General features: G+C 61.1%; 56 protein-coding genes and 3 pseudogenes (1 of these 59 cut by a window edge). 42 read left to right on the top strand and 17 right to left on the bottom strand.

What is annotated here, in order from left to right:
* Positions 1-555 precede the first annotated feature (555 nt).
* From repA to repC, 3 genes are all read left to right on the top strand, one after another.
* The gene (gene repA, locus FHT70_RS07245; RefSeq protein WP_183699892.1) at positions 556-1773 is read left to right on the top strand and encodes a plasmid partitioning protein RepA; all 1218 of its coding nucleotides are present in this window, start codon (positions 556-558) and stop codon (positions 1771-1773) included.
* Positions 1770-2759: a plasmid partitioning protein RepB gene (gene repB / locus FHT70_RS07240; RefSeq protein WP_183699890.1), complete on the top strand. Its 990-nt coding sequence runs from the start codon at positions 1770-1772 to the stop codon at positions 2757-2759. The genes repA and repB overlap by 4 nt, the downstream gene beginning before the upstream one ends.
* Before the next feature lie 198 nt (positions 2760-2957).
* Complete coding sequence (gene repC, locus FHT70_RS07235) at positions 2958-4262, top strand: plasmid replication protein RepC (protein ID WP_183699888.1); 1305 nt, start codon at positions 2958-2960, stop codon at positions 4260-4262.
* 65 nt (positions 4263-4327) lie between these two features.
* On the opposite strand, the gene FHT70_RS07230 is transcribed toward repC, so the two are convergent.
* Complete coding sequence (locus FHT70_RS07230) at positions 4328-4660, bottom strand: type II toxin-antitoxin system RelE/ParE family toxin (RefSeq protein ID WP_183700096.1); 333 nt, start codon at positions 4658-4660, stop codon at positions 4328-4330.
* A pseudogene (locus tag FHT70_RS07225) lies at positions 4608-4889 on the bottom strand (type II toxin-antitoxin system Phd/YefM family antitoxin). The gene FHT70_RS07230 and the pseudogene FHT70_RS07225 overlap by 53 nt, the downstream one beginning before the upstream one ends.
* Positions 4890-5092: 203 nt before the next feature.
* Here FHT70_RS07225 and FHT70_RS07220 point away from each other — a divergent pair.
* From FHT70_RS07220 to FHT70_RS07175, 10 genes are all read left to right on the top strand, one after another.
* Complete coding sequence (locus tag FHT70_RS07220) at positions 5093-6085, top strand: LLM class flavin-dependent oxidoreductase (RefSeq protein WP_097599171.1); 993 nt, start codon at positions 5093-5095, stop codon at positions 6083-6085.
* A gap of 24 nt (positions 6086-6109) precedes the next feature.
* The gene (locus tag FHT70_RS07215) at positions 6110-7459 is read left to right on the top strand and encodes an LLM class flavin-dependent oxidoreductase (RefSeq protein ID WP_183699886.1); all 1350 of its coding nucleotides are present in this window, start codon (positions 6110-6112) and stop codon (positions 7457-7459) included.
* Positions 7460-7477: 18 nt separating this feature from the next.
* Positions 7478-8677, top strand: a complete 1200-nt coding sequence (locus FHT70_RS07210; RefSeq protein WP_183699884.1) for a M20 aminoacylase family protein — start codon at positions 7478-7480, stop codon at positions 8675-8677.
* Complete coding sequence (locus tag FHT70_RS07205) at positions 8674-9219, top strand: GNAT family N-acetyltransferase (protein ID WP_183699882.1); 546 nt, start codon at positions 8674-8676, stop codon at positions 9217-9219. The genes FHT70_RS07210 and FHT70_RS07205 overlap by 4 nt, the downstream gene beginning before the upstream one ends.
* A gap of 45 nt (positions 9220-9264) precedes the next feature.
* Positions 9265-11040 carry an amino acid ABC transporter permease/ATP-binding protein gene (locus FHT70_RS30565; RefSeq protein WP_183699880.1) on the top strand — a complete coding sequence of 592 codons (1776 nt, stop codon included), beginning with the start codon at positions 9265-9267 and terminating at the stop codon, positions 11038-11040.
* Between the two features lie 90 nt (positions 11041-11130).
* On the top strand, positions 11131-12075 hold the full coding sequence (locus FHT70_RS07195; protein WP_183699878.1) for an ABC transporter substrate-binding protein: 945 nt from the start codon (positions 11131-11133) through the stop codon (positions 12073-12075).
* A 70-nt stretch (positions 12076-12145) separates the two neighbouring features.
* A complete protein-coding gene (locus FHT70_RS07190) occupies positions 12146-13084 on the top strand; it encodes an ABC transporter substrate-binding protein (RefSeq protein ID WP_183699876.1) in 939 nt (312 codons plus the stop codon).
* Between the two features lie 15 nt (positions 13085-13099).
* Positions 13100-14134, top strand: coding sequence for an LLM class flavin-dependent oxidoreductase (locus FHT70_RS07185; protein WP_183699874.1), 1035 nt, complete (start codon positions 13100-13102; stop codon positions 14132-14134).
* A 67-nt stretch (positions 14135-14201) separates the two neighbouring features.
* Entirely contained in the window at positions 14202-14798 is a 597-nt protein-coding gene (locus FHT70_RS07180) for a DsbA family protein (RefSeq protein WP_183699872.1), read from the top strand.
* A gap of 101 nt (positions 14799-14899) precedes the next feature.
* Positions 14900-15817, top strand: a complete 918-nt coding sequence (locus FHT70_RS07175) for a fatty acid desaturase (protein ID WP_183700094.1) — start codon at positions 14900-14902, stop codon at positions 15815-15817.
* Positions 15818-16074: 257 nt separating this feature from the next.
* Here the strand turns inward: FHT70_RS07175 and FHT70_RS07170 are convergent, their stop codons facing one another.
* From FHT70_RS07170 to FHT70_RS07160, 3 genes are all read right to left on the bottom strand, one after another.
* Positions 16075-16425, bottom strand: a complete 351-nt coding sequence (locus FHT70_RS07170; protein ID WP_183699870.1) for a hypothetical protein — start codon at positions 16423-16425, stop codon at positions 16075-16077.
* A gap of 72 nt (positions 16426-16497) precedes the next feature.
* Positions 16498-17118 (bottom strand): XRE family transcriptional regulator, encoded by a 621-nt coding sequence (locus FHT70_RS07165; RefSeq protein ID WP_183699868.1) that lies wholly within the window; start codon positions 17116-17118, stop codon positions 16498-16500.
* Positions 17108-17290 carry a hypothetical protein gene (locus tag FHT70_RS07160; RefSeq protein ID WP_097599044.1) on the bottom strand — a complete coding sequence of 61 codons (183 nt, stop codon included), beginning with the start codon at positions 17288-17290 and terminating at the stop codon, positions 17108-17110. The genes FHT70_RS07165 and FHT70_RS07160 overlap by 11 nt, the downstream gene beginning before the upstream one ends.
* A gap of 400 nt (positions 17291-17690) precedes the next feature.
* Between FHT70_RS07160 and msuE the strand changes: the two genes are divergently transcribed.
* From msuE to FHT70_RS07130, 6 genes are all read left to right on the top strand, one after another.
* Positions 17691-18251 (top strand): FMN reductase, encoded by a 561-nt coding sequence (gene msuE, locus FHT70_RS07155; RefSeq protein WP_183699866.1) that lies wholly within the window; start codon positions 17691-17693, stop codon positions 18249-18251.
* Positions 18252-18261: 10 nt separating this feature from the next.
* Positions 18262-18459, top strand: a complete 198-nt coding sequence (locus FHT70_RS07150) for a hypothetical protein (protein WP_183699864.1) — start codon at positions 18262-18264, stop codon at positions 18457-18459.
* A gap of 131 nt (positions 18460-18590) precedes the next feature.
* Positions 18591-18767 (top strand): hypothetical protein, encoded by a 177-nt coding sequence (locus FHT70_RS07145; RefSeq protein ID WP_171049284.1) that lies wholly within the window; start codon positions 18591-18593, stop codon positions 18765-18767.
* A gap of 161 nt (positions 18768-18928) precedes the next feature.
* Positions 18929-19510, top strand: coding sequence for an alpha/beta hydrolase (locus tag FHT70_RS07140; RefSeq protein WP_183699862.1), 582 nt, complete (start codon positions 18929-18931; stop codon positions 19508-19510).
* An 11-nt stretch (positions 19511-19521) separates the two neighbouring features.
* Positions 19522-19830, top strand: coding sequence for a hypothetical protein (locus FHT70_RS07135; protein WP_183699860.1), 309 nt, complete (start codon positions 19522-19524; stop codon positions 19828-19830).
* A gap of 2 nt (positions 19831-19832) precedes the next feature.
* On the top strand, positions 19833-20603 hold the full coding sequence (locus FHT70_RS07130) for a gamma-glutamylcyclotransferase (protein WP_183699858.1): 771 nt from the start codon (positions 19833-19835) through the stop codon (positions 20601-20603).
* Positions 20604-20623: 20 nt separating this feature from the next.
* On the opposite strand, the gene FHT70_RS07125 is transcribed toward FHT70_RS07130, so the two are convergent.
* Genes FHT70_RS07125 through tauA form a run of 3 tightly spaced genes read right to left on the bottom strand, consistent with a single transcriptional unit; the run spans position 20624 to position 23329 of the window.
* Positions 20624-21478 carry an ABC transporter permease subunit gene (locus FHT70_RS07125; protein ID WP_183699856.1) on the bottom strand — a complete coding sequence of 285 codons (855 nt, stop codon included), beginning with the start codon at positions 21476-21478 and terminating at the stop codon, positions 20624-20626.
* Complete coding sequence (locus FHT70_RS07120) at positions 21475-22263, bottom strand: ABC transporter ATP-binding protein (RefSeq protein WP_183699854.1); 789 nt, start codon at positions 22261-22263, stop codon at positions 21475-21477. Before FHT70_RS07120 ends, FHT70_RS07125 begins: the two co-directional genes overlap by 4 nt.
* A 52-nt stretch (positions 22264-22315) precedes the next feature.
* Positions 22316-23329 carry a taurine ABC transporter substrate-binding protein gene (gene tauA, locus FHT70_RS07115; protein ID WP_183699852.1) on the bottom strand — a complete coding sequence of 338 codons (1014 nt, stop codon included), beginning with the start codon at positions 23327-23329 and terminating at the stop codon, positions 22316-22318.
* A 202-nt stretch (positions 23330-23531) separates the two neighbouring features.
* Between tauA and FHT70_RS07110 the strand changes: the two genes are divergently transcribed.
* The 13 genes from FHT70_RS07110 to FHT70_RS07050 all read left to right on the top strand — a co-directional run bounded on the left by FHT70_RS07110 (position 23532) and on the right by FHT70_RS07050 (position 36804).
* The gene (locus FHT70_RS07110; protein WP_183699850.1) at positions 23532-24902 is read left to right on the top strand and encodes an FAD/NAD(P)-binding protein; all 1371 of its coding nucleotides are present in this window, start codon (positions 23532-23534) and stop codon (positions 24900-24902) included.
* A gap of 144 nt (positions 24903-25046) precedes the next feature.
* Positions 25047-25742 carry a GntR family transcriptional regulator gene (locus tag FHT70_RS07105; protein ID WP_183699848.1) on the top strand — a complete coding sequence of 232 codons (696 nt, stop codon included), beginning with the start codon at positions 25047-25049 and terminating at the stop codon, positions 25740-25742.
* Between the two features lie 454 nt (positions 25743-26196).
* Positions 26197-26799: an amino acid synthesis family protein gene (locus FHT70_RS07100; RefSeq protein ID WP_183699846.1), complete on the top strand. Its 603-nt coding sequence runs from the start codon at positions 26197-26199 to the stop codon at positions 26797-26799.
* A gap of 15 nt (positions 26800-26814) precedes the next feature.
* Positions 26815-27660 (top strand): alpha/beta fold hydrolase, encoded by an 846-nt coding sequence (locus FHT70_RS07095; protein WP_183699844.1) that lies wholly within the window; start codon positions 26815-26817, stop codon positions 27658-27660.
* Entirely contained in the window at positions 27657-28592 is a 936-nt protein-coding gene (locus FHT70_RS07090) for a flavin reductase family protein (RefSeq protein WP_183699842.1), read from the top strand. The genes FHT70_RS07095 and FHT70_RS07090 overlap by 4 nt, the downstream gene beginning before the upstream one ends.
* Complete coding sequence (locus FHT70_RS07085) at positions 28589-29629, top strand: LLM class flavin-dependent oxidoreductase (RefSeq protein ID WP_183699841.1); 1041 nt, start codon at positions 28589-28591, stop codon at positions 29627-29629. The genes FHT70_RS07090 and FHT70_RS07085 overlap by 4 nt, the downstream gene beginning before the upstream one ends.
* A 4-nt stretch (positions 29630-29633) precedes the next feature.
* Positions 29634-31097 carry an aldehyde dehydrogenase gene (locus tag FHT70_RS07080; protein WP_183699839.1) on the top strand — a complete coding sequence of 488 codons (1464 nt, stop codon included), beginning with the start codon at positions 29634-29636 and terminating at the stop codon, positions 31095-31097.
* Positions 31098-31102: 5 nt separating this feature from the next.
* Complete coding sequence (locus FHT70_RS07075; RefSeq protein WP_183699837.1) at positions 31103-31426, top strand: NIPSNAP family protein; 324 nt, start codon at positions 31103-31105, stop codon at positions 31424-31426.
* Positions 31427-31473: 47 nt separating this feature from the next.
* Positions 31474-32484, top strand: a complete 1011-nt coding sequence (locus tag FHT70_RS07070) for an ABC transporter substrate-binding protein (protein ID WP_183699835.1) — start codon at positions 31474-31476, stop codon at positions 32482-32484.
* Positions 32485-32588: 104 nt separating this feature from the next.
* Complete coding sequence (locus FHT70_RS07065; protein WP_183699833.1) at positions 32589-33461, top strand: ABC transporter permease; 873 nt, start codon at positions 32589-32591, stop codon at positions 33459-33461.
* 1 nt (position 33462) lies between these two features.
* Positions 33463-34263 (top strand): ABC transporter permease, encoded by an 801-nt coding sequence (locus FHT70_RS07060; protein WP_183699831.1) that lies wholly within the window; start codon positions 33463-33465, stop codon positions 34261-34263.
* On the top strand, positions 34260-35339 hold the full coding sequence (locus tag FHT70_RS07055) for an ABC transporter ATP-binding protein (protein ID WP_183699829.1): 1080 nt from the start codon (positions 34260-34262) through the stop codon (positions 35337-35339). Before FHT70_RS07060 ends, FHT70_RS07055 begins: the two co-directional genes overlap by 4 nt.
* A 10-nt stretch (positions 35340-35349) precedes the next feature.
* On the top strand, positions 35350-36804 hold the full coding sequence (locus tag FHT70_RS07050; protein WP_183699827.1) for an NAD-dependent succinate-semialdehyde dehydrogenase: 1455 nt from the start codon (positions 35350-35352) through the stop codon (positions 36802-36804).
* Positions 36805-36861: 57 nt separating this feature from the next.
* Here the strand turns inward: FHT70_RS07050 and FHT70_RS30230 are convergent.
* Positions 36862-37127, bottom strand: a pseudogene (locus tag FHT70_RS30230) (FAD-dependent oxidoreductase); the annotation flags it as partial.
* 115 nt (positions 37128-37242) lie between these two features.
* Between FHT70_RS30230 and FHT70_RS07045 the strand changes: the two are divergent.
* Both FHT70_RS07045 and FHT70_RS07040 read left to right on the top strand, forming a co-directional pair.
* Positions 37243-37500 carry a transcriptional regulator gene (locus FHT70_RS07045; RefSeq protein WP_183700092.1) on the top strand — a complete coding sequence of 86 codons (258 nt, stop codon included), beginning with the start codon at positions 37243-37245 and terminating at the stop codon, positions 37498-37500.
* On the top strand, positions 37497-37781 hold the full coding sequence (locus FHT70_RS07040; protein ID WP_246721772.1) for a type II toxin-antitoxin system RelE/ParE family toxin: 285 nt from the start codon (positions 37497-37499) through the stop codon (positions 37779-37781). The genes FHT70_RS07045 and FHT70_RS07040 overlap by 4 nt, the downstream gene beginning before the upstream one ends.
* Before the next feature lie 112 nt (positions 37782-37893).
* Here FHT70_RS07040 and ugpC read toward each other — a convergent pair whose 3' ends face one another.
* The 5 genes from ugpC to FHT70_RS07015 form a co-directional block, all read right to left on the bottom strand.
* Complete coding sequence (gene ugpC / locus FHT70_RS07035; protein ID WP_183699825.1) at positions 37894-38871, bottom strand: sn-glycerol-3-phosphate ABC transporter ATP-binding protein UgpC; 978 nt, start codon at positions 38869-38871, stop codon at positions 37894-37896.
* A gap of 4 nt (positions 38872-38875) precedes the next feature.
* Positions 38876-39703, bottom strand: a complete 828-nt coding sequence (locus FHT70_RS07030; RefSeq protein ID WP_183699823.1) for a carbohydrate ABC transporter permease — start codon at positions 39701-39703, stop codon at positions 38876-38878.
* The gene (locus FHT70_RS07025) at positions 39700-40578 is read right to left on the bottom strand and encodes a sugar ABC transporter permease (protein ID WP_183699821.1); all 879 of its coding nucleotides are present in this window, start codon (positions 40576-40578) and stop codon (positions 39700-39702) included. Before FHT70_RS07025 ends, FHT70_RS07030 begins: the two co-directional genes overlap by 4 nt.
* A gap of 63 nt (positions 40579-40641) precedes the next feature.
* The gene (locus FHT70_RS07020) at positions 40642-41925 is read right to left on the bottom strand and encodes an extracellular solute-binding protein (protein ID WP_183699819.1); all 1284 of its coding nucleotides are present in this window, start codon (positions 41923-41925) and stop codon (positions 40642-40644) included.
* 37 nt (positions 41926-41962) lie between these two features.
* Positions 41963-44284, bottom strand: a complete 2322-nt coding sequence (locus tag FHT70_RS07015; protein WP_183699817.1) for an alpha-L-rhamnosidase — start codon at positions 44282-44284, stop codon at positions 41963-41965.
* A gap of 143 nt (positions 44285-44427) precedes the next feature.
* On the opposite strand from FHT70_RS07015, the gene FHT70_RS07010 reads away from it, so the two are divergent.
* Positions 44428-45486: a LacI family DNA-binding transcriptional regulator gene (locus FHT70_RS07010; RefSeq protein ID WP_183699815.1), complete on the top strand. Its 1059-nt coding sequence runs from the start codon at positions 44428-44430 to the stop codon at positions 45484-45486.
* A 55-nt stretch (positions 45487-45541) separates the two neighbouring features.
* On the opposite strand, the gene FHT70_RS07005 is transcribed toward FHT70_RS07010, so the two are convergent.
* A complete protein-coding gene (locus tag FHT70_RS07005; protein ID WP_085780839.1) occupies positions 45542-46453 on the bottom strand; it encodes a dihydrodipicolinate synthase family protein in 912 nt (303 codons plus the stop codon).
* Positions 46454-46579: 126 nt separating this feature from the next.
* Here FHT70_RS07005 and FHT70_RS07000 point away from each other — a divergent pair, with 126 nt between their 5' ends.
* Positions 46580-47284, top strand: coding sequence for a GntR family transcriptional regulator (locus FHT70_RS07000; RefSeq protein WP_183699813.1), 705 nt, complete (start codon positions 46580-46582; stop codon positions 47282-47284).
* A gap of 44 nt (positions 47285-47328) precedes the next feature.
* Positions 47329-48471 (top strand): Xaa-Pro peptidase family protein, encoded by a 1143-nt coding sequence (locus FHT70_RS06995; RefSeq protein ID WP_183699811.1) that lies wholly within the window; start codon positions 47329-47331, stop codon positions 48469-48471.
* A 34-nt stretch (positions 48472-48505) separates the two neighbouring features.
* Here the strand turns inward: FHT70_RS06995 and FHT70_RS06990 are convergent.
* Positions 48506-49844, bottom strand: a pseudogene (locus FHT70_RS06990) (alpha-L-fucosidase).
* Between the two features lie 87 nt (positions 49845-49931).
* Positions 49932-50939: a LacI family DNA-binding transcriptional regulator gene (locus tag FHT70_RS06985; RefSeq protein WP_183699809.1), complete on the bottom strand. Its 1008-nt coding sequence runs from the start codon at positions 50937-50939 to the stop codon at positions 49932-49934.
* 188 nt (positions 50940-51127) lie between these two features.
* Between FHT70_RS06985 and FHT70_RS06980 the strand changes: the two genes are divergently transcribed.
* The 5 genes from FHT70_RS06980 to FHT70_RS06960 all read left to right on the top strand — a co-directional run.
* Positions 51128-53053, top strand: coding sequence for an ABC transporter substrate-binding protein (locus FHT70_RS06980; RefSeq protein WP_183699807.1), 1926 nt, complete (start codon positions 51128-51130; stop codon positions 53051-53053).
* 103 nt (positions 53054-53156) lie between these two features.
* Positions 53157-54143: an ABC transporter permease gene (locus FHT70_RS06975; RefSeq protein WP_183699805.1), complete on the top strand. Its 987-nt coding sequence runs from the start codon at positions 53157-53159 to the stop codon at positions 54141-54143.
* Positions 54144-54156: 13 nt separating this feature from the next.
* Positions 54157-55290, top strand: a complete 1134-nt coding sequence (locus tag FHT70_RS06970) for an ABC transporter permease (protein WP_183699803.1) — start codon at positions 54157-54159, stop codon at positions 55288-55290.
* Complete coding sequence (locus FHT70_RS06965; protein ID WP_183699801.1) at positions 55265-56329, top strand: ABC transporter ATP-binding protein; 1065 nt, start codon at positions 55265-55267, stop codon at positions 56327-56329. The genes FHT70_RS06970 and FHT70_RS06965 overlap by 26 nt, the downstream gene beginning before the upstream one ends.
* Positions 56329-56822 carry the 5' portion of an oligopeptide/dipeptide ABC transporter ATP-binding protein gene (locus FHT70_RS06960; protein WP_183699798.1) on the top strand. 565 nt of this gene lie beyond the right edge of the window, so only the first 494 of its 1059 coding nucleotides appear in the window; the start codon lies at positions 56329-56331; its stop codon lies off the right edge, out of view. The genes FHT70_RS06965 and FHT70_RS06960 overlap by 1 nt, the downstream gene beginning before the upstream one ends.

Genomic DNA, 56822 nt, shown 5'->3' with positions numbered 1-56822 from the left:
GTGATAACATCGGCGGGCGGTTCTCCGCGCATTCAAATTGCGCTTATCTCCACGTCACGCAAGCTCATATGCAGACGAAAGATATCAGATGAACTTCAAGGGAATAAGCGCACCGATCAATGCAGGCCGTCTCGAACAAATGCTCGGCCTTGCCCCGTCACGCCGCGATCCGGAATCCCAAGATGCAAATGGCAAGGCTTCCCACGTCGAGCCCGTCCGCGGGCTGGAGGTCGAGAGCCTTTGCCGTCCGTCTGCCTATAAATAAGAACGCCATCTGCCTGATCCGGTCTGTACCAAGCGGCGGCGGTTACTCTACGTGAGTCGGCGAAGGCCTCGACGTCGGTCGAGACGTCCTAGCGATAGGGTCGGTGGCTTCGGCCGATGCGGTGTCGCCACCATTGTCAGCTGACAATCGCGCTAAGATTCCGGAATTCCACGCAATTTTTTCGAGGAATTCGGTTTGTTATATATTGGCTAACCAAAAAATCGCTTGACGGAATCGCCAGACTCACGATCATTTGCGCAAAATTGCCCGATTTATCAGGATTTGCGTGAATGCCGACCAAGGCCGCGATTGTTGAGAAAGCCAGAAGAGCGAGTCAAGTCTCGATCGACGAGACGATTGCGCAGGACTCGACGATGCTCAGCAGCCAGCTCCAGGTGCTGTTCGAGCGGTTATTTTCGCCCGATGCCCGCAAATCGCTGCGACGGTTCAGCAGCACCGAGGCCGCCAAGCTGCTCGGCGTCACCGACAGCTATGTTCGCCACCTCACTGCCCAGATGGAAAGCATCAATCCAGAAAAGACGGCGGCCGGCCGCCGCGTCTTCTCGCTCGAAGAAATCCATGCGATGCGCCAGCATCTGGGGCGTACTAAACCTTCCTATCTGCCGACGCGCCGGGTGGGCGACCATCTCCAGGTCATCGCCGTTACCAATTTTAAAGGCGGATCCGGCAAGACGACAACGTCAATCCATCTGGCGCAGTTCCTGGCACTGCGCGGCTATCGTGTGCTCGCCGTCGACCTCGACCCGCAGGCGTCGATGTCGGCGATGCTCGGATATCAGCCGGAGTTCGATGTCGGTGAAGACGAGACACTCTACGGCGCTATCAAATATGACGAGACGCGCCGCGACGTGGCCGACATCGTCCGCCAGACCTATTTCCCCGGCCTCGATCTCATTCCGGGTAATCTCGAACTGCACGAGTTCGAGCATGATACCCCGAAGGCGCTGGCCGACAGCAATCGCGACGACAAGGACATGTTCTTCATGCGGGTCGGCAATGCGCTGCATTCGCTGGAGCAGAGCTACGACGTCGTCATCATCGATTGCCCCCCTACCCTCGGCTTTCTGACGCTGTCTGCTCTCTGCGCTGCGACTGCCGTGCTGATCACCGTGCATCCACAGATGCTCGACGTGGCGTCGATGAACCAGTTCCTGACGATGACCTCCGATCTTCTGGCCGTCGTCAAGCAGGCAGGCGGCAATCTCGAATATGACTGGATGCGCTACCTGATCACCCGTTATGAGTCCAATGACGGTCCGCAGGCGCAGATTGTCGCCTTCCTGCGCAGTTTGTTCGGCGAGCGCGTATTGACCTCGATGATGGTGAAGTCAACGGCGGTTTCGGATGCAGGCCTGTCCAAGCAGACGATCTACGAGGCGGGCCGCGAGACGATGCATCGCCAGACCTATGACCGCGGCGTCGAATCCGTCGACAGCGTCAATGCCGAGGTCGAGCAACTCATCCGCAGTGCATGGAGCAGGACATGAGCCCCAAAGGTCGCGATATCCTGAAGAGCATGGTCGGCGCCGTCGAGCCGGCACGACCGGAGGCGCCAAGCGCGCCGCCGCCGCATCGGCCATCGGGCGCGGTCAAGGCGATGAACCTGTCGCTTGGCCGGCTGGGTGAGGAAGCCGCGGCCGCCAAGGCCCTGCGTGAGTCCCTCGCCTCTGGCGACAAAGTGCTGGAGATCGATCCGGCTGTCGTCGAAATGTCCTTTATCCGCGACCGCATCCCGGTCGACAAGGATCCTGAGTTCGAGCGATTGAAGCAGTCGATCCAGGAAAGCGGACAGCAGGTTCCGATCCTTGTGCGTCCGGACCCGGTAAAGGCCGGGCATTACCAGGCCGCCTATGGCCACCGGCGCTTGCGTGCGGCCGCGGAGATCGGCGTTCCCGTCAAGGCCGTGGTGCGCAAGCTCACGGATGAAGAGCTGATCCTCGCGCAGGGCCAGGAGAACGGGCCGCGTGTCGACCTGAGCTTCATCGAACGGGCTCTGTTTGCGCGACGCATGGATGAACATGGCTTCAGTCGCGACATGATTGCTCAGGCGCTGGCGACGGATAAACCGGAAACGTCACGGCTGCTGCAGGTGGCGCAGACGATCGATCCGGAGATCATTCTTGCCATCGGACCGGCGCCGAAGGTGGGACGCCCCCGCTGGTTGGCCTTTGCCGATAAATTCAGGGCGGCGGGCGGGCGGAAGAAGGCGCAGGCGGCAATCGCTGCCGCTGCTTTCCCAACACTGGAGAGCAATAGCCGCTTCGATGTCATCTGGAAGGCACTGGAGGAGAAGGGATCGCCGCAGCGGGTCGAGCAGACGCTTCGGACGCAAGGCGGCGGGACGCTTGCTTCGGTGAGCCGCTCGGGAAAAACCTTTCGCATCACCGTCAAATCGGCGGCATTTTCGGAATTCCTGGCTCGGCGGCTGGCGGGCCTCGCCGCCGAATTCGAAGAGGAAAATGAGGGAAAATGAACCAGTTAGACTGATTGTCAGCTGACAATTGAACAGGAGATAACGCGCAAAAGAAAAAAGCCCCCGAACGTCACCGTCACGGAAGCTTTCCTCGCAGTCTTGAACACCTCCGAGAATCGCACTTCCGAGAATCGCTGTCAAGAGTTTTTGGCGCCGTTCAGGCGAGCGGATTTCTTTTGCCTCATTGAGGTGGAAGAGATGGAAACCGGAAGTATAACGACGCCCTTCGGGCGGCGGTCGATGACGCTTGGAATGCTCGCAAACCAGGTCATGGCAGGTGAGATCAAGCCTGATCAGTCGGTGGATAAATGGAAATTGTTTCGCGCGCTGTGCGAAGCAAAGCCGCTGCTCGGCATCACCGATCGCGCACTGGCGGTGCTCAATGCTTTGTTGAGCTTTTATCCGAAGAACGAACTGGCCCAGGAAAACGGCTTGATCGTCTTCCCCTCGAATATCCAGCTGTCCCTCCGAACACATGGCATGGCCGAACAGACCGTGCGGCGCCATCTTGCCGCACTTGTCGAGGCGGGGCTTCTGTTGCGCAAGGACAGTCCTAATGGCAAGCGCTATGTCCGCAGGGACAGGGCAGGGGAGGTCAACGAGGCCTTCGGCTTCTCGCTGGCGCCGCTGCTTGCTCGCGCCGAGGAGATCGAGCAGCTCGCCGCCGAGGTAATGGCCGAGCGCTTGCATGTCCAGCGCCTGCGCGAACGCATGACTCTTTGCCGCCGTGATATCGCAAAGCTGATCGAAGCGGCTGTCGACGAAGACGTTCAGGGGGATTGGCAGGGGCTATATCGGGAATTTCGGGACCTGGTCGAAGGCCTGCCGAGGTCGCCGACGACAGCGCAGCTCGAGCAGTTGCTCGATGAATTGACAGCGCTTCGGGCAGATATCCTTAACCGGTTGGAGACCCGGATTAAATCCACGAAACAAAGCGGCAATGCCTGTCATATCGAGCGTCACATACAGAATTCAAACCCCGAATCCACCTCTGAATTTGAACCAAGCTTCGAAACGAAGCAGGGCGCAATGCCGGAGCAAGACGACGGGCGTGGGGCCGTGATGTTGGAAAGGGGGAGGGATGCGACGACCCATCCGATCGGACAGGAGGAGCGGCAAAGTCGACGGGAGGGCGGCGGCGATGACTCCGGCGGCCTGAAATCCTTCCCGCTTGGCCTGGTTCTGCAGGCCTGCCCGGAAATCCTGGCCTACGGGCCGGGTGGCGTGATCCGCAATTGGCGCGACCTGATGAGCGCCGCCGTCACGGTTCGGTCAATGCTCGGCGTCAGCCCGTCAGCCTATGAGGAGGCGGCAAGCGTGATGGGGGCGGAAAACGCCGCGACCGTGATGGCATGCATCCTGGAACGCGGGGGCCACATCAATTCAGCCGGCGGATATCTTCGCGACCTGACGCGGCGAAGCGAAAAGGGAGAATTCGCGATCGGTTCGATGCTGATGGCGCTCCTGCGGGCGAATGCGCCAGCCGGCCGAAAGGCTGGATAGGTGTTAGGCGGTCGGGTGGACGCCGGCGAGTCTGTCGAAACGGGAGAGGGACGGTGTGCTGGATTTCAGCGGATAAGTCTTCGCTCGAGGAAGGCCTGCATGTCGCGGCGTTCGTCCACCACGCAATAGACGGCGACTTCGGTGCCGATGATGCGATAGATCATACGCCAGGGTCTATGGTGCAGTTCCCGGTATTCGGAGATACCGGTGCTGACCAGTTCATTTGGGATATTTCCGCGGGCGGGGAATTCTTCGAGACCGGCACAGGCGTTCTCGATTTCCAGGATGTGTTCCGCCATTTCCGTGCCGTCGCGACCGGCGATGAAACGATGGAGTTCCTCGACGTCAGGACTGGCTGGCGGCCAGACGCTTGCGAATGTGCGCGAAGGATTCCGCAGCGGGGCGCGTCTTGCCTTCCTCGACTTGCCGATTGGTGAGCGCCAGCACCTTCAGGAGCGCCATGGTCTCCTGCGTTTCTTCATACTGGCCGACATCCTGAAGGATCGCTTTCGCCTCGCCATGAAGGCTAATGACGACAGGCTGTCGGGTTGTCCTTCAGCGTCCGGATGATTTCGGGCGCATGCGCCTTGAGTAGCTGATCGGCTTGACCTGTTCTGACAGCTTCAGGCGGTTCTCCCTTTCGACCAGAAATCATTAAGTAGTCAAGCGGAAGAGTTCCGGCCAGTCACTCGAACATGCGACCTGGCCGTTCAGGCGCGCCTGCTTTTTTCCACTCAGTGGCTCTGAAAGAGAATGTCATTTCTTATAATGAACGTTGTCTACTGATTTTATAGATTAAGTTTTGCAACCATTGAGTGGATCGGCGCGTCATGACCTACGTCCTCAGCCTTCTCGACAAAAGCCCGATCGAACAGGGCCTTTCCGCTGCCGATGCGCTGAGGGCGACGGTAAAGATTGCAGCCCGCGCCGAGGAACTTGGTTATCACCGTTTCTGGGTCGCCGAACACCACAACATGTCTAATCTGGCGAGCTCCGCGCCGGAGGCGCTGATCGCCTATCTTCTTGCTAGGACCTCGAAGATCCGCGTTGGCTCCGGCGGGGTCATGCTGCAGCATTACAGCGCCTACAAGGTTGCCGAGACCTTCAATCTATTGGCCTCGCTTGCGCCTGGTCGAGTCGATCTTGGCGTCGGCAAGGCGCCGGGGGGCTTTCCGCTATCGACACGGGCCCTGCAGCTAGCTGTCGATCCGTCCAGGAAGCCGGATTTTGCGAGCCAGCTTTCCGACCTCAATACCTATCTCGCCGCAGATCCCAATAGCGACGGCGCGCAGGCGACCCCTTTGCCGCCGATGGCTCCTGAACGTTTCCTGCTCGGCGCTAGCGTCGAGAGCGCGAGACTCGCAGCGGAGAAGGGCTGGGAACTCGTCTTCGCCGGCCACCTGAACGGTGATCCTGACAATCTCAACAAGACGTTCGAGGCCTATGAGCAGGCATCCGGCGGTAAGCGCCCGATCCTCGCGCTCGCAGCCTTTGCCGCCGAAAGCGAGGAATATGCCCGTGAGCGCGTCGGCAATCTGCGCATCGTCAAGGTGTTCCTGCCGAACGGCCAGACCGTCAATGTTGGCAGTGAAGAGCAGGCGGCCGAATTTGCCCGTCAGGCCGGCGTCACCGATTACCGTATCGAGGAGAAGGTGCCGAGCGTGCTCCACGGCACGGCAAAGCAGATCCGCGGGGAGCTGGATGAGCTTCACCGCCGCTACGGCGTCAAGGAGTTCGTGCTCGACACGCCGGCGCTTTCAACCGCCGACCGCCTTGCCTCCATCGAGCTGCTCGCCGCTGAGCGGCTTTCCCTCGTCGCCTGACCCGTTCCAAGGAGGATCGATCCCATGGTTCAAAAACACGTCACGTTCGGCATTATGCTGCAGGGGCCTGGCGGCCATATGAATGCCTGGAAACATCCGAGCGTCCCGGCCGATGCGAGCGTCAATTTCGACTTCTTCGTCGAGACGGCGCGCAAGGCGGAGGCAGCCGGCATCGCCTTCGCCTTCGTCGCCGACGGACTCTATATCAACGAGCAGTCGATCCCGCATTTCCTCAACCGGTTCGAGCCGATCGCCATTCTCTCGGCGTTGGCGGCCTCGACCTCGAAGATCGGCCTTGTCGGCACGGTCTCGACCTCTTACAGCGATCCCTTCACCATCGCTCGCCAGTTCGCCTCGATCGATCTCATCAGCGGCGGCAGGGCAGGGTGGAACGCGGTGACCTCGCCTCTCGAGGGTTCGGGTCGCAATTACAGCCGCGAGCATCCCGAGCATGAGCTGCGCTACGAGATCGCCGAGGATTATATCGATGCGATCAAGGGCCTCTGGGATTCGTGGGACGACGATGCTTTCGTGCGCAATCGCGAGACCGGCGTGTTTGTCGACAAGACGAAGATGCACCGCCTCAATCACAAGGGCCGCTTCTTCCGCATCGAGGGGCCGCTCAACATCGGCCGTTCGAAGCAGGGTCAGCCCGTCGTCTTCCAGGCCGGTGCTTCTGATTCCGGCATCAGACTGGCCGGCAAGCATGCCGATGCCGTCTTCACCAATGGCGGGCCGTTTGAAGAGGCTCAGGCCTTCTATCGCCAGCTGAAGGACAGCGTGATTGCACATGGCCGCAGTGCTACCGAAGTCGGTGTCTATCCGGGCATCGGGCCGATCGTCGGCGCGACCGCCGATGAGGCGGAAGCCAAGTACCAGGCGATCCGCAACCTCGTTACGATCGAGGAGGCGCTTCTCTATCTCGGCCGCTTCTTCGATCACCATGATTTCAGCGTCTATCCGCTCGACGAAGAGTTCCCCGAACTCGGCGATATCGGCAGGAACAATTTCCGCGCTACCACCGATCGTATCAAAAGGACGGCGCGGGAAAAGGGGCTGACGCTCCGCCAGGTCGCGCTCGATGTAGCGACGCCGCGCACCGCCTTCATCGGCACCGCCGAGCATATCGCAGAAGAGATCATCCGCTGGGTGGATCATGGCGCCGCTGACGGCTTCATCCTGGGCTTTCCCGTCATTGCCGAGGGCTTCGACGATTTTGCCAGATACGTCCTGCCGATCCTCACCGAGCGCGGCTATTTCGATCCTGTCCTCAGGGGCGCGACGCTGCGCGACCATCTGGGACTACCCTTCCGTGAAAGCCGCTATGCGACCGCGGCGGGGGAGTTCGAACGCGGAAAGGCAGTCGGCGCCTGAGGCGCCGGCGAACCCGCCATGGATGTCATCGCTCAGAACCCGCGCAGCAATGATCCGGTCGAGAAGGGCATCGCCCGCTATCTCGATGAGATCATCGCGCTACGCCATGATCTGCACCAATATCCCGAGCTTGCGTTCCAGGAACTGAGGACCAGCAAGCTCGTGGCTTCCCGCCTTTCCTCCTGGGGCTACGAGGTGGCGACGGGCATCGCCGGTACCGGCATCGTCGCCACCCTCAGACGTGGCGAAGGCAAGAAGCAGGTCGGCATTCGGGCCGATATGGATGCACTGCCGATCGAGGAGGCCACCGACCTTGCCTATGCCAGCAGCAATCCCGGCGTCATGCATGCCTGCGGCCATGACGGGCATACCTCAATCCTGCTTGCCGCCGCCCGCTATCTCGCCGAAAGCGGCAATTTCAGCGGCACGCTCAGGCTGATCTTCCAGCCGGCCGAGGAGATCGGCGCGGGCGCCCGCAAGATGATTTCGGAAGGGCTGTTCGAACGCTTTCCTGTCGATGCGGTCTTCGGGTTGCACAACTGGCCGGGTGTCCCTGCAGGCCAGTTCGGCTTTGTCACAGGCCCCGCCATGGCCTCGGTCGACCAGGCGGTGATCAGGATCCTCGGCAAGGGTGGCCACGGTGCCGAACCTCACCGCGCCGTCGACCCGGTATTGGCTTCCGCCTCCTTCATCACCGCGCTGCAGAGTGTCGTCTCTCGGAATGTCGATCCGCAGGACATGGCCGTCGCCACAGTCGGCTCGATCCATGCGGGCTCCGCCTCGAACGTAATTCCCGAAAGCGTCGAGATGAAGCTCACCATGCGGGCCTTCAGCGAGACGGTCCGGCAGCTTCTGCAGGAGCGCATTCCGGCCCTTGCTCGCGCCCAGGCCGAAAGCTTCGGCGCGGAAGCGGATGTGAACTACCGGCTCGGTTTTCCGGCGCTGGTCAACCACGCCAAGGAGACGGCCTTCGCCCGCGACGTCGCCTATGACGCGCTCGGCCTCGCCGCGATCGAGAAGGATTTCCGGCCGAGAACCGCGAGCGAGGATTTCGCCTTCATGCTGCAGGCCAATCCCGGCAGCTACCTCTTCGTCGGTAATGGCGACAGCGCTCCTCTCCACAGCGCCCACTACGATTTCAACGACGCGATCATTGCGCCCGCCGCCCGCTACTGGGTCCGGCTCGCAGAAACCTTCCTCACTGAAGACAACGGGTGATGAACGATATGAGCGATACGTTTCTCTATACGAGCCCTCTTGATCTGCGCGCCAAGCCGCTGATTGATGAACTGATCCACGAATATGACAGCCGCTACGGCACCTATTTCAACGCCGAAGGCGCTACAGCCGAATTGAATCGCTACCCCCCTGAAGCCTTCGCGCCGCCCCACGGCAATTTTCTGCTGCTGATCCGCAATGGCGAAACCATCGGCGGCGGCGCCTTCAAGCATTACGACGATCGCACGGCCGAGTTCAAACGCATCTGGACACGTTCGGATCTGCGCCGTCAGGGCCTTGCCCGCAAGGTGCTGGTGGAGCTGGAGGCCCAGGCGGCCCGTCAAGGTTATGGCAGGATCTATCTGACGACCGGTTTCCGCCAGCCCGAGGCCGTCGGACTTTATCTGAACTATGGCTACACCGCGCTCTTCGACACGGCAGTCGATCCCGAGATCTACAAGAGCCTGCCCTTCGAGAAGGACATCACCCATCTCTCCGTGCCGGCTTTCGAAAGCGAACCGCGCCTGAAAGTGGCCGGCTGAAATCTCTGAAACGGCAAGTCAGACAATCATAAAAGGGAAATGAGAATGGCACTGACGACGGATTTTGCGGGCCTTGAGCCCGGCAGCAGGACGGCAGAACCCAGGCAGGACACTTCCCGTTACCGCATCGTCCCGGCCCGCCATCCCGAGCGGTTGGCCGGCACGATATTCGCCGCCATCGTCATCGTCGCGGTGCTCTATTCCACCTTCACCAATCCACGCTGGGGTTGGGGCGTCTTTGCCGAATGGTTTTTCGCCGAACCCGTGCTCGTCGGTCTTGGCAGGACGCTGCTCCTGACTGCGCTCGCCGCCGTTTCGGGTTCCATCCTCGGAACGGCTCTGGCGCTCGCCCGCGTTTCAAAGTCGCCGCTGCTGTCAGGCCTTTCCTGGGGCTACATCTGGCTGCTGCGCTCGATTCCTGTGATCGTGCTGCTGTTGATATTGAACAATCTCGGCTATCTCTACGAAACTATCAGGATCGGCGTTCCCTTCACCGACACGCTGCTGTTCGACTACCCCACCGTACAATTGCTGACGCCCTTTGCTGCCGCTTATCTCGGCCTCACGCTCAACCAGTCGGCCTTCTTCGCCGAGATCGTTCGAGGCGGCATTTTGTCGGTGGACCAAGGGCAGCTGGAAGCCGCCGCCGCGCTTGGTCTACCGCGCCGCCGCCAGGCCTTCCGCATCGTGCTGCCGCAAGCCATGCGCTCCATCCTGCCGACCGGCTTCAACGAGCTCATAGGTTTGGCGAAAAGCACCTCTATGGTCTATGTGCTGGCGCTGCCCGAGCTCTTTTACACCGTCCAGGTGATCTACCGCCGCAATCTCGAAGTCATCCCGCTGCTGATGGTCGCAACCGTCTGGTATTTGATCATCATGACCGTGCTCTCGGTCGCCCAGCACTATATCGAGCGCTATTTCTCCAAGGGCGCCGTGCGCAATCCGACGCCGCTGCCCTTCGAGGCGTTCCTGGAGCGCTTCCGCCGACCGTTGCCGGCCCTTGACAACACGACCGAGACGACTCGCAATCTCGGTTTTCATGACGCGACGGCACTGCGGACAGGCGGTGCGGTGCGCATCCACGGTATCTCCAAAAGCTTCGGTCCATTGAAGGTGCTCGACGACGTCGAGCTCAACCTGGCGGCCGGCAGCGTGACCGCCATCCTGGGTCCTTCCGGTTCGGGAAAGTCGACCCTGCTGCGCTCCATCAACCACCTGGAGCGTGTCGACGAGGGCTTCATCTCGGTCGACGGCGATTTCGTCGGCTACAGCAGGAAAGGCGATACGCTCTATGAGCTCAAGGAAAGGGATATCCTCAAGCGCCGTGCCGATATCGGCATGGTCTTCCAGAGCTTCAACCTCTTCCCGCATCTGACCGTGCTCGAAAACTTGATCGAGGCGCCGATCCAGGTCCGCGGCATCGGCCGTGAAGAAGCCGTGCAGCTGGCGCAGGAGCTTCTCGCCCGTGTCGGCCTCAGCGACAAGATCAACGCCTATCCGCGCCAACTTTCCGGCGGCCAGCAGCAGCGCGTGGCGATCGCCCGGGCACTGGCGCTCCGCCCCAAGGTGCTGCTGTTCGACGAACCGACCTCCGCGCTCGATCCCGAACTGGTCGGGGAAGTGCTCGACGTCATCAAGGAGCTCGCCCGCACCGGCACGACGCTCGTCATCGTCACCCATGAAATCGGTTTTGCCCGCGAGGTCGCCGACACCGTCGTCTTCATGGAAAGCGGCCGTATTCTTGAGGCCGGCCCGCCGGCCCGGATTTTCACGCAGGCCGAGCATCCCCGCACACGCGAGTTCCTCGCCAAGGTTCTCTAGCGCCGACAGCGTTGGTGAAGGCCGGGCCGCGACGGGCTGCTCTGGTCGAATGACAACAAATACAATCTTAAGATGAAACGGAGAAGGGGCATGACATTTACAGATAGAGTAAAGCTTTTGATTGCAGGAGCCGTCACCATTGGTGCGATCGGTTTCGGCTCCGCTCAGGCGCAGCAGAAGTTCGATCTCAGCCCCGAACAGCCGAACCGGCTGCGGGTGGAAAAGAACGAGAAGCGCATTGCCGAAATCAAGGACTTCAAGTTTGTCGAAAACGGCGTCTTCACCGTCGGCATTAGCACGAGCGGCAATCTGCCGCTGCACGACTATGCCTCCGATTCCAAGACCGTTATCGGCTATGACGTCGATCTCGCGCACGCGATCGCCGACAGTCTGGGCTTGAAGCTCAATCTCGTGTCCGTCGCATGGGCGGATTGGCCGCTCGGGCTCACTTCCGGCAAGTTCGACGCGGTGATATCGAACGTGACGGTCACGGAAGAGCGTAAGGAAAAGTTCGATTTCTCGACCTATCGCAAGGATGAGCTCGGTTTCTACGTCAGGGCCGATAACCCGATCACTTCGATCAAGGAGCCAAAGGATATTGCGGGGCTGAAGGTCATCACAGATGCTGGCACCAACCAGGAGAAGATCCTTCTGGAGTGGGATCGGCGGAATGTCGCGGCCGGCCTGAAGCCGATCGAGGTGCAATATTACGACGACGACGCCGTCAAGGATCTCGCCGTCCAGTCCGGCAGGGCCGACGCCGTCTTCAGCGTCAACGCGACCCAGGCCTATGCGGCGGGTATTAATGGCAAGACCAAGCTCGTCGGCACGGTCAGCGGCGGTTGGCCGATCACCGCCGAAATCGCAGTCACCACGCGCAAGGGCAGCGGCCTTGCCGCACCCGTGACCGATGTCGTCAACGACCTGATCGCCAGCGGCGCCTATAAGAAGATCCTCGACAGCTGGAATCTCGGTCCCGAGGCGATCGACAAGGCTCAGACCAACCCGCCCGGCCTGCCGAAGAGCGGTTCGTAATAGTCGGCTTACGGACCGGCATCTCGCCGGTCCGTCTCTGACTTTCTAGGCAAACGGAGACATATCGAGCGTGACGACCTTTCCAGCAATCCGTACCCTCTTCCTCACAGCTCTGACGGCAATCTTGACCGGGCTCGGCGCAGCACATGCCTCCGATGAATTCGACTTGAGCCCGCAGCAGCCGGCCAGGCTTCATGCCGCCAGGAACGATGCGGCCGTCGCCGCGATCCCGAAGGATTTCAAGTTCGTCACGCCTGGCAAGTTCACCATCGCCGTCAGCCCCGGCGGTCCGCCGCTTGCCACCTATGCCACCGACGCCAAGACCGTGGTGGGGGCCGATCCCGACTATGCCTATGCCATCGCCGATAGCCTCGGCCTGACGCTAGAGATCGTGCCGGTCGCCTGGATCGACTGGCCGCTCGGCCTTACCTCGGGCAAATACGATGCCGTCATCTCCAATGTCGGTGTGACCGAGCAGCGCAAGGAGAAGTTTGATTTCTCCACCTACCGCCAGGGCCTGCATGGTATCTTCGTGAAATCCGATAGTCCCATCACCTCGATCAAGGAGCCGAAGGATGCAGCGGGCCTCAGGATCATCGTCGGCGCCGGCACCAACCAGGAGCGCATCCTGGTGAAGTGGAGCGAAGAGGACGTCGCCGCCGGTCTGAAGCCGATCGAGCTGCAATATTACGACGATGAGGCGGCGAGCCTGCTTGCGCTTCGTTCCGGCCGGGCCGATGTCATCGTTCAGCCGCATGCCCAGCTCGTCTTCATTGCTGCCCGCGACAAGAACATCAAGCGCGTCGGCACGCTGAGCGCAGGCTGGCCAGATCGTTCTGATGTCGCCATCGCCACCCGCAAGGGAAGCGGGCTCGCCGATGCGCTGACCATCGCCACGAATGGCCTGATCCAGGACGGAACGTACAAACGGATACTCGAACACTGGCATCTTTCCGAGGAAGCCTTGCCCGCATCCGAGACCAATCCGCCCGGCCTGCCGAAATATTGATCAGGATGGCATGACATGAGCGGTCGCGATATATCGATCAGCCATATCGGCTTCCTCACCCCCGGCAATTATCCCGACGATGATCCCTTGTCGGGATTGGAGCAGACGCTTCAGCAACTGCAATATGGCGAGGAGCTGGGCTTCGACAGCGCCTGGGTCCGCCAGCGGCATCTGGAGCCGGGGATCTCGTCCGCCAGCGCATTTCTGGCGGCGGCCACACAGCGCACCAGCCGGATCGAGCTCGGGACCGCGGTCATTCCGATCGGCTATGAAAGCCCGTATCGGCTGGCCGAAGATCTTGCGACGGTCGATGTCCTCTCACGCGGACGGCTGAACATCGGCGTCAGTGCCGGCCGGCCGCTGCATGCCGAACTGATCGGCCCGCTCGCCTTCGACGGCGACTGGACGCGTTACGATTTCTCGCATGATCGCGTTCTGCGCTTTGCCGATAATCTGCGCGGCGTCTATCTCGGAGATGATGAAACCTTGATCAAGACGCCCTTCGGCCCGCAGCGGCCGCGCCTACAGCCTTTTGCCAAAGGTTTGATCGACCGCATCTGGTATGGCGGCGGGTCGCAGCGCTCGGCCGAATGGGCCGGCCGCAATGGCTTCAACCTGTTGACCGGCAACGTCATAACGGGGGAGGGGACCGACGATTTCTTCGTCGCCCAATCCAGGCTCATAGAAACCTATCACGCCACCGGAACTGAGCGCCGCGTCGCTCTCGGCCGCGTCATAGTGCCTTTCGACAGCGCCGACGCGGCAACGCGCCGTCGTTACCGCGATTATGCCGATGGCCGTCACGAGCGCACGCTCTCGCCGCAAGGCGACCGGCGCACCTTGTTCGCCCGGGATATCGTCGGCACGTCGGAGGAGATATTGGAGCGGCTATTTTCAGACCCGATTCTGCCCGAGGTTAGTGAGCTGCGGCTCGAACTTCCTTACGAGTTCGAGCACGAGCAATATCGCCAGATCCTCCACGATTTCGTGACGGCAATCGCACCCGAACTAGGATGGAAAGCGCAAGTCAGAATTCGCGCCGCTTCCTAAATCTCGCCAAACCGATGATCTGCGCCATTCGATGGCTGAACAATCACTCTACGAGGAACATTCATCAGTGACCAAAACGGTAGAATACTTCTTTTCCATCGGCTCGCCCTGGTCATACATCGGTTTCGACGCCTTTACCGAGCTGGCGGCGCAGAACGACGTCCTCATCACTCCCTATTTGACGACGGTGGTCGAGGAAAACGGCGGCATCTTTTCCCGCAACCGCCCAGAAATCCGCCGCGCTTACTGGACTCGGGATCTCAAACGCTGGGCCGGTGTGCGCGGCAAGGAATTGTTCCTCGAGCATCGCCCCGAGCTCAGCGACCCAACACCGGCGTCCCTCTTCGTGATCGCGGCCTATCTCGACGGGCAGGACTGGATCGGCGTGGCCCGTGCTCTTCAGCATGCCTTCTGGAGCGAGGCGAAGGATATAGGCAAGGCGGATGTGCGCGAGTCGATCGTTAACGCCGCCGGTTTCAATGGCACTGTGCTGCTCAGGCGCCAGGCTGACGACGATGTTCAGAACAAATGGTCGGCCGACCGCGTGCATGCGCGCGACAGCGGCGTCTTCGGCTTCCCAACCTACGTCCATGACGGCGAACTCTATTGGGGGCAGGACAATCTTCCTTTTCTCGAACGTCATCTCCGCGGCGACAGGCCTTAGAGACGGATTTTTTCAGAGAAGTCTATAAAATAGATGGTCTTTGTTCCCTGCTGCTGATGGCCTTCGCTAGATTGGCGTGGTTGATGGGGAAAATCGCACGCATGCCCGACAGGATTTCACAGGCGGCCGGAGCCATTCCGCGTTCGACGGAATGGCCGACCGTCATTCTCGCGCTCGTCATCCATGGCGGATTTCTTGCGCTCACCTGGTGGTGGCAATCACTGCCGGCGATCGTGGCCGTCTTCGCGGGCGGCTGGCTGATTGCCTGGCATGGTTCCCTCCAGCACGAGGTTATCCACGGCCATCCGACCGGAAAGCGATGGATAAACGACGCGATCGGATCGATACCGCTGTCGCTCTGGCTGCCTTATCCGATCTATAGGGAAAGCCATCTGGAGCATCATCGCGACGAATATCTGACCGATCCGATCGAGGATCCTGAATCGTCCTATTTCACCAAGGCCGCCTGGCAACAGCTCGGCGCAGCCGGCAGGCTGCTGGCGCGGTGGAACACTACCCTGTTCGGCCGTTTGACCATCGGCCCTGCGGTGATGCTGTTGAGTTTCCTTGGGCAGGAATGGCGGCTGATGTGGGCGAACGCACCGGGAAGGCGGCGGATATGGGCGGTGCACGGTGCCGGCGTCGCCGCCGTCCTTGTCTGGGCGACGGTCCTCTGCGGCGTGCCGGTCTGGCTTTATCTCGGTTTCGTCTATGTTGGCGCAGCGATGACGCGGCTCAGATCCTATGCCGAGCACAGATATGCCGAAAGCCATCAGGAACGCACCGCCATCGTCGAAAACAGCCACCTCTTCGGCTTGCTGTTCCTCTATAACAATCTGCACGTCCTCCATCATCGCCGGCCCGGAATTTCCTGGTATCGCCTTCCCAAGATCTATCGCCACAATCGCGAAACGCTCGTTCGCTCCAATGGCGGGCTTGTCTATGACGGCTATTGGGACATTGCCCGTCGCTTCCTCCTGAAGCCGCACGACGATCCGACGCACCCCCGTCATTCATAGAGCCGCGCTCCCGGTGCAGCGAGGGCGCGCTCGTCATGGCACGCGCGCTTGACCGTGAGCTGCCGGGAAGGGCGAAGCGCCTGCCGCGCCGTGGGGCAAGTATAACGGATAGAATTCTGTTATATTATCTGTGTTGCGCAGTCCTGCCGCAACCATTCCATTCTATTGGAGGAAAAGATAAAGGAAGAATTTTTTATATTGTTTGCTGCAAATGGTTCTTTTATCTCCCGCTTCATCGAAACGCGAAACGCCGCTATTTACCGGAGAGAGACGATGAACCCCGCCATGAACATGATGCCGATGATGAACAACATGATGCCCGCCATGATGAACCCGATGATGGGTGGCATGATGCCGATGATGTCGGGCATGCCCATGATGCCTATGATGAATGGCGCGATGATGCCGATGATGATGATGATGGGCTCGATGAAGTGCTCCATGACGGCAGAAGGCATGGTCTGCGAAATGAAGCCGATGGAAGGCATGGACAAGGACATGTTCATGGAATGCTGCAAGCGCATGATGTCCATGATGTCGGGCGGCATGCCCGTCATGATGAATTGCGGCGGCATGATGATGTGCTGCATGATGGCGGCCTGAGCCATCCGCCTCCAGCGCACCTGCAAGATGCGCCCAAAGAAATGACCGAAAGCCTCCGGAGACGGGGGCTTTTTGCGTCAGACGCGAACGTCTTCGAGATAGGTCGTCACTAGGTAGAGAATCGCCTCCGTTCCGGTCATGTTTCGGTAGAGGTGAGGCACGTCAGCATCGAAAATGACGGCGTCGCCTTCACCGAGGATATGCGGCGCCTGCCTGCCGGCAATGATTTCGACCGTGCCTTGCGCGACGACCAGATTTTCGACCGTTCCATGCTGATGGGCGTCGGCGTTTTCGGTGTGGTGCGGAGCAATCCTTAGCTCGTAGAATTCCACCTTCCTCTCTCCTTCGAAGGGAAAAAGAGCCCGCGTCTGAAAGCGCCCGTCGGAAGAGGCGAGGATTTTTGATTTTGCCCGCGGCACGGCAACGATCGGGGTTTCGCCGCGTTCGGCGATAAGAGCGGCGCAGGGAATGCCGAGTGCAAGCGCGATCTTCGAGAGGATGGTTAAGGTCGGGCTGCTCTTGCCGGTCTCGATCTGGCCGAGCATCGCGCGGCTGACACCGGCGATCTTTGCCAGCCTGTCGAGAGAATAGCCACGCCGGGTGCGAATGCGCCGCAGGTTCTGTCCTGTCTGAGCCGTGATCTCGTCGGCAGTCTCTCTCGCCTCGCCGCCGGAAAGAAGCACGTGATCAGGCGCCATGTCCTGCGATGCCCATGGCCATGACCGGGACGAAACCCCAATACGGCACCCACATGAGGACCGGCTGCATCGCAAAGGATACCGGAGCGAATGGCTTCATCGCATCAGCATGTTTACTGCGCGACTGCCGGTAGGCCTGGAAATCGATGACATCAGCCGTCTGCACTGGCATGGAAAGCTCCCGCTAAAATCTATAAGAAAGCTATAGTTTTTCTCGCATGAGGGGCAGGACGTCTCGTCCAATCGTCAGGCTCAACCGGAAATCTTATACCAATAATATTCGATCTTGCGGCAAAGCCATTTATGGCGGCATTCGCAGAGCCTCTTGCCATAGCTTCGTCGTATAGGCGTCCCGTTTTCAGAGGTCTTCATCACAGCCGGGCCTGTTCCCATCGCTGCGGTCGAGTGCGGCTCCAGAGATCGCTAATTCCGGATGATGTCGTGATGCATCTTATGCGTGCCGGATCGGTGGCGGATGTTTTTTTCAACGATAAGAGCAACGAGGAACGCTCGTTCCTTTTATCTATCAATTTTGTAGACAATAATTGACCAACCTTAAGAGAGGAAAAACAATGTCAGGATTCAAACTCGTCGGCATTGCTGGCAGCTTCAATCGGCCTTCCAAGACACTGGCTCTGGTCCGGCATGTCGCCGAACTTGCGACCGATCGATACGGCTTTACGAGCAAGACCTATGATCTGCATGATGTCGGCCCGTCGCTCGGCAGCGCCTTGTGGCGCAAGGACCTTGACGAGCAGGCCAAGCATGTCATCGACGAAATCGTGCATGCGGATGCCTTGATCGTCGGTTCGCCGACCTACAAGGGTTCCTATCCCGGCCATTTCAAACACCTCATCGATCTGATCGACCCGCATGAACTGCGGGCGAAGCCGATCATCATCACGGCGACGGGCGGCGGCGACCGGCATGCGCTGATGGTCGAGCATCAGCTTCGGCCGCTCTTCGGGTTTTTCATGGCCCATACCTTGCCGACGGCCGTCTACGCCTCCGACCGCGATTTTTCCGACTGTGCGGTCTCCTCGGACGCGCTTTCGAACCGGATCGGCGAGGTGGTCGGGGAACTGGCTGCTTTCTTCCCGGAGGTGAAGCCGGCGCTGGCGGCGGCCGAATAGGATCGCCGTCATGGTCAGGTTTCAGAAGGTATCGGCCGAGGATGCTGAAAAGCCCGGGGCGGGCGAGCAGATGTGGAGCGTCTTTGAATTCGCACGGCGATATCGCCTCGCCAAACGGGAAGAGAACCGACTGCTGATGCTCTACGGACCGACCGCACCGCTTGGCGATCTTCTTGCCAATGCGCGACGTCATTCGCTGATTTCCTGATGCAGGTTACCCAAAGGTGGGTCGCGGTCTTGAACGACCCGCATCGAACAAAGACCTGAGGCGCGCCGCACGACTTAATTTGGTGTGACGCGCTTTAGCCGAAGAAAATCGGTTCCGGACAGGAGATTCGCATGAAGCTTGATTTCCAATCCTGGCTGAAGCTCGCGATCGGCCGCTTTCTTGATCTAAAGCAGGCGGCGGCGCGCAAGCCCGCAAACGAATTGCTCACTCGCGACGAAGAGCGCGACTGGTCTGCCCGCGAATACGAACTTCATTATTGGGGCGCGACGCCCGGCCTTTGGTATTGAGGAGGTGACGTGATGGCTATCGTCGTTGAACCCGGCCTCGGTCGGCATCGTGCGAAAAGAACAACGGGCAGCATCATGTCGCAATTCCGGAATGCCGCCGGAATCTGCACGACCACGGGCTCGTTCATATTCCTGTTCGCTCTGGTGATCGGGTTGATCCGATGAACGAAGTCCTTATCCTTCCCGGTCTGTTCGGCTCGGCAGAAGGACACTGGCAGCGGCACTGGCTGCAGGATCACCCGGACAGTCGTTGCGTCATCCAGGAAGACTGGGATCATCCGCACGTCGACAAGTGGTTGTTTCGGCTGGAAAGCGCGCTCGAAGAGGCCGGTGAGGCCTATCTGGTCGCCCATAGTCTCGGATGCCTGCTGGCTGCTAGGCTTGCAGGCCGGAGCGTTGCGCGCCGCGTAAAGGGAGCTTTGCTCGTCGCACCATGCGACCTGTCCGTCACCGAAGCCCTGCATCCCGGACAAATCTCCTTCGGCGATATGCCGACGTCGCCTCTGCCCTTTCCGAGCATCGTCGTCGGCAGCATGAACGACGCCTATATGACCGTCGACCGCCTGGCCCTGTTCGGCCGGCTGTGGAACGCCGAGACCCGGAATATCGGGCTTGCCGGCCACATCAATATCGCCAGCGGTTTCGGACGCTGGCGCAACGGCTACCGGCTGCTGGAATCCTTGAAGACGCGCTCGGGTGCTCGAAGGCGCGCCGTTTCCATGCCGCCGGCTTTTGCGATGTGAATGGAAGCGCAATGCCCGATATCGTCACCGATCTCCTGCGGCTCACCGAAGACCCGAATGCCGACCCGAGAAGCAGGCGCCGCCAGACCATCAATCATCTGGTTCAGGCGCTGCTTGCGATGGCCGACAGCCAATTCGGACCGGAAGATGCGCAGAACCGCCATTCGATCATCCATTTGACGACGATCATCCGCGATATGACGGGACGGATCGCCGATGCCGATGACGCGACGTTTTCGGCGATCGTCAGGGAGGCCGCGATGCTGATCCGCAGCCTGGAGCGGCGCCGGGCCGATGCGGCTAGGTTTACGGTGCATTGAACGTGACTGCGATCCGGGAGCGGCGGCAGGCGGTGATACAGCCAAGCGAGGCTCGCATGTTCGGCGGGAGAGGCATGGCGCTCACGGATGCGCTCGTATCGCTGAGCCTTCGCCCGGAGGCCGACTCCGGTCCCGAGCAGAATCGGACCCCGCTCACCGAAGCGGAGCTGGAGACGCTCGCCATGAGGCTGCTTCTGGAATCCGGCGCGGGACCGCTTTGGGTTTTCGCCTATGGATCATTGATATGGAAGCCGGATTTCGATGCCATCGAATGGCAGCAGGGTGCGGCGAGGGGGTGGCATCGGTCCTTCTGCCTGAAGATGACCCGCTGGCGGGGGACGCAGTCCCAGCCGGGCCTGATGATGGCTCTCGACCGCGGTGGACTTTGCAACGGCATCCTTTTCCGGCTCGCCAATGAGGATCGCCTTGGCCAGCTTCGGCGGCTGATCCGCCGTGAGGTCGGCTCGATCGAGGACGCTGCGACGGTTCGCTGGATTCCGGTCGCGACCGCAGATGGGCTCGTGCGTGCGCTGGTCTTCTGGGCCGGCCCGAAAGGCGAGCGTGTTTCGCGGAAATTGCCGCTGGAGACCGTGGCGCGTGTGCTTGCCAGGGCCTGCGGGCATATGGGCTCCTGCGCCGAATATCTCTATCTGACGGTGAAGCACCTGGAGGAACGCGGCATCCGGGACCGCAATCTATGGCGGCTTCAGAAGCTGGTCGCCGACGAACTTGTCGCCATACATGGGCTGACCGAGGCAGCAGGCAATCATTGATATGGCTGCCTGCCAGTCGGTCAGAGCTTGCCTTTCCACGGAACGAGGAAGGCCTCGAGGAAGCGGACGGCGGCCGAAAAGGTGAAGGCGCAGATCGCGATGATGGCGATGCCGACAAAGACGACGTCGGTTGCCAGGAACTGCGAAGCCGACATGATCATGAAGCCGATCCCGCGGGTGGAGGCGATCAGTTCGGACGCAACCAGCGTGCTCCAGCCGACACCGAGCGCGATGCGGATGCCGGTGAGAATCTCCGGCAGGGCCGACGGCAGGACGATATCCAGGAAGAGCTGCAGCCGGCTTGCTCCGAGCGAACGGGCGGCATTGACGCGCTCTATCGGCAACGAACGAACGCCGGCCTGAGCCGAGAGGCAGATCGGCGCAAACATCGCAAGCACCAGGAGCGTGATCTTCGACGTCTCTCCGATGCCGAGCCAGATGATCATCAGTGGCAGGTAGGAAAGGGGCGGAAGCGGCCAGTAGAATTCGATCGGCGCGTCGAGCACGCCTTTTGCCCAGCGGTTAAGCCCCATGAGCAAGCCGAGCGGAATGCCGGCGGAGATTGCGATGAGGGCGGCGACCACGATGCGAAACAGGCTCGCAGAGACATGCTCGAAGAGCGATGCCCCGGCATAACCGTCATGATAGATGACGCCGATCTGCGTCAGCACCTCGTCGGGGCGCGGCAGAAACAGGTGCGGAACGACGCCAAGCGCGGCGACGAACCACCACAGCAGCAATATGGCGAGGGCCGTGGCGACGCTGATGGCCACCGTCGATTTCTCGCCTGCGCCGAAGCCGGCCATTTTCACCAGCTTGACCTGGCGATCCTCGGTGCGAGCCGTAATAGGCGGAGCCTGTGTTATATCGCTCATGCGACGCTCCTCAAATCTTCGGTGCTGTGGAGAATGGTGCGTATCTGCTCGCGCAGCTCGGCAAATTCTGGCGAGGCCTTGATCGAGCGGGCGTCTCCGGTTTTGGCAAAGCGTGTGACGAAGTCGAGGTCGAAGCGGGCGACGACGCGCCCGGGCCGAGGCGACATGACAAGCACCTGCGTGCCGAGGAACAGGGCCTCTTCGATCGAATGGGTGATGAAGAAAACTTTCTTCGCCGTCTTGTTCCAGACGGAAACCAACAATTCCTGCATCTGCTCGCGCGTCAGGCTGTCGAGCGCGCCGAACGGTTCGTCCATCAGCAGGATGTCGGGATTGGTCGCAAGCGCCCGTGCGATGCCGACGCGCTGACGCATGCCGCCCGACAATTCGTAGGGAAAGGCGCCGGCGAACTCGTCGAGACCAACGAGCCGGAGCAGTTCCAGCGCCTGCGCTTGCCGTTCCTTCCGGCCTACGCCGGCGAATTTCAGCCCGAGCGCGACGTTATCGATGACCGACTTCCAAGGCAGCAGCGAGTCCTTCTGGAACACGACGCCGCGGTCAGCACCCGGACGTTCGACGCTGCGGCCATCGAGCGTGATCCGGCCATCCGAAAGCGGAAGAAAACCGGCAATCGCGTTAAGAAGGGTCGACTTACCGCAGCCCGAGGCTCCGAGTGCGACGACAAAACCGCGTTCGGGAATATCGAAAGACACGCGATCGAGCGCGTGAACGGTCCGCCCGTCGCGGGCAGAGAAGAAAACGCTGGCGTGGTCGACTTTCAGCATAGGGGAACTCGCACGTTAGACGCCGGCGCGGGCACGCCGGCGTCGGGGAGGATCAGTTTGTGGCGCCGGCGAGTGCGTCGGCGGTGACGAAGCTGCCGTAATTGTCCAGCACGCCGGACACCTTGCCCTGCTCCTTCAGGAAGGATGCCGTGTCCTTGAGGATCTTGCCGGCGCCCGCCTTTTCGCCGCCGCCGAGCCAGGCGTCGGAAGCTTGGACTTCGGGGGTGAGCAGCGTCAGGTTCTTCAGGGCCGAAGCCTGCTGCTCAGGCGTGCCGCCGAGAAGCTTTGCGAGCGACTTGGCGTTATCGCTGTCGGGACCCCAGGCGGCTTTGTCCGCCGCGAAGGATGCGTAATATTTGGTGACGACCGAAGCGAAGCTCTTGAGGAAATCCGGATTGTCGGCGGCGAACTTGGAGGTCGCAACCCAGGCGGAAAAGGTCGGTGCACCCTTGTCCGCCACATCCTTGGAGGTCACGAGGACCTTGCCGTTCTTCTTCAGCTCGGTTAGCGCCGGATCCCAGACGAAGCCGCCGTCGATATCGCCGCGATTATAGCTTGCGACGATTTCCGGCTGGGGGATGGCGAAGACCTGGACGTCTTTTTCGGTCAGGCCCAGCGATTTGATCAGTGCCAGCAGCTGATAGTGATCCGTCGACACTGGCGCGGCGGCAAGCTTCTTGCCCTTCAGATCGTTCAGGCTGTCGATGCCGGAGCCATTACGGACGATAAGAGCCTCGTCGATCCCCGAGATGGATGCCAGGTAGAAGGCTTTGACCTCGAGCCCGCGCGATACCGCGGCCGCGAACGGGCTGGAGCCGACATAGCCGACCTGGACATCGCCCGAGGCGATGGCTGCAAAGATCTCGGCCCCCGAATTGAACTTGCGGAAGTCGATTTCATAACCGGTCGCCTTGGCAAATTCGCCATTGGCGATCGCGACCGAAGACGGCAGCGCGTCGGTTTGATAGCCGACGACGACCTTTCTATCCGCCGCGTCGGCGACAAAAGCCGTGGCAAATGTTCCGACGCCGACGGCGATCGCGGCAATCAAATTTCTGAAATTCATCTTGAGCCCCTTTGTTCAGGGCCACATCCGGCCCTTGATCTCACCCTCAAAAGCCTAACGGGTGAGAATGGGCTAGCGGGAGAAATAACAAACTATATTTATAGACAATGGAGATAATTGTTTTCGCGATTCTGCCGCTGGCGCGGCCCCGGCGACGGACCGAGCGGCAGGAGCCAAGGTGTGGACCGTCAGGGAGAATGCATTGATATACGATGTTATCGTGGTCGGTTCCGGTTTTTCGGCGATAGCCGTAACCTGCAATCTCATCGAGCAGCTTCCAGCTTCGGCGACGGTTGCCGTCGTTGGCGACGATCCCGGTTTCGGCCGCGGGACGGCGTACCGGACGGAACTCTATCTTCATCGTCTCAACGTGCCCGCGGGCCGGATGAGCCTGATGCCGCATCAGCCCGACGACTTTGTCGACTGGTTGAAAAATCGCGGGCGGCGGCTGCAGGCCGGCGATTTCGCCTCGCGCAGCGATTACGGCCTGTATGTCAGGGATACACTCGCGCGGCTGCTTCGGAAGCGGGACGGCCGCTGTCGGGTTGATTTCATCCGGGCCAAGGCGGCGGGATGCGTGGAACGTTACAACAGCACCTTGGCCTTCCATCTCGGCAATGGCGACGAGATTGCCGGAAGGAACGTTGTGCTCTGCCTCGGCGTCGGCAACGCCAAGCTGCCGGTCGACCCGGCGGGCGTACCGCTGTCGATGCGGCTGCGCATCATCGAGAACCCCTGGCGCCTCTCCTGGCTGGGACGCGTCGCATCGTCCGATACGGTCTGCATCCTCGGTTCCGGCCTGACGATGATCGATCAGGTTCTGGCTCTGCGCGCTCACGGCCACAGAGGCAGGATCGACGTGCTTTCGCGCCGCGGGCTCGCCCCGCTCGGGCATGCGAGGAAACTGCCCGCGCCTCTGCCGATCGACGTTGAGGCGCTTCCCGCGACGATCAGCGGCATATTGAAGAGCTTGCGGGCAAAGAGCAGGTCGGTCGACGACTGGCGAAGCGTGATGGATGGCCTGAGACCTCAAACACAGGCTCTCTGGCAGCGGCTTTCCAACAAGGAGCGGGCCCGCTTCCTCAGGCATGCGCTTCCTTGGTGGAACATCCACCGTCACCGTGTCGCGCCTGATGTGTTCGACAGGTTCGACCAACTTGTCTCGGAAGGAACCCTTCGATTCCATGCCGGCTTCCTGAAATCGCTCGGGGCCGAGGAGGGCGGGCTCGTTGCCGGATACAGGGTCAGAGCTACACGCGATCTCGCCGCAATCAAGGCGGATTGGCTGATCAACTGCACGGGAATGGAGCGCGCCGGCATCAGCCATTCACCGCTTTTGCAGGAAATGAGCCGGTCTCAGCTGATCGCCGCCGATCCTCTCGGCCTCGGCATTCAGGTGGATGACGCTTCCGAGGTTATAGGGTCATCCCGGATCTCGCCTGTCCGGCTGTTTGCGGTGGGCGCTTTGACGGCGGGACAATTCTGGGAAATTACCGCCGTCCCCGACATTCGGGTGCAGGCCAAGGCCGTGGTCGAAGAGATCGTCGCGCAGCGGCCGGCGGCCGAGTCATAGACCGGCTATCCCTAGGCTCGGTTCGGTGATGTTGAATTTCCGGCCGCCGCCAGCTACAGTGCGTGGTACGCCATAATACGATTTTCGAACTCGGCCGCCGCGGGATCTTGAGCGTGCGAAGTCGGTCCAACTCTGAGGTGCAGAATGAGCGGTGCTTTCAAGGACGCAGCAATCAGGGTTGAGCGTCCTGCGAAGACATTGCGGGAGCTGGCACTCGACAAGGTCCGCGAAGCCATCGTGAACGGGTATTTTCGCCCCGGCGACCGCCTTGTCGAACGTGACCTTTGCGCCCAGCTCGGCGTCAGCCGGACGGTGGTGCGCGAGGTTCTGAGGCACCTGGAATCGGAAGGGCTCGTCGCCAGTCTGCCGAACAAGGGTCCGATCGTCGCGCAGCTCGACATCGAGGAAGCCAAGCAGATCTATGAGATCCGCGGCGCTCTCGAGGGCATGGCGGCGCGGCTCTGCGCCGAACGCAGCAGTCCCGAAATCGTCGCCGCGCTGGAGGAAGCCCTTGCCGGGATCCGCAACAGTTATCGCGACAACGATATGGCAGCAGTGCTGACCAACACCTCTTCCTTCTACCAAACGCTGTTCACGATGGTCGACAGGCACGTCGCCTGGGGTGTCGTCAATCTCCTCACCGTGCGCATAAACCACCTGCGCTCGATGACGATCAAGACGGAGAGGCGCGGCATCGAAGGGCCAGCGCAGATGTCCAAGATCGTCGACGCCATCCGTCGCGGCGACGGCGAGGGCGCTTACCGGGCGGCGATGGATCATGTCGCTGCCGCGAGCGCGATTGCCGAAGCGGTGCTGTCGGCCAAGAAGTCCGCCGAGTAACACCGGGCAACCGCCGCAGCTCCAATGCAAGCGGGCGAAGCATTCGCACCATCTTCTACGTGGTTACGATGCCGGAGAGTCTACACTCTTGACACCCAGTTTGTCCGATGTGATGGTATGCCATAATAAATAATATCTAAGGTGACATGGCATTGGCTTGAATCCTTCTGCCTTGCAGCCTCCCTGCGACCCCGTGGGCCGCCTTGCGCACGGGCTGTGTCAGCTGACAACAATGGACAGGAACGAAGAGACTATTGGGACTAAGCGACCTTAGTGCGCCCCGAAGAAATGCCTTCGAGGCCCATGCGCATAAGGCTGGCGAAGCGGTCATCTATTGTTTTGTGGCGAATATCCTGAAAGGCGCTTGGCTCTGTCGACGCCGCGCCCACAACGAACTTGACAGCCTCATCATATGGTATACCATAATACGCATTAACGAGATTGAGGTGTTCGGGTGGCCATTCAAATTCGCAAGACGGGACTGCAGATCGAAACGACGCTGATCGAAGGCGGCAAGGCCGCGGCCGTGCCGCTGAAGCTGTTCTCCGCCTACGCTGTCGTGAAGAACCCCTGGGCAGGGCAGGGCTTCGTCGAAGACCTCAAGCCCGAAATTCATGCGGGCGCGCCGGTGCTTGGCGAATTGCTCACCAAGATGATCATCGATGCCGTCGGGTCGGGCGAGGCTGTCGAAGCCTATGGAAAATCCGCCGTTGTCGGCCTCGACGGCGAAATCGAACACGCGTCCGCGCTCATTCACACGCTGCGCTTCGGCAACTTCTATCGCCATGCCGTCGGCGCCAAATCCTATCTCGCCTTCTGTAACACACGCGGTCCTGCCAATGCGCCGATCATGATCCCGCTGATGGACAAGAATGACGAAGGCCGCCGCTCGCACTATCTGACCATCCAGACCTCGATCCCCGACGCGCCTGCTGCCGACGAGATCGTCGTGGCTCTCGGCGCTTCGGTCGGCGGACGTCCGCATCATCGCATTGGCGACCGTTACCAGGATCTGAAAGACCTGGGGCAGGACGTCACCAATCCTGCGGGCGTTTGAGGGAGCGCGTCTCAGATGCTGACAGCCGGATCGAGCAAAGACGCCGCTGCAGCAACGAGCGCCGCCGGTGCCTTGCCCCGAAAGAGGACGGCAAGCGGAACGGCCTATCACGAGTCCGGTAGCGGGGAACCGCTGGTTCTGATCCATGGCGTCGGCATGCGGCTCGAGGCCTGGGCTCCGCAGATCGCCTTTCTATCGGCCGGTCATCGCGTCATCGCTGTCGATATGCCGGGACACGGCGAGAGCGCGAAGCTGGCGGCGGGCAGCCGCCTCGAGGAGTTCGTCGCCTGGTTCGGGCGCTTTCTCGACGAGATGGCGATCGAAACGACGAATGTCGCCGGACATTCCATGGGGGCGTTGGTCTCCGGCGGGGCGGCGGCGACCTTCGGCGAACGGATCAGCCGTGTCGCATATCTCAACGGCGTCTACAGGCGCGACCCTGAAGCAAAGGCTGCCGTCCTTGCGCGGGCTGCCGCCATTCCGGTAACGGGGGTTGACAAAGAAGGCCCCCTGGCTCGCTGGTTCGGCGACGATCCGGACAGCCTCGTTGCGCGTGAATTGACACGGGAATGGCTGAGCCTCGTCGATCCGGAAGGCTATGCCGTCGCTTACGCTGCCTTCGCCGGAGGAGACGAAACTTACGCCGATCGCTGGAAGGACGTCCGCGGCCCGGCCCTGTTCCTGACGGGATCGGATGATCCGAACTCGACGCCTCTGATGGCAACGCAGATGGCGGCGCTTGCGCCCAAGGGCTGGGCCCGCATCGTCGAAGGTCATCGTCACATGGTGAACCTGACCGCGCCGGATATCGTCAATTCGCTGCTCGCTGAGTGGCTGTCGTTCGGGGAGGATGAACGATGACAATCCAGACTGTCGATCCCAGGGCGTTGCGAGATGCATTCGGGGCTTTTCCGACCGGCGTGACCGTCGTCACCGCCTGCGACGGGGAGGGGAATCCGATCGGGTTCACGGCGAATTCATTCACTTCGGTCTCCCTCAACCCGCCACTGCTCCTCGTTTGCCTTGCCAAGACATCGCGCAACTTCGCCACCATGACCGGCGCGCGGCATTTCGCGATCAACGTGCTGTCGGAAACGCAGAAGGACGTCTCGAACACCTTCGCGCGTCCTGTCGAAGACCGGTTTGCGGCGGTCAAATGGGCCAAGGGGGCGGCTGGCTGCCCGGTCTTCTCGAACGTGGCGGCATGGTTCGAATGCGCCATGGAAGAGGTCATCGAGGCCGGCGACCACGTCATCCTGATGGGACGCATCGAATCCTTCGACAATAGCGGCCGCAACGGTCTCGGTTATGCCCGCGGCGGCTACTTCACGCCGACGCTCGCAAGCAAGGCGGTTTCGGCGGCAGCCGAAGGCAACATCGAACTTGCGGCCGTCGTCGAACGCCGCGGCGAGGTTCTGCTCCTCGGCGAGGAGGTGCTTTCCCTTCCAAGCATCGACGCCCATGACGGCAACCCGACCGAGGCGCTGGAAAAATACCTGGAGACATCAACCGGGCTGAACGTCAGCATCGGCTTTCTCTATTCCGTCTACGAGGGCAAGAGCGACGGCAAGCAGCACATCGTCTACCACGCCGTCGCCGGCGATGGGGAACCGGCGAGCGGCAGGTTCCTGAAACCGGACGCTTTGTCGGGTGCGCAATTCAAGACCAGTTCGACTGCCGACATCGTCACCCGTTTCGCGATGGAAAGCTCGATCGGCAATTTCGGCGTCTATTTCGGTGACGAGACCGGCGGCAAAGTTCATCCCATTCCAGCCAAGGGCGCAAAAGCATGAAGTTCTCCCTCTTCGTCCATATGGAACGGCTCGACGCCAGCCAGAGCCACAAGAGCCTCTACGACGAATTCGTCGCGCTCTGCGAGATCGCCGACCAGGGCGGCATGCATGCGATCTGGACGGGCGAGCACCATGGGATGGATTTTACTATCGCGCCCAACCCGTTCGTCACCATTGCCGATCTCGCCCGCCGCACATCCCGGGCAAGGCTTGGCACCGGGACGGTGATCGCCCCCTTCTGGCATCCGATCAAGCTTGCCGGCGAAGCTGCCATGACCGACATCATCTGCGACGGGAGGCTCGATATCGGCATTGCCCGCGGCGCCTATTCCTTCGAATATGAACGTCTGCTGCCTGGTCTCGATGCCTGGGGCGCCGGCCAGCGGATGCGCGAGCTCATCCCGGCGGTCAAGGGCATATGGAAGGGCGATTATGCCCATGACGGGGAGTTCTTCAAATTCCCCGCGACGACCTCGGCGCCGAAGCCGCTGCAGCAGCCGCACCCGCCGATCTGGGTTGCGGCGCGCGATCCGAACTCGCATGAATTCGCCGTCGCCAACGGCTGCAACGTCCAGGTCACGCCGCTCTGGCAGGGTGACGACGAGGTTCAGTCGCTGATGGACCGCTTCAACGATGCCTGCGCCAAGAATCCTGAAATCGAGCGGCCGAAGATCATGCTGCTGCGCCACACCTATGTCGGCTCGTCGGAAGAAGACGTCGCCCAGGCAGCCCATGAGCTCAGCGTTTACTACAACTATTTCTTCGCTTGGTTCAAGAATGAGAAGCCGGTCAACCAAGGCCTGATCGAACGGATTCCGGACGAGCAGATCCGAGCGAATGAGATGCTGTCGGATCAGGTCATGCGCACCAACAATGTCGTTGGCGACGCTGAGACCGTTATCGCGAGGCTGAAGGCCTATGAAGCGCTCGGTTACGACGAATATTCCTTGTGGATCGACACCGGCATGAGTTTCGAGCGCAAGAAGGCGTCGCTCGAGCGCTTCATCACCGAGGTCATGCCGGCATTTCAGGAGTAGGACCATGCAGCGTTTCCAACATTATATCGGCGGCGAGTTCTCTGACGGCGAGGCTCATTATCCCAGCATCGATCCGGCGACCGGCACGGTCTGGGCTGAGATGCCGGAAGCGCGCGAGGGCGACGTCGACCGGGCCGTGAACGCTGCCGAAAAAGCGCTATACGACGGTCCCTGGGCGAAGATGACGGCGACGCAACGCGGCAAGCTGCTCTACAGGCTGGCTGACCTCGTTGCCGCCAACGCGCAGGTTCTCGCCGAACTGGAGACGCGCGATACCGGCAAGATCATCCGCGAAACATCCGCGCAGATCGCTTATGTCGCCGAGTACTATCGTTATTATGGCGGCATAGCAGACAAGATCGAAGGCTCCTATCTGCCGATCGACAAGCCCGACATGGATGTCTGGCTTCGCCGCGAGCCAATCGGCGTCGTTGCCATGGTCGTGCCGTGGAACAGCCAGCTCTTCCTGTCGGCGGTCAAGATAGGTCCGGCGCTCGCCGCCGGCTGCACGATGGTGGTCAAAGCCTCGGAAGACGGCCCGGCGCCGCTTCTCGAATTTGCGCGTCTCGTGCACGAGGCGGGCTTTCCCGCCGGCGTCGTCAATATCATCACCGGTTTCGGCGCCTCCTGCGGCGCTGCCCTCGGCCGCCATCCGAAGGTGGCCCACGTCGCCTTCACCGGCGGTCCTGAAACCGCGCGGCAGGTGGTTCGCAACTCGGCAGAAAATCTTGCTTCCACCTCGCTCGAACTCGGCGGCAAGTCGCCCTTCATCGTCTTTGCCGATGCCGATCTCGAAAGCGCCGCCAACGCCCAGGTCGCGGGCATCTTCGCCGCAACGGGACAAAGCTGCGTTGCCGGATCACGCCTGATCGTCGAGCGCAGCGTCAAGGACAAATTCGTCGCCCTGCTGCGACAGAAGGCTGAGGCGATCCGGATCGGCGCACCACTCGACATGGCGACAGAGGTCGGCCCGCTCGCCACCAAGCGCCAGCAGGACAATATCGGCGCCCTCGTCGAAAGGTCGATCGAAAGCGGCGCCCGTCTCGTCACCGGCGGCGGCAAGATCGACGGCGAAGGTTTTTACTTCCCGCCGACGATCCTCGATTGCGACAATGTCGCCTCGCCCTCGCTGATCGAGGAATTCTTCGGACCGGTCCTGTCGGTCGTATCCTTCGAGACCGAGGCCGAGGCGCTGCGGCTTGCCAACGATACCCGCTATGGCCTCGCCTCCGGCCTCTTCACCCAGAACCTGACACGGGCGCATCGGCTGATGAAGGGCATCCGCGCCGGCATTGTCTGGGTCAATACTTACCGTGCCGTATCGCCGATTGCGCCGTTCGGCGGGTTCGGCCTGTCCGGCCACGGCAGGGAAGGCGGCATGGCCGCGGCGCTCGATTACACCCGCACCAAGACGATCTGGCTCCGGACGTCGGACGATCCGATCCCCGATCCCTTCGTGATGAGATGACGCCGATGTTTTACGAAATCCGGACCTATCGGCTGAAGAACGGCGCGATCCCGCAATATCTCAAGGTCGTCGAGGAAGAGGGTATCGAGATCCAGAAGAGCCATCTCGGCACGCTGGTCGGCTACTTCTTCTCGGAGATCGGGACGATCAACGAAATCGTTCACATCTGGGCCTTTGCGAGCCTGGACGACCGCGAGGCGAGACGCCAACGGCTTTTGGCCGATCCCCGGTGGCAGGCGTTCCTGCCCAAGATTCGCGATCTGATCGAGGTGGCGGAAAACAAGATTATGAAGCCAGCAAGCTTTTCTCCCAGGAGCGAGGCGCACTGACGGCATAAGGCATACCGTAGGACAAACCAGAACAAGGATAAGGGAACATGAAAACAGCATTTGCTTTCGCGGCGGTTGCCGCATTCGTGGCGGTCTCCGCCCCGGCCAGGGCCGACAACCTGGTCTTCTCGAGCTGGGGAGGAACGACGCAGGACGCACAGAAGGCCGCATGGGCAAGCCCCTTCACCGAAAAGACCGGCGTCACCGTCGTGCAGGACGGGCCGACGGATTACGGTAAGCTCAAGGCGATGGTCGAGGCCGGCCAGGTCGCCTGGGATGTCGTCGACGTCGAAGGTGACTACGCAGCCCAGGCGGGCAGGAACGGCCAGCTCGAGAAGCTAGACTTCTCCGTCATCGACAAGTCCAAGCTCGATCCGCGTTTCGTCACCGACTATTCGGTCGGCAGCTTCTATTATTCCTTCGTCATCGGCTGCAACGCCGATGCCGTCAAAGCCTGCCCGAAGACATGGGCTGACCTGTTCGACACGGCGAAGTTTCCGGGAAAACGCACATTCTACAAGTGGTCGGCTCCCGGCGTGATCGAAGCGGCGCTGCTTGCCGACGGCGTGCCTGCCGACAAGCTCTATCCGCTCGATCTCGACCGTGCCTTCAAGAAGCTCGATACGATCAAGTCAGATATCATCTGGTGGTCGGGCGGTGCGCAGTCGCAGCAGCTGCTGGCCTCCGCCGAAGCGCCCTTCGGCAGCGTCTGGAACGGCCGCATGACCGCCCTTGCGGCAACCGGCATCAAGGTGGAGACCTCCTGGGAGCAGAACATCACCGCTGCTGATGCGCTCGTCGTGCCGAAGGGTGCGCCGAATGCCGAGGCTGCGATGAAGTTCATTGCGCTGGCGACCTCCGCCGAACCGCAGGCCGCCCTTGCCAAGGCCACCGGATATGCGCCGATCAATGTCGAGTCGGCCAAGCTGATGGACCCGGAGACAGCCAAGACCCTGCCGGACCAGCAGACGGCAAGCCAGGTCAATGCCGATATGAACTACTGGGCCAACAATCGCGATGCCATCGGCGAGAAGTGGTACGCTTGGCAGGCAAAATAGGCTGAGACTTCAGATGGACGGGTACGGCGAAATGTTCGCCGTACCTCCCGCAGCGACGCCTGTCGGATGGCGCCTGCGGAATTGACGGGTGGGAAGGACTTGTCATGACGACGTATAGCGATGCCTCCGGCGCGATCATGCCTCTGCCAAAGGCGCGCAGGGCAACAGGTTTTGGCGGGGTCGTTCCGGCTCTGGCCTTCGTGGCAATCTTTTTCGTCGTTCCGGTCGTGGTCCTGCTGCTGCGAAGCGTCTTGGAACCCGTCCCGGGTCTTGGAAATTATGCGCAGCTGATCGGGTCGGCGACCTATCTCAAGATTTTCGCCAATACCTTCATCGTCTCCGGTTTCGTCACCGTGATTTCGCTTTTGATCGGTTTTCCCGTGGCCTGGGCGCTGGCAATCATGCCCAGTCGGCTGACGTCGGTGATCTTTGCGATCCTGCTCCTGTCGATGTGGACCAATCTGCTGGCCCGCACTTATGCCTGGATGGTGCTGTTGCAGCGGACGGGGCTGATCAACAAGATGCTGATGGGAATGGGCCTGATCGACCAGCCGCTGGCGCTGGTCAACAATCTCACAGGCGTGACGATCGGCATGACATATATCATGCTGCCTTTCATCATCCTGCCGCTCTACGGCGTGATCAAGAAAATCGACCCCTCGACCTTGCAGGCGGCAGCCCTTTGCGGCGCCAACCGCTGGCAGTGCCTGACCCGCGTTCTGATGCCCTTGGCGATGCCCGGCATGGCGGCCGGCGCCCTCATGGTCTTTGTCATGTCGCTCGGTTATTTCGTGACGCCGTCGCTTCTCGGCGGTACCGCCAACATGATGCTCGCGGAGCTGATCGCTCAGTTCGTGCAGTCGCTGGTCAACTGGGGAATGGGAGGTGCGGCGGCGCTGGTGCTCCTGGTGGTGACTTTGTCGCTCTATGCGGTGCAGCTGCGGTTCTTCGGCAACCAGAACCCGGGAGGACGTTGACATGCTGCTCAATTTCGACCGCCTCGGCTGGTGGAAATACGTCCTGCTGGCGATAACGCTGCTCACCGCAGCCTTCCTGCTGCTGCCGATCGTTTTTATCGCCGCGCTGTCCTTCGGCTCCTCGCAGTGGCTGATTTTTCCGCCGCCCGGCTGGACGTTCCAATGGTACAATGAACTGTTTGCCGATCCACGCTGGCTGGAATCGGCTCTGACGAGCTTCAAGATAGCGGTCATCGTCACGATCCTGTCGGTGCTGCTCGGGCTGGTGACGTCCTTCGGGCTGGTGCGAGGTTCGTTCATGTTCCGAGATGCGCTGAAAGCGCTGTTCCTGACGCCGATGATCCTACCGGTCGTGGTTCTCGCGGTCGCGCTGTACGCCTTCTTCTTGAGGATCGGTCTTGGTGGCACGCTGACGGGCTTTGTCATTGCGCACCTGGTGCTGGCGCTGCCCTTCTCGATCCTGTCCATATCGAGTGCGCTCGAAGGTTTCGACAAGTCGATCGAGGATGCGGCGGTGCTCTGCGGCGCCTCGCCCCTGGAAGCCAAGATCAGGGTCACGCTTCCGGCGATCAGCCACGGGCTGTTTTCGGCTGCCGTCTTCTCGTTCCTGACATCCTGGGACGAGGTAGTAGTGGCGATCTTCATGTCCAGCCCGACCCTGCAGACGCTGCCCGTGAAGGTATGGGCGACGCTGCGGCAGGATCTGACGCCTGTCGTCGCAGCCGCGTCCACCCTTCTCATCCTTTTGACGATCATCTTGATGGCGCTGGTCGCCGTCGTGCGTAAGGTACTGAAACAATGAACGAACCATTCCTTCAGATCCGCGGCATACGCAAGGAGTACGGCCCCGTTGTCGCCGTGCACGACGTCAATCTCGATGTCCGGCGCGGTGAGTTCCTGACCTTTCTCGGACCGTCCGGATCCGGCAAGAGCACGACGCTCTACATCCTAGCCGGCTTTGAAAATCCCACGAAAGGCGACATTACCCTCGAGGGCAAGACCCTGCTCGCCACGCCGTCGCACAAGCGCAACATCGGCATGGTGTTCCAGCGCTACACGCTGTTTCCGCATCTGACCGTCGGCGAAAACATCGCCTTTCCGTTGAAGGTCAGGCGCAAGTCCAAGGCCGAGATCGACAGCAAGGTGAAGGAGATGCTGCGCCTCGTCCGCCTCGAAGGCTTCGAGGATCGCAAGCCGGCGCAAATGTCCGGCGGCCAGCAGCAGCGCGTCGCGCTTGCCAGAGCGCTTGCCTATGATCCGCCGGTGCTGTTGATGGACGAGCCGCTGTCGGCGCTCGACAAGAAGCTGCGCGAGGAAATCCAGCATGAGATCCGCCGCATCCACCAGCAGACGGAAGTGACGATCCTCTACGTCACGCACGACCAGGAGGAGGCGCTGCGGCTCTCCGACCGTATCGCCGTCTTCTCGAAGGGCGTCATCGACCAGATCGGGACGGGCCCTGAACTCTACGCCAATCCTCGGACGCGCTTCGTCGCCGAATTCATCGGCGACAGCGATTTCATTTCATGCGACCTGGTGTCCTCCTCCGATGGGCAAGCCACCATCGCGCTCGGAGGCGGAACCATCTTCAATGAGATTCCGGTGCATGGAAAAGGCACCTCCGGTGCAAGGGCGGCACTGATGCTGAGGCCGGAGCGCATTCGGCTGTCGCGGGCAAGAACGGCACGCGCGGGTCTTGCCGCGACTGTCAGCGACATTACCTTTCTCGGCAACAATATCCACGTCTCCACAGAGACGGTGACAGGCGAGGCGCTTTCGGTCCGTTTGCCGTTCGGCCATGAGGCTATTGCCGGGCTCAATCGCGGAGATATAGTCCATCTGGATTTTGATCCCGGCGCCGCTCACGTATTCTGCTGAAAGTTGTCCCATGAAGCTCAATGATCCCTCGCTGTTCCGTCAGGCCTGCCCCATCGCCGATCGCTGGATCGAAGCAGAAGGGCGCCGGGCGGCCATGGTCCGCAATCCGGCGACAGGTGAGGTGCTGGGCGCGGTCCCTGACTTCGGTGCGGCGGAAACGGAAGAGGCCATCCAGGCTGCGGTGGTCGCGCAGAAGCTTTGGGCAAAGAAGACGGCCGGCGAGCGCGCCGCCGTTCTCAAGACCTGGCACCGCCTGATGATCGAAAACCGCGACGATCTGGCGATGATCCTGACGCTGGAGCAGGGAAAGCCGCTGGCCGAAGCCAAGGGAGAGATCACCTATGGTGCGAGCTTCATCGAATGGTTTGCCGAAGAGGCAAGACGCATCAACGGCGAGACCATACCGGGACATCAGCCGGACAAGCGGATCCTCGTCCTGCGCCAGCCGGCCGGAGTGGTGGCGGCGATCACGCCCTGGAATTTCCCGAACGCGATGATCACCCGCAAGATCGGCCCCGCGCTTGCCGCCGGCTGCGCCGTCGTTCTCAAACCGGCGCTGCAGACGCCGTTCTCCGCGATCGCGATCGCCGTTCTTGCGGAGCGCGCCGGCCTGCCGGCGGGGCTTCTCAATATCGTCACGGGTGACGCCGCCGCAATCGGCGGAGCGATGACCGCAAGCCGCGATGTCCGGGTCCTGACATTCACGGGCTCCACCCGGACGGGCGAGCTGCTTTACCGGCAATGTGCGCCGACGATCAAGAAGCTTGGCCTCGAACTCGGCGGCAATGCCCCCTTCATCGTCTTCGACGACGCCGATCTCGACGCTGCGGTCGAAGGCGCGATCATCGCCAAGTTCCGCAATAACGGCCAGACCTGCGTCTGCGCCAACCGGCTCTATGTCCAGGACGGCGTCTACGAGGCGTTCGCCGCGAAGCTGACTGCGGCCGTTTCGGCATTGAAGGTCGGCAATGGTCTTGAACGTGACGTCGTGCTCGGCCCCCTCATCGACGACAACGCTGTCGCTAAGGTCGAGAGCCATATTCAGGACGCCGTTGCAAAAGGCGCGGGCGTCATTTCAGGCGGCAAGCGCCATGCACTCGGCGGCCATTTCTTCGAACCGACGATCCTGCGGGACGTCAACGCCGGCATGCAGGTCGCGCGCGAGGAAACCTTCGGGCCGCTCGCCCCGCTTTTCCGTTTCCGCGACGAAGAGGACGTCATCGCGCAGGCGAACGATACAGAGTTCGGCCTGGCTTCCTATTTTTACGCGCGGGAATTGGCGCGGGTCTTCCGAGTCGCCGAAGCGCTGGAATATGGGATGGTGGGCGTCAATACCGGTCTCGTCTCGACGGCGGAAGCGCCGTTCGGCGGCGTCAAGATGTCGGGTCTCGGCCGCGAGGGATCTAGACACGGCTTGGACGAATATACCGAACTCAAATATGTGTGCCTCGGCGGTATCGCCTGAGCTGGTCGATGCTTGCGCTTCCCGCGGAAATCCTGACGAAGCTTTGTGCCGCCAGGGACCTACTTCGTAAATCGCTGCCGTCACATAATCGGACATGGCGCCGTAGCGCAGAGATAATCCGAGCTGTGCCAGGCTGTGCGTCGCGTTGACGAACGCAGTAATCTCGCGGGGGAGAGCAGAGGAATGGCCAGCGTTGGATTGTTCAGGAGGCGCAGTTCCTGTTCCTCAACCGGCAGGTGGTCCGCCAGCAGGGCGGCCGTTCCAAGTACCCCTGCGGCAAGATCGGAAAATGACGACCAATCGGCTGTGGCGACTGTCCAGCCTACCTCTCACGCCGCTGCGTCCCGACCGGTTCTGAGGACCGTTAGGCTTAATCGTGATGAATATTGACAATACATGCTACGCTGCCCACGAGAAGATGAACGAAAGGGTATGCCCATGGCATCCGGTAGTATTCATGTGAAGGTCAGCGGGAAATTGCAGGATCATAACCAGCAGCAGGTTGGCCACGACGGCCTCCATGGAAACGCCGACGAGCATATTCGTGCGCTCATTCGCCCCGACTTGCAGAGCCGTGATGAGGCGTGCGACATGCTGCAAAGGGAACTCGCGCCGGCGATGCGGGCCGAAGACAGCGAATTCGTCGCGGTTTCGGCCGAAGACGTCATCCGCCGTAACAAGCGCCGACAAGCGTGATGGTGGCCTATCGATTTTATGCGCGCGCCGACGAGGCGCAGGACAAGATTTGGAGCGACACGGTTGAGGCGTCGGGAGAGAAGCCGGCGGATGCCTGTATTCTCGGGCTGCACGCGTATTTGCAGCGTTTATGCCGGGATCGGCTGATCTGGCGACGGCTTCCACAACGTCTGGCAGTTCAGCGTTCGGCCTATATCGGTCGTTATGAGCATCACTATGTGTTCCTTCGCGAGTTCGATAGCGGTGATCTTGGTGTCATGAGCGTTCTTCAGAACGTATGAATCTGCCGGTCCGGCTCAAAGAGGATCTGGCGGCTCTCTTGAACAAACAGCCGTGAGGCGCGGGATCTTCGGTCGTTAGGATTGCTTCTCGAGGAGGGGCTTTAGCCCGGTCTCAGAACCGGTGTTCCGCTCCCTCCATCGGATTTGCCCAGACCGTCATACCTGATGCAAACGGCGTCTCGCCTTCGGCGCGCACGATCATTTGGCCGAGTTCGGGGACATCGAGATAGAGGATCGCGTCGGCGCCGAGCCGTTCCACATGTCGGATTCTGCCTTGCCACTGGCCGGTGCCTTCCGAAAGCCTGACATGTTCCGGGCGGATGCCGTAGGTCGTGCAGTTCATTCGCCGTGCCGTCTCGCCGCCATAGAGGTTCATTTTCGGGCTGCCGATGAAGCCGGCGACGAAGGGTGTGGCGGGATTGCGGTAGAGCTCCATCGGGCTGCCGATCTGCTCGACGGCGCCGCCGTTCAAAACGACGATTTTGTCGGCCATCGTCATCGCCTCGACCTGGTCGTGGGTGACATAGATCATCGTCGAGTTCAGGCGGGCGTGGAGTTCCGAGATCTCCAGGCGCATCTGTGCCCGGAGCGAGGCATCGAGATTGGAGAGCGGCTCGTCGAACAGGAAAACCTTGGGATCGCGCACGATCGCCCGACCGATGGCGACCCGCTGCCTCTGGCCGCCGGAAAGCGCTTTCGGCTTTCTCTGCAAGAGATGGGTGAGCTGCAGCGTTTCGGCTGCCGCCGCGACCTTCTCGGCGATTTCAGCCTTCGGGCGGCGGGCGAGCGAAAGCCCGAAACCGATATTCTCGGCAACCGTCATATGCGGGTAAAGCGCATAGCTCTGGAACACCATGGCGATGCCCCGCTCGGAAGGTTCCGCATAGGTCACGTCCTTGCCGCCGATGGTCAGCCTACCCGAGGTCGTCTCTTCCAGGCCGGCGATGATGCGCAGCAGCGTCGACTTCCCGCATCCCGATGGGCCGACGAAAACGACGAATTCGCCGGAGGCAACCTCAAGATCGACTCCTTTGATGACTTCGAGTGCGCCGAAGCTTTTGCGAACCTGTTTGAGAGTGAGCTCAGCCATTCTGCTACCCTTTGACTCCGCCTGACGTCATGCCCGCGACGATCTGGCGGTTGAAGAAGATGAAGACGATCAGCGGCGGGATCGTCACGAGGAGGATGTTCATGAAGAGCAGATTGTACTGGCTCGAATACATGCTCTGGAAATTATAGAGCGTCAGCTGCACCGTCACGTTCTCCTTGCCCGGCAGGTAATAGAGCGGATTGGTGAAATCGTTGAAGATCGCGATCGACTGGACGACAATATTGGTCACCGTCACCGGCTTGAGCAGCGGCAGGACTACTCGGAAGAAGATCTGACGGGGCTTGGCGCCGTCAATCAGCGCCGCCTCATCGAGATCGCGCGGGATGGTCGAAATGAACGACCGATAGAGCAGGACCGAAAAGGAGAGATTATAGGCAACCTGGATCAGGATCATTCCGGGCATGGTCTTGAAGAGGCCGATGTCCTGCAAAAGGCCGATCGTGGGAACAACGGCCGGCGGCATCATCAGGCCCATGAACAGCGCAGCGAAGGCCACGCGGTTCCACGCCGTCTTGCGGCGCTGCATCACATATCCGACCATCGCCGACAGCAGGATCAGGATCGTGACGGAAACGACCGTGATCAGAGTCGAATTGAAATAGGCGAGCACGAGCTGATAGTCGCGCGCCTTGAAGACGGCGACGAGATTGTCCCAGAACAGCCAATGCTCAGGAAGTTCGAAATCGAGGCGGGAGGCCTCCGATTTGGATTTCACCGCCTGCAGAGCGACGAAAACGAAAGGCATGACGAAGATGACGGCCGCGACGGCAAGGGCTATTGCGCCCGTCACATAGGGGCGGACGCTTCTCATTCCTCGACCTCGCGCCGGTTGAACCATAGGGTGAAGGGCAGGATGATCACGGCGATCAGCGCGAACAGGATGACGTTTCCGGCCGTCGACAAACCATAAAAACCAGCCTGATACTGTTTATAGATGACCGAGGCGATCACATCGGAGGAGAAGCCGGGGCCGCCGCGGGTCATGGCCCAGATCAGGTCGAAGGATCGCAAGCCGCCGATCAGCGACAATGTCACGACGATGACGGTGGCAGGGCGCACGAGCGGCAGGGCGATCCGAACGAATTGCTGGAGCCGTGTGGCGCCGTCGATCCTGGCGGCCTCATAATAGTCGGGACTGATCGCAGCAAGGCCGGCGATGAAGATCAGGGTGGCAAGGCCGACCCCCTTCCAAACATCGACCAGGGCCACCGAAAAGAGCGCGAGCGTCGGATTGGTCAGCCATCCCGGCCCCGGCATTCCAAGCGTCTCGAGCGTAACATTGATGATGCCCTTGGTCGGATGCATCATGACCGTGAAGGTGATGCCGATGCCGATCGTCGAAACCAGCACGGGAAAGAAGACCAGCGTGCGCAGAAAACCGCGGGCGAAGATATTACTGGTGAGCAGCACGGCCAGCAGCAGTCCGCAGACCGTTTTCAGGCCGGATGTCGTCACCGCGTAGATCAGCGTGTTGATCAGCCCCTTGACCAGGAACGGTTCGGAAAAGAACTGCTGGAAATTTTCAAGCCCGATAAATTGGGCTGTCGAGAGATCCCAGCGCGTCAGACTGTACCAGAGAGACGATATGGTCGGAAAAAGGAACAGCACGCCGTAAATGATGGCGGCGGGGATAAAAAACCATAGGGGGTAGGGCGAATTGCGCGTGCGTGGGCGTATCTCGGTCATGACTACCTCTTCGATCGGGAAACCTCGCCCCTTCAGGAGCGAGGTTGATGGCCCGAGCGTCCGCTACCAGTTGGGCAGGGCGAGTTGCTTGGCCTGTTTGCGCACATCCTCGTCATAGAGCTTGGCGGCTTCCGCAGGCTGACGGATACCGGAACCGACTTCGACGGTGATCTGCTCCAACGCCGGGCCCTTGACCGGCGAAACGAACTCCAGCGCTGGCGTCGTTTTGTCCTTAGCCTCGAAATAAGGAAGCATGTCCTTGATTGCAGGCGGCACGTCCGCCGGGAGATCGCAACCGTCGACGAGGGAGGGCCCTTGCACGGCGTTGGTTTCTACCATCACCTTGCAGCCTTCGACGCTGCCCGCAAAATCAATGAACTTCTTTGCTTCCTCGGCGTGCTGGCTGGTGGCCGGAATATAGAGGCCAGGCGGCATCCAGACCGTCAGGCCGTTCGTGGCTGCCTTATCGCTCGGTTGGGCGAAGAAGCCGACATCGCTAAGGTTTTCAGGATAATTCTGTTTAATTGCGCCGACCGCAAAGCTCAGCATCGGATAGTGCGCCGCCTCGCCGGTGGCCACCATTCTCAACCCATCATCATAGCTTGCTGCGCCGAAGTCTTCATTCATCAGCCCGGCGTCATGAACTTCCTTTAGGCGTTCGAAGCCTTTCATCGCTGCCGGCGTCTCTGCGTATTTCGCCTTGTTGGCGGTATAGTCGGCAGCGAAGTTCGGAACGGCAGCATGCAGGTTGTAATAGTCGGCCAATACGAATAGCTGCGAGGTCCAGGTATCGCGATAGGTTTGCGCGACTGCGACCTTGCCCGATGCCTTGACCTTGGCGTTGTTCGCCATGAACTCCGCCCATGTCTTTGGCACCGAGAGGCCGAGGTCCTGGTAGATCTTCCTGTTGTAGAGAATCCCGCCGGCCATCGCCGTACCGAAGGGGGCGCCATAGACTTTGCCGTCGGCACTAACGACGGCCTTGAAGTCGCCGGACACCTTCGCCTGCGAGGCGAGACCGCTCAGATCGACAAGCGTCTGCGTCGGCTTCAGCGCCTGCAAGAGCGACCCGGAATTATACAGGAACACATCGGACATCTCCCCCGTCGCCAGACGCGTCTTGACGATATTGTCGCCTTCGCCACCGCCCGGCCGCTGCTCGATCTCAATCGTCACGTCGGGTGCCTTGCTTTGATAGGCGGCAACCAGCGCCTCGGCCGCCGCGACCGTATCGGGATTGTTGTCGATCAGGAATGACAGCGTGACTTCGGCCTGCGACGGGCCGGCCGCGGCCAAGGCCAGAAGCGCGGATGCGCCGGCAAGAATGAGCTTTATCCGGTGTGTCATGACGTTCCTCCTCTGAACGGATTGACCTGTATGCTCCTCAATAATCGGGTAGGGAAAAGACCAGCCTATGCGTGCCTGGGGGAAGAACCGTTTCCTCCATGACAGGCTCGCCATTGAGTGACGCATTGTGGTGCCGCCGGCCGGGCCGGAAGCGGCCGACGCAACCCTCCGGGAGCGTCAGCACATAGGTGACCTCGCTGCCGGTGCAGTGCCAGCCGGCCTCGATGCGCCCTTGGCTGATATCGTGATAGGTCGAAACCGGCGAAAGCGACGGGATCGGCGCCGGGTCGACGATCACTTCGGCAAAGCCGGGTGCGGCCGGACTCGGCGAAATGCCGGCGACACATTCGAACAGCCATTGGCAGACCGCGCCATAGGCATAGTGGTTATAGCTGTTCATGTCGGGTTCGTAGATGGTGCCGTCGGGCGCCATCGAATCCCAGCGCTCCCAGATCGTCGTCGCCCCCTTTGAAACCTGGTAGAGCCAGCCCGGCACATCCTCCTGCAGGAAGACTTTTTCGGCGAGGTCGTCCATGCCGAGTTTCGTCAGGGCCGGCAAAAGGGCCGGCGTGCCGATGAAGCCGGTGCCGATCTTGTAGTCGGCATCGACGACCACCTGCCTGAAATGTCGCCGGGCGGCCTCATGATGCTCACCCGGTATCAGGTCATACAGGAAGGCCAGCGCATAGGATGTCTGATCGTTATGGGCGAGCCGCCCGGCCGGCGTGATGAACTCGTTGGCAAAAGCCAGCCGGATCTTGTCGGCGCGGCCCTTCATCTGCTCTTCGAGCGCATGCTCGCCGAGAACACCAGCGATCTTTGCTAGAAGATCCGTCGAAATGAAGTGGTATAGGGTCGCCGCACAATCGTCGGCAATGGTCGGGCGCGGCTTTCTGTTGTCGCCGACCGGCTGCAGCCAGTCGCCGAAGGTGAAGCCGCGGGCGCCCCAATGCGAGGGCGGATGGACAATCGGGCCGTCCGAGATGGACCAGACGAAATCGACCCAGCGCACCATCGAGCCCAGGCACTCCGAAAGAACGGACCGGTCGCCGTAATGGGTGTAGAGGACCCAGGGGATCACGACAATCGCGTCGCCCCAGCCGGTCGAGCCTGCATAGCCCGGGAAATTGCCGGGGTGCAGACGCGTCGGGTCGGGCGAGAAATGCGAAACGGCGCCGTCCTCGCGCTGGTCGGCCATCACATCGCGCAGATATTTCTTGAGGAAGGACTGGCTGTCGCTCAGCCAACAGGCCGTCGCGGCAAAGACTTGGGCATCACCCGTCCAGCCGAGCCGTTCGTCGCGTTGCGGGCAATCTGTGGGCACTTCGATGAAATTGGCGCGCTGCGACCAGATGGTATTTTCAACCAGGCGATTGACGAGAGGATTGCCCGAGGTGAAGCCGCCCGCCGGTTCCGGCACCGAGGAGATTGGGATCGAGGCGATTTCAACAATCTCCGCATCGCCTTTGATCGTCACCCTGGCATAACGGAAGCCGTGAAAGGTGAAATGCGGCGCGTAGGTCTCGTCGCCATCTCCGTGCAGCATATAGAGGGTATGCGCGGCGGCCGCGCGATAATTGCGATTGTCGAAATGGCGTTCCGGCCCAAGGACTTCCGAGTGCTCGACCCGCACTTCGGTGCCGGTGACGCCTCGGACCGTGTATCTGACGTAGCCGCCGACATTCTGGCCGAAATCATAGATCGTCCTGCCTTCATGATCGGTCCAGCTTTCGATGGGGGCGAGCGGCTGCAGCTCCCGCACCGCTGCCGTCTCATGCGCGACGAGCAGCCCCGTGTCGAACGGCAATCGCTCGGTCCCGTGGGTTTCGGCGACCTTTTCCAGGCGTGCGTCGTAAATCTCACCGAAATAGATCCCCGACTTCTGGATCGGCAGAAGGCCGCTTTGCCAGGTCGTGTCGGTGGAAAGAATGATGCCGCTGGGGCCGACCAGATCCGCAATGGCCCCGATCCTGTCGCCCCAGCAGTTGGGAATAGCCTGGGCGCCCCACATGATCGGCGAGCGGTACCATCCGTCGGCGAGCCAGATTTCTATCCGGTTGATGCCTGACTTCAGAAATCTCGAGATGTCGTATCGCTGATAGGCAATGCGGGCGTCGTAATTCGTCCAGCCGGGCGTCAGTAGATCGTTGCCGACGCGGGTGCCGTTGATGAAGCAGCGATAGAGGCCGAGTGCCGAGATGAAGAGTTCGATCGGAAGGTCGGTGCCGTCATGATCGAAGGTCTTCGAGACGAAGCTTGCGGCCGTTCCCTGGCCGCGGTCCGACAGTGGTGCGATCATCTCTCCGGACCAGGCGCGAGAAACGAGATTGCTGTCGATGGCTGCCGGCTGAAAGTTCATCAAGTCCTCCCACAGAGATGTAGAACGTTCTCCATATAACGTTCTACATTTTTTTCGGAAGCGCAATAGAAATTTCGTCACCAGTCTGCCATGGTGTTTCTAAGGGCGATTGTGACCGCCCGCAGCGCAAGCCCAGAGATTTCATGTCGATCGAAGAGAAAAAAAGACTGCAACGAAATGATCGCGTGACGATCCGGACGGTGGCAACGCATGCAGGCGTATCGGTCGCCGCGGTCTCGAAGGTGATGCGCAACGCTTACGGCGTCAGCGAAGCGCTGCGGACAAGAGTGACCGACGCTATTGAAGCGCTTGGATATCGGCCCTCACGGGCGGCGCGCGGGTTGCGTGGCCGGAGTTTCACCATCGGCGTGCTTTTGATCGACATCCGCAACCCCTTCCTGCCGGAGGTGATTGCCGGTGTAAACGGCGTGCTGGCGCCTTCGCATTACCAGGCGATGATCGGCGTCAGTGATGCGCGCGTGCAGCTGGAGACGTCGCTGATCGAGTCGATGATCGACTACAAGATGGACGGCCTGATCCTGGTTGCGCCGCGCCTGCCTTCGGACATCATCGCAAAATTCGCGGCTCAGATACCGATCGTCGCCGTCGGTTATCACGATGCCGGCGCCACGGCCTTCGATACGGTCAATGCCGACGACCAGCGTGGAGCCGAGATTGCGGTGGAAGCGCTGCTTGCCTGCGGCTATCGCGACATCGAAATGCTGAGCCTCGGCGAGCGTGAGGGGCACCAGGTCTCTGTCGTGCGCCAGCGCGAGATCGGCTTCCGCCGGGCGATGCAACGTGCCGGACTGGGATCGTCTGTTCCGATCACTAAAATTCCGATTGCCCCGCCAAAGCGGGAGGAAACGATGCGAAAGTTCCTGTCGAGAAAGAACAGGCCGCGCGCCGTTTTCTGCTGGAGCGATCTCGACGCCATCACCCTTCTGAGCCTGGCGATGGAGATGGATGTGCGCGTGCCCGAGGATCTTGCCGTCATCGGATATGACAATTCGTCGACCGCGGCGCTCGGTCTCGTCAATCTCGCAAGCATCGATCAATCGGGCAGGGAGCTCGGTCAGGTCGCCACCCGGACGTTGATTTCGAGAATAGAGGGCCGCACCGGCGCGGAGCATATTTTCCAGATGCCGTCGCTGGTCAGCCGCAACAGCCTGACCCGATCCGGCAATGCCACGGATACTTAGAGCGCCAGAAATGGAAAGGCCGGCAGCCGCAATGCGCTTGCCGGCCTCGTAAATCTCAGGCGGCCTTGCCGAACTTCGAAGGACGCGTCGCGGCGGCCTTCTTGACCATGGCGGTAACCTCCGCCCGGCGGGCGCCGGAAAGCGGCAGGCGCGGCATGCGGACGCGTTCCGAGCCGCGGCCCATGATCTGCTCGGCGAGCTTGATCGACTGCACGAGGTCATGCTCGGCATCGAGATGCAGAAGCGGCATGAACCAGCGGTAGATCCTGCGGGCCTCTTCCCAGTCGCCGCGTTCGGCGGCGGCAACGAGCTGCACGGATTCCTCCGGGAAGGCGCTGGTCAGCCCCGAGACCCAGCCCTTGGCGCCGAGCATCAGGCCTTCGAGCGCGACGTCGTCGAGGCCGGCGAAGATATCGAAACGGTCGCCGAATTCGTTGATGAGATCGGTGAAGCGGCGCGGATCCGGCGCACTTTCCTTGACCGCCTTGATATTCGGCACGTCGGCAAGCACCTTCAGCACATCGGCGCCGATGTTGACGCGGTAGGCCGGCGGGTTGTTGTAGAGCATGATCGGCAGCGAGGTCGCTTCGGCGACGGTGCGGAAATGCGCAATCAGCTCTTCCGGCTTCGGCACATAGACCATGGCCGGAAGCAGCATCAGGCCGTCGGCGCCGAGTTTTTCGGCGTCGCGGGCATAGGCGACGGCACGACGCGTATCGAATTCGGAGACGCCCGTCACGACGGGGACGCGGCCGTTGACGACCTCGACGGCGGCTTTGAGGATCGTACGCTTCTCATCGGGATCGAGCGAGTTGTTCTCACCACATGTGCCCATGACGATCAGCCCATTGACGCCGTCGTTGACGAGCGCGTCCTGAACACGCTGGGTTGCGGAAAGATCCACGGAAAGATCTTCGTTGAATTGCGTCGTTACGGCGGGAAATACGCCCTTCCATCCTGTTGTCATCGATTGAAACTCCGTTAAAGTCGGTTTGTTATATACAAACTGTCGACAAGACTCAATCGCCATTGTTGGGGCGTTGCCGAAATCGGCCAAAACGCATTACAAGGCTCTCATCAAGGGGAGGGACGCATGCAGAACGACGTGGAAAATGTGCGGGTGCGCGGTTCCGGCACGCAGAGCATCTATGCCGCGCTGCGCCGGGAGATCCTGTCGATGGCGCTGGAACCCGGCAGCCCGCTCGATGAGGTGCGGCTGTCGGAACGTTTCGGAATGTCGAGGACACCTATTCGCGAAGCGCTGTTGCGCCTTGCCGCCGACGGGCTGGTCACGACGCTGCCGAACCGGAACACGATCGTTGCGCCGATCGATTTCGCCAACCTGCCCACCTATTTCGAAGCGCTGACGCTGATGTACCGGGTGACGACGCGCGGGGCCGCTGGGCGGCGGAACGACGCGATCATGGAAACCATCCGCCGGCACCAGAAGGACTTCGCCGGAGCGGTTGCTAAGCGCGACGCCTATGCGATGATCGAGGCCAACCGTGAATTCCACGTGGCGATCGCCGAGCTTGCCGGCAATACCTATTACACGGCCTTCTTCGCCAAACTGCTCGACGAAGGCCGGCGCATACTTCGCCTTTATTATTCGACATTCGACGACCGGCTGCCCCGGCAATATGTCGATGAACACGAGGAAATCATCGCCGCCATCGAGGCCGGCGACGCCGAGCGCTCAGATCGGCTGGCCATCGCCCACGCCGGCCAGATCGTCCGCCAGATCCAGGACTATCTCGCGCGCAACCTCGACCGGCCGGTGGCGATCGGCCTGTCCTGAAGCGCCGCCGGGATGGCCAGAAAAGGAAAGAACAGGAAAAGCACATGTCGTGGCAGCACCCCATACTCCGCATCACCGAGGAGGAGCGGCAGGATCGCCTTTCCAGGCTTCGAGAGGCGATCGACGCCGAGGGACTGGCCGGCATGCTTCTCGGCCCGACCGAAAGCCTGCGTTATTTTACCGGCCTCGTCTGGCATCCGAGCGAAAGGTTTCTCGGCGCGCTCGTCACGCCGACCGCCGTTTCCTATATCGTTCCCGGTTTCGAGCGCAGCCGTGTCGAAACCCTTCCGCACCTGCCGGGAGAAATTCTGGTATGGGAAGAGGAGGAGAGCAGTGCTTCACTCATTTCCCGCCTTGTCGGCCGAGGCGGCAGGCTTGCCCTTGATGACGGCCTGCCGCTTTTCTTCTATCACGCCTTGGCGGCGGCGATGGGCGCCGAAAGGCTCGCCGATGGCGGCCGGCTGATCCGTGGCCTGCGTCGCATCAAATCCGCCGCGGAGATTGCGCTGATCCAGTATGCGATGAACCTGACGCTCAACGTGCACAGGCAGGTGCATTCGCTGTTGAAGCCGGGCATCACCTCATCCGAGGTGGTCGATTTCATCGATCGGCAGCATCGCCAGGCCGGCGCCGATCACGGCTCGACATTCGCAATCGTCTCCTTCGGGCTAGCAACCTCGCTGCCGCATGGCGCCGACGGCGATCAGATCCTCGGCGACGACGACGTCATTCTCGTTGACACCGGCTGCCGGATCGACGGTTATCATTCCGATATCACCAGAACCTATATGCTCGGCGGCGGCAACAGCGACTTCGCGCGCGCCTGGTGGATCGAGCGCGAGGCGCAGCAGGCCGTCTTCGACGCTGCCCGGATCGGCGCTGCCTGCTCGAGCCTCGACGATGCGGCCCGCAAGGCGCTCGCCAAGCATTTCCTCGGCCCCGACTATCGCCTGCCGGGACTGCCGCATCGCGCCGGTCATGGCCTCGGGCTCGAGATCCACGAGGAGCCTTATATCGTTCGCGGCAACGACACCCCGCTTGCGGCCGGCATGTGTTTTTCCAACGAACCGATGATCGTCTTTCCTGGACAATTCGGGATCCGGCTGGAAGACCATATCTATATGACAGCCGAGGGACCGCGCTGGTTCACCGCGCCGGCGAGGGGACCGACCGAACCGTTCTCCTGAGCGGGCGCATCCCGCGCGCTCAGGCAGATGCATCTTAGTCCTGAAGGCCGGCGGCACTCCCCGCCTTGAGCTTGACCTCGATGACCGGGACGGTGACCTCGGGGCGGCGTACCGGCAGGACGAAGGTCAGTTCGTCCTCGGCGACGGGAAACTGGGTGTTTGCCCATAGCGTATTGGCCGACGGGCGCAGCCAGGTCACGTCGCTGGCATCATGCAGGAATTGCGCATATTCGACCTTGCCGGCCAGCGCATCGAAATGCAGATGCCTATAGGGCCAGTTGAACAGGTGGATATAGAGGCGATCGCCGTTCTGAGTCAGGCGGCAATCGGGCGGTGCGGTGAAATCGGACTGGGTGCAGCCGACGATGCTGCTGCTCGTGCAGCGCCATCCACTCCTCATAGGCCGAAAGCGCCGATATGGCGCGATGGTCGAGCGTGCCGCGCGCCGTCGGCCCGACATTCATCAGCAGGTTGCCGCCGATGGCGACAGTGCCGACCAGCATCTGCACCAGCTGCTCTGTGCTTTTCCACGTGTCCTCGTCACGGTGATAGCCCCAGGAGCCGCTGAGCGTCTGGCAGGCCTCCCAGACGACACGCCTGCCATCGCGCTTCGGCCAGGCGCGCGGCATATATTGCTCCGGCGTGACGATATCGGGCTGCAGGCCGGCGAGATCGAGCCGGTTGTTGATGATGATATCGGGGGCAAGCTCGCGCACCAGGCGCACGAGTTTCTCGCTTTCCCAGTCCCGATGACCCTTTCCGACCAGCTCTCCGAGCTTCCATTGCGGATAGCTGAAATCGAACCACATGATGTCGATCCGCCCGAACTCGGTCAGCAACTCGCGCACCTGCTCTCGCATGAAAGCGGCATAACGCAGCATATCCCGGCCTTCATTAATCTTCGTCGCATCGGGATGATTGCGCTGCGGGTGACGCGGATCGACCGTAAAGTCGGGATGGTGCCAGTCAATCAGCGAATAATAGAAGCCGATTCTTAGGCCCTCGGCGCGGAAGGCGTCGACAAAGGGGCGCAGCAGATCCTTACCATAAGGCGTGTTGGTCACCTTGAAACCGGTGGCCTTGGTGTCCCAGAGGCAAAAGCCTTCGTGGTGCTTGGTGGTCAGCACCACATATTTCATGCCCGCGGCTTTGGCGCGTCTTGCCCATTCGCGGGGGTCGTAGAGATCGAGATCGAAGTGATCGAAATATTTCTGGTAGTCGGCGTCGCTCAGTTCCTCGCGGCTTTTGACCCATTCATGGCGCGCCGGCAGGGCATAGAGTCCCCAATGCACGAACATGCCGAACCGGTTGTGGACGAACCAGGCCTTCTTCTCCTCGGGCAGGGCCAGTGATTGCAGGCTGTCGGCATCCATGGATATTCCTCCTGTTCAGACTTTAAGAGCTGGAAACATGGTGTCCTCCGAAACCCCTAATCGTTTGGCATTATGCTCGGGCGGCGTTCAGGTCGTTTCGCGGATGATGAGTTCGGGCACGATGACGATGCCGTGCTGCCGGTTCTTGGTGGCAATGCGGCTGAGCAGCAGCCGCACGGCTTCTTCTCCCATTTCCCGTTTCTGCACCCTGAGCGTGGTGAGCGCCGGTGACAGCAATTCGGCCGTCGGGATATCGTCGAAACCGATCAGGGCGATCTGCTCGGGGATCGAAATGCCGGCCGCCCGGCAGGCCTTCATGGCGCCGATCGCATTGAGATCGTTGTAGCAGACGAGGGCATCGATGCCGGGCGCTTCCGCCAGCAATTGCGCGGCCGCGGTTTGCCCGCTCGCGGCTGTCGGATCGCAATAGACGATGCCGTGCGCTTTCAGCCCGTGGACGGCTAGCGTCTTGCGGATGCCGACGAGGCGGCTCTTGCCGCCGAAGGAGCTGCGCGGCCCTGCGATGATCGCAATCCTACGGCGACCGCGCTCGACCAGATGATCGATGGCGCGCGACGCTCCGGTTTCGTAGTCCGTGACGATCGTTCCCGCCACTTCGGGCGGTGCTTCGCGGTTGATGAGCACCGCCGCGCGATGGTGCGCGAGCGCCTTGTGCAGGGCGGCATCCGGCAGGCGCGCGCTGCAGACGATGATGCCGTCGACCCGATGGCGCAGCAGCGCCTCGATGAGTTCGCCTTCGCGTTTGCTGTTCTCGACGACGTTGGACAGAAGCAGGTTATAGCCGGCGGCACTCGCCGCGTCCTCGGCTCCTCTGATGACCTCGGGAAAGAACGGATTGGTGATGTCGGGGACGAGAAGGCCGATGGTTTTCGAGCGGTCGGATCGCAACCCGCGTGCGAAGGGATTGGGTCGATAGTTGAGTTCATTCGCCGCCAGAAGAATGCGCTGAGTCGTTTCGGCGCTGGCGCCGCCCTGATCGTTGAGCACGCGCGACACCGTCATCGGCGATACGCCTGCAGCGCGCGCGACATCGGCGATGGTTATCTTGGATTCCGGCTCTTTGGTGCGGCTCAACGGGGTAGTCTCTTGGGGACGGGAATTTGCGATAACGATAACTAACATAATTTCCCGAAAAACCAAGGCTACCCCAGTTAAGTATGCGTATTTAAGAATCTCTTTGACAAGCTGTAACGGTAACGTTAACGTCCGAGCTGGAGGAAATACGTTAACGATAACTTAGAGACGATCATTGGGAGGAGACTATGCAACACGTCAGAATTCTACGACGGCAGGTCGTCTCGACCGTTGCCGCTGCGATCCTCATTGGTTCCGGTTGGACGGGTGCTGCCTTCGGTTTTCAGGAAGCGCCGGAACTCAAGGCGCTCGTCGATGCCGGCAAGCTGCCGCCGCTCGAACAGCGGCTGCCCAAGGAGCCGCTGGTGCTCACCCCACTTGAATCGGTCGGGACCTATGGCGGCACCTGGCGCACGGCCACTTTCGGCGGCGGCGACAGCGAGATCGAGCGTTCGATCGGCTATACAAGACTGGTTCGCTGGAACCCGGAATGGACCGAGGTGATCCCCGACATCGCCAAGAGCGTCGAAGTCAATGCTGACGCGACCGAGTATACGTTCACCCTGCGGCAAGGCACGCGTTGGTCGGACGGCGAGCCCTTTACCGCCGACGATCTGGTCTGGTGGAACGAGAATGTGCTGCGCAACACCAAGATCACGCCCGCCGCGCCCGACTGGCTGACTGCCGGCGGTGAGCCAGTCAAGGTCGAGAAGATCGGCGACGACCAGGTCGTCTTCAAATTCGCCGCGCCGAACGGCTTGTTCCTGATGAACATGGCGACAGTGCGCGGTTCCGATATCCTGGCTGCCGCACCGGCGCACTACCTCAAGCAGTTCCACAAGGATTTCAATCCGGACGGCGTCGATGCCCTGGTGAAGGCGGCGGGTGCAACCGACTGGGTCCAGCTCTTCAACAACAAAATCGGCTTTCCCGGCCGCTGGCGCGATCTCGGCCGGCCGACGCTCGACGCCTGGGTGTTGACTGCGCCCTATAACGGCACGACGCAGGTCGTCGCCGAACGCAATCCCTACTATGCCAAAGTGGATACCGCGGGAAACCAGCTGCCTTACTTCGATCGCGTCACCATCGACGTGATGCAGGATACCCAGGCGATCATCCTGAAGGCGATCAGCGGTGAAATCGACATGCAGAACCGCTTCATCGAGACGACGGACGCTCGCACGGTGATCGTGCAAAACCAGCAGAAGGGTGGTTACGGACTGTTCATCGCCCGGCCGGCCTGGTCGAACGCCCTGCTGATCACGCTCAACCAGACCCATAAGAATCCGGCCTTGCGCGCTGTCTTCTCCAACAAGGATTTCCGTATCGGCCTCAGCCACGCCATCAACCGCGAGGAGCTCAACCAGCTGATCTATGCCGGACAGGCCAAGCCCTATCAGGCCGCACCCCGCGAAGGCACTGCGCTCTATGACGAGAAGATGGCGACACAATATCTCGAATATAATGTCGACCTCGCCAATCAATATCTCGACAAGGCCGGCCTCACCAAAAAAGATGCCGAAGGCTTTCGCCTCGGCCAGGACGGCAAGCGGATCACCTTCGCCATCGACGCCTTGACCGGAAGCCCGATCCAGGTCGATGCCCTCGAGATGATCCAGCGCTACTGGCGGGCCGTCGGCATCGACATGCAGCCGCGCCCGGCCGAGCGGTCACTGATCTTCTCGCGCCTGCAGAACAACGACAATGACGGCCTGGGATGGGTTGGCGGCGGCGGTTACGACTTCCTCGGCCTGCTCGATCCGAAATGGTATTTCCCGCACGAATATGAATCGAGCTTCGCGACGGCCTGGGGCCTCTATTATCAAAACCCCAAGGATCCGAACGCTGAGGAACCGAGCGCTGCCGCCAAGAAGCAGATGGATCTCTACCGGCAGGTGCAGGAAGCCCCGACGCTCGAAAAGCAGCTCGCCGCCATGAAAGAACTGCTGGCGATCACCCGTGACGAGTTCTACGTCATCGGCACGAACCTGGAGCCGGACCGTGTCGGCATCGTCAAGACCAACATGCACAACGTTCCGAAGGTCATCCCCAGCACCTCGTTCTACATGACGCCGGGACCGGCCAAGCCGGAGACCTTCTACTACCAGCAATAAGACACATGATCGGCCGGAATGGCGTCTGCGGGCGCCATTCCGCCACCAGCCCAGTCCCAATCATCCAGTCCGATCGGCTATCGCCGGTCGAGGGAGCTTGAACATGGCCGGCTTCATCATCAGACGTCTGCTTTACATGATTCCGATGATGTTCGCGATCTCGGTCGTGACCTTCATCATCATTCAGCTGCCGCCGGGCGACTTCCTGACCGCGATGACCGCGCGTCTGGCCTCGCAGAACGAAACGATCGATCCCAGCGTCATCGCTGGCCTGCGCGAACGCTATGGCCTCGATCAGCCGTGGGCGGTCCAATACTGGAAATGGATCAGCGGCATCCTGCTGCGCGGGGATTTCGGCCAGTCCCTCGATTGGAACAAGCCGGTCAGCGAACTGATCTGGGCGCGGATGGGCTTAACGATGGTAGTCTCGGTCACCACGCTGCTCTTCGTCTGGGCGGTGGCCTTTCCGATCGGCATATATTCAGCCGTGCGGCAATATTCGCTCGGCGACTATTTCGCCACCTTCTTCGGCTTCCTTGGGCTTGCCATTCCGAACTTCCTGCTGGCGCTCGTGCTGATGTTCGTCTCGGCGCAGTATTTCGGCCAAAGTGTCGGCGGATTGTTTTCGCCCGCCCATATCAACGCGGCTTGGAGCTGGGCCAAGCTCGGCGATCTCGTTTCGCATATGTGGATCCCGGTCGTCGTCCTCGGCACGGGCGCCACGGCCGCCTTGATCCGCATCATGCGCGCCAATCTCCTGGACGAGCTCAACAAGCCCTATGTCGACATGGCCCGCGCCCGGGGGCTGAGCGAAATCCGATTGTTGTTGAAATATCCGGTGCGGGTGGCGCTCAACCCGTTCGTCTCCACAGTCGGCTGGGTGCTGCCGCACCTCGTCTCGGGTTCGGTGGTGGTCTCCATCGTGCTCAGCCTGCCGATAACCGGGCCGCTCCTGCTCAACGCGCTTTTCGCCCAGGACATGTATCTGGCGGGCACTTTTATCCTCTTGATGAGCATGCTGACGCTGATCGGAACGCTGATCTCCGACCTGCTGCTTGCCTGGCTCGATCCGCGTATCCGCAACGGCTGAGGGGAGATAAACAATGACCGATCAAGCCATCGCGCTATCACCCGAACCAATTCGCAATTCCGATGCGGTCGCCGGCCAATGGAAACTCATCTGGCGGCGCTTCTGCCGCCATCGGCTGGCGCTCGTGGCGGGCGTCGTGATCTTGCTGATTTACCTGGTCGCGCTGTTTGCCGAGGTTCTCGCCCCGGTTTCCTCGCAGACTTACGATTCCCGCTACACCTATGCGCCGCCTCAGCAGCTGAGATTCGCCGGCTACGACACGGCGGGGAGATTTCACCCGCTCTATGTCAACGGCTACTCGATGAAGGTCGACCCGATCGCGCTCAGCCGCACCTATGTGCCCGATCCGGCTGTCGTCATTCCCGTGGGCTTCTTCGTCAAAGGCGAACCTTACCGGCTCTGGGGCTTATTCGATCTCGACCGGCACCTGATCGGCCCGGTCGAGGCAGGCAAGCCATTCTACCTGTTCGGCGCCGACCGGCTCGGCCGCGACGTCTTCAGCCGCACGGTGCACGGCACTCGGATTTCGATGTCCGTCGGTCTGATCGGGGTGGCGATCAGCCTCATCCTCGGCATCATTCTCGGCGGTATCTCGGGACTCTATGGCGGTTGGGTCGATGATGTGATCCAGCGCTCTATCGAACTCATCAACTCCATTCCGACCATCCCGCTATGGATGGGGCTTGCGGCTGCCGTTCCGATCAGCGCCGATCCGATCCTGGTCTATCTCTGGATCACGGTCATCCTGTCGCTGATCGGCTGGACCGACCTGGCCCGTGTGGTGCGCGGGCGCTTCCTGTCGCTGAAGACGGAAGACTTCGTCATCGCCGCCCATCTCGATGGCTGCTCCCGGATGCGCATCATCTGGCGGCACATGGTTCCTTCCTTCATGAGCCACATCATCGCCTCGGTCACGCTCGCCATTCCGACGATGATCCTCGCAGAAACCGCGCTCTCCTTCCTCGGCATCGGGCTGCGCCCTCCGGTGGTGAGCTGGGGCGTGCTGCTGCAGGAGGCGCAGAACATTCTCGCCGTCTCGAGCGCACCCTGGCTGTTTCTTCCCGGCATCGCGGTGATCGTCACCGTGCTCGCCCTCAATTTCCTCGGTGATGGATTGCGTGATGCTGCAGATCCCTATGAATACTGATCCCAATTTTGCCGCCGTCGGCGGCCGGCACGGGCATCGCGACCCGCTGATCGAAGTCGACGATCTCAGAACTCATTTCTTCGGCGGGGCGGGCACGGTGAGGGCGGTCGACGGCGTCTCCTTCAGCATTCCGCGCGGCAAGACGGTCTGCGTCGTCGGCGAATCCGGCTCGGGCAAGAGCATTACCGGCCGCTCGATCCTCAACCAGGTTCCGCGCGGAGGGCGGATCGTCTCGGGCGCGATCCGCTATCGGCCCGATCCGGCGGCACCCACCATCGATCTGGCGGCGCTCGATCCGCGCGGCGCCGACATGCGGGCGATCCGCGGCGCCCAGATCGGCCTGATCAGCCAGGAGCCGATGGCGGCGCTTTCGCCGGTCCACACGATCGGCAACCAGATGGTCGAGGTGATCCGCTTGCATCTGAAGATGGGAAAGAAAGAGGCGCGTGAACATGCCATCGAGACGCTGGCGCTGGTCGGCATCCCCCGGCCGGCCGAGCGGATGGAAAGTTATGCCTTCCAGTTTTCCGGCGGCATGCGCCAGCGCGTCTGCATCGCTTTGGCGCTTGCCTGCCGCCCCAAACTCCTGATCGCCGACGAGCCGACCACGGCGCTCGATGTGACCACCCAGGCCAATATCCTCGATCTGCTGGCCTCGCTGCAGGCCGAATTCGGGCTTTCCGTGCTGTTCGTCACCCATGATCTCGGCGTGGTGGCCGAGATCGCCGACGAGGTCGTCGTCATGTATGTCGGCCGGGTCGTGGAAGCGGGCGATGTCGACACGATCTTCCATGCACCTGTTCATCCCTACACCAAGGCGCTGCTGCAATCGGTGCCGCGCCTGCATGGAGAACCGAGCGAACGGCTGGCGACCATTGAAGGTATGGTGCCCTCGCGTTTCGACCGGCCCGAGGGCTGCAGCTTTCATCCCCGGTGCAAGCAGGCGAGGGCGGGTCTCTGCGACCGGACGGACCCTCGATCCGTCCTCATCGGCGAAGGGCACGTCGCCAGCTGTCTGCTTTATGAAGGAGGACTGTAATGACCGGTCCCGCGACACCACGCAGCTCGCTGCTTGAATTGAACGATCTCAGAATGCACTTTCCCATCCGCAAGGGCGCGTTTCGGCGGGTGGTCGGGCACGTCAAGGCGGTCGACGGCGTCTCGCTTCGCGTCGAAGACGGCGAGACGCTCGGCATTGTCGGCGAATCCGGCTGCGGCAAGTCGACGCTTGCCCGCACGGTGCTGCGCATCTACCAGCCGACCAGCGGAGAAATCCGCTATCGTGATCGCAGCGGCGGCACGGTCGATCTCGCCACCCTGTCGGGCTCAGCGCTGGACGAAATCCACCGCGACCTGCGCATCATGTTCCAGGATCCGCAATCCTCGCTCAATCCGCGCCTTCCCGTCATCGACATTATCGGCGAGGTACTCAGCGTCAACGGCATTGCGAGAGGCCGGGAGCTCGAACATCGGGTCGCTGAGTTGATGCAGAGCGTCGGCCTGCGGCCGGAATATATGCGCCGCTATCCTCA

Origin of the sequence: Rhizobium sp. BK049, from assembly GCF_014193135.1 — a bacterium.
Classification (GTDB): Bacteria; Pseudomonadota; Alphaproteobacteria; order Rhizobiales; family Rhizobiaceae; genus Rhizobium.
This window is presented reverse-complemented; position numbering and strand designations above follow the sequence as displayed.

Coding starts and splice junctions, on each gene's coding strand:
- FHT70_RS07025 (WP_183699821.1), bottom strand. CDS start 40,578: ATGACCGAGATACGCCCACGCACGCGCAATTCGCCCTACCCCCTATGG.
- FHT70_RS06965 (WP_183699801.1), top strand. CDS start 55,265: ATGCTGCAGATCCCTATGAATACTGATCCCAATTTTGCCGCCGTCGGC.
- FHT70_RS07000 (WP_183699813.1), top strand. CDS start 46,580: ATGCAGAACGACGTGGAAAATGTGCGGGTGCGCGGTTCCGGCACGCAG.
- FHT70_RS06975 (WP_183699805.1), top strand. CDS start 53,157: ATGGCCGGCTTCATCATCAGACGTCTGCTTTACATGATTCCGATGATG.
- FHT70_RS07215 (WP_183699886.1), top strand. CDS start 6,110: ATGGTTCAAAAACACGTCACGTTCGGCATTATGCTGCAGGGGCCTGGC.
- FHT70_RS06980 (WP_183699807.1), top strand. CDS start 51,128: ATGCAACACGTCAGAATTCTACGACGGCAGGTCGTCTCGACCGTTGCC.
- repA (WP_183699892.1), top strand. CDS start 556: ATGCCGACCAAGGCCGCGATTGTTGAGAAAGCCAGAAGAGCGAGTCAA.
- FHT70_RS07160 (WP_097599044.1), bottom strand. CDS start 17,290: ATGCCAGTGCAGACGGCTGATGTCATCGATTTCCAGGCCTACCGGCAG.
- tauA (WP_183699852.1), bottom strand. CDS start 23,329: ATGAATTTCAGAAATTTGATTGCCGCGATCGCCGTCGGCGTCGGAACA.
- FHT70_RS07195 (WP_183699878.1), top strand. CDS start 11,131: ATGACATTTACAGATAGAGTAAAGCTTTTGATTGCAGGAGCCGTCACC.
- FHT70_RS07010 (WP_183699815.1), top strand. CDS start 44,428: ATGTCGATCGAAGAGAAAAAAAGACTGCAACGAAATGATCGCGTGACG.
- FHT70_RS07170 (WP_183699870.1), bottom strand. CDS start 16,425: ATGGCTCAGGCCGCCATCATGCAGCACATCATCATGCCGCCGCAATTC.
- FHT70_RS07185 (WP_183699874.1), top strand. CDS start 13,100: ATGAGCGGTCGCGATATATCGATCAGCCATATCGGCTTCCTCACCCCC.
- FHT70_RS07140 (WP_183699862.1), top strand. CDS start 18,929: ATGAACGAAGTCCTTATCCTTCCCGGTCTGTTCGGCTCGGCAGAAGGA.
- FHT70_RS07105 (WP_183699848.1), top strand. CDS start 25,047: ATGAGCGGTGCTTTCAAGGACGCAGCAATCAGGGTTGAGCGTCCTGCG.
- FHT70_RS07080 (WP_183699839.1), top strand. CDS start 29,634: ATGCAGCGTTTCCAACATTATATCGGCGGCGAGTTCTCTGACGGCGAG.
- FHT70_RS07120 (WP_183699854.1), bottom strand. CDS start 22,263: ATGCTGAAAGTCGACCACGCCAGCGTTTTCTTCTCTGCCCGCGACGGG.
- repC (WP_183699888.1), top strand. CDS start 2,958: ATGGAAACCGGAAGTATAACGACGCCCTTCGGGCGGCGGTCGATGACG.
- FHT70_RS07095 (WP_183699844.1), top strand. CDS start 26,815: ATGCTGACAGCCGGATCGAGCAAAGACGCCGCTGCAGCAACGAGCGCC.
- FHT70_RS07030 (WP_183699823.1), bottom strand. CDS start 39,703: ATGAGAAGCGTCCGCCCCTATGTGACGGGCGCAATAGCCCTTGCCGTC.
- FHT70_RS07135 (WP_183699860.1), top strand. CDS start 19,522: ATGCCCGATATCGTCACCGATCTCCTGCGGCTCACCGAAGACCCGAAT.
- FHT70_RS07210 (WP_183699884.1), top strand. CDS start 7,478: ATGGATGTCATCGCTCAGAACCCGCGCAGCAATGATCCGGTCGAGAAG.
- FHT70_RS07045 (WP_183700092.1), top strand. CDS start 37,243: ATGGCATCCGGTAGTATTCATGTGAAGGTCAGCGGGAAATTGCAGGAT.
- FHT70_RS07090 (WP_183699842.1), top strand. CDS start 27,657: ATGACAATCCAGACTGTCGATCCCAGGGCGTTGCGAGATGCATTCGGG.
- FHT70_RS07055 (WP_183699829.1), top strand. CDS start 34,260: ATGAACGAACCATTCCTTCAGATCCGCGGCATACGCAAGGAGTACGGC.
- FHT70_RS07175 (WP_183700094.1), top strand. CDS start 14,900: ATGCCCGACAGGATTTCACAGGCGGCCGGAGCCATTCCGCGTTCGACG.
- FHT70_RS07145 (WP_171049284.1), top strand. CDS start 18,591: ATGAAGCTTGATTTCCAATCCTGGCTGAAGCTCGCGATCGGCCGCTTT.
- FHT70_RS07085 (WP_183699841.1), top strand. CDS start 28,589: ATGAAGTTCTCCCTCTTCGTCCATATGGAACGGCTCGACGCCAGCCAG.
- msuE (WP_183699866.1), top strand. CDS start 17,691: ATGTCAGGATTCAAACTCGTCGGCATTGCTGGCAGCTTCAATCGGCCT.
- FHT70_RS07150 (WP_183699864.1), top strand. CDS start 18,262: ATGGTCAGGTTTCAGAAGGTATCGGCCGAGGATGCTGAAAAGCCCGGG.
- FHT70_RS07060 (WP_183699831.1), top strand. CDS start 33,463: ATGCTGCTCAATTTCGACCGCCTCGGCTGGTGGAAATACGTCCTGCTG.
- repB (WP_183699890.1), top strand. CDS start 1,770: ATGAGCCCCAAAGGTCGCGATATCCTGAAGAGCATGGTCGGCGCCGTC.
- FHT70_RS07220 (WP_097599171.1), top strand. CDS start 5,093: ATGACCTACGTCCTCAGCCTTCTCGACAAAAGCCCGATCGAACAGGGC.
- FHT70_RS07050 (WP_183699827.1), top strand. CDS start 35,350: ATGAAGCTCAATGATCCCTCGCTGTTCCGTCAGGCCTGCCCCATCGCC.
- FHT70_RS07015 (WP_183699817.1), bottom strand. CDS start 44,284: ATGAACTTTCAGCCGGCAGCCATCGACAGCAATCTCGTTTCTCGCGCC.
- FHT70_RS07020 (WP_183699819.1), bottom strand. CDS start 41,925: ATGACACACCGGATAAAGCTCATTCTTGCCGGCGCATCCGCGCTTCTG.
- FHT70_RS06970 (WP_183699803.1), top strand. CDS start 54,157: ATGACCGATCAAGCCATCGCGCTATCACCCGAACCAATTCGCAATTCC.
- FHT70_RS07075 (WP_183699837.1), top strand. CDS start 31,103: ATGTTTTACGAAATCCGGACCTATCGGCTGAAGAACGGCGCGATCCCG.
- FHT70_RS07065 (WP_183699833.1), top strand. CDS start 32,589: ATGACGACGTATAGCGATGCCTCCGGCGCGATCATGCCTCTGCCAAAG.
- FHT70_RS07165 (WP_183699868.1), bottom strand. CDS start 17,118: ATGGCGCCTGATCACGTGCTTCTTTCCGGCGGCGAGGCGAGAGAGACT.
- FHT70_RS07005 (WP_085780839.1), bottom strand. CDS start 46,453: ATGACAACAGGATGGAAGGGCGTATTTCCCGCCGTAACGACGCAATTC.
- FHT70_RS06995 (WP_183699811.1), top strand. CDS start 47,329: ATGTCGTGGCAGCACCCCATACTCCGCATCACCGAGGAGGAGCGGCAG.
- FHT70_RS30565 (WP_183699880.1), top strand. CDS start 9,265: ATGGCACTGACGACGGATTTTGCGGGCCTTGAGCCCGGCAGCAGGACG.
- ugpC (WP_183699825.1), bottom strand. CDS start 38,871: ATGGCTGAGCTCACTCTCAAACAGGTTCGCAAAAGCTTCGGCGCACTC.
- FHT70_RS07070 (WP_183699835.1), top strand. CDS start 31,474: ATGAAAACAGCATTTGCTTTCGCGGCGGTTGCCGCATTCGTGGCGGTC.
- FHT70_RS07125 (WP_183699856.1), bottom strand. CDS start 21,478: ATGAGCGATATAACACAGGCTCCGCCTATTACGGCTCGCACCGAGGAT.